This is a genomic window from Pseudoalteromonas sp. APC 3893, from assembly GCF_030408095.1.
GTDB lineage: Bacteria > Pseudomonadota > Gammaproteobacteria > Enterobacterales > Alteromonadaceae > Pseudoalteromonas.
Genome location: NZ_JASDCD010000001.1, coordinates 1 through 57,671, shown reverse-complemented (window position 1 = coordinate 57,671; position 57,671 = coordinate 1). Strand labels below are relative to the sequence as shown.

General features: G+C 39.8%; 50 protein-coding genes and 2 pseudogenes (1 of these 52 running past the window's edge). 24 read left to right on the top strand and 28 right to left on the bottom strand.

What is annotated here, in order from left to right:
* From QMA12_RS00260 to QMA12_RS00250, 3 genes are all read left to right on the top strand, one after another.
* Positions 1 to 1,103: the 3' portion of a PepSY-associated TM helix domain-containing protein gene (locus tag QMA12_RS00260; protein WP_290210109.1), read on the top strand. It extends 40 nt beyond the left edge of the window; the window shows 1,103 of its 1,143 coding nt (coding positions 41-1,143); the start codon falls outside the window, past its left edge; the stop codon is at positions 1,101 to 1,103.
* Positions 1,103 to 1,576 carry a hypothetical protein gene (locus QMA12_RS00255; RefSeq protein ID WP_087531968.1) on the top strand — a complete coding sequence of 158 codons (474 nt, stop codon included), beginning with the start codon at positions 1,103 to 1,105 and terminating at the stop codon, positions 1,574 to 1,576. Before QMA12_RS00260 ends, QMA12_RS00255 begins: the two co-directional genes overlap by 1 nt.
* A 115-nt stretch (positions 1,577 to 1,691) precedes the next feature.
* Entirely contained in the window at positions 1,692 to 2,789 is a 1,098-nt protein-coding gene (locus QMA12_RS00250) for a hypothetical protein (RefSeq protein WP_290210110.1), read from the top strand.
* A gap of 2 nt (positions 2,790 to 2,791) precedes the next feature.
* Here QMA12_RS00250 and QMA12_RS00245 read toward each other — a convergent pair whose 3' ends face one another.
* From QMA12_RS00245 to QMA12_RS00235, 3 genes are read right to left on the bottom strand one after another with little or no spacing between them, the layout of a single operon-like run.
* Positions 2,792 to 3,373 carry a VTT domain-containing protein gene (locus tag QMA12_RS00245; protein WP_290210111.1) on the bottom strand — a complete coding sequence of 194 codons (582 nt, stop codon included), beginning with the start codon at positions 3,371 to 3,373 and terminating at the stop codon, positions 2,792 to 2,794.
* Between the two features lie 18 nt (positions 3,374 to 3,391).
* Complete coding sequence (locus tag QMA12_RS00240; protein ID WP_290210112.1) at positions 3,392 to 4,387, bottom strand: D-Ala-D-Ala carboxypeptidase family metallohydrolase; 996 nt, start codon at positions 4,385 to 4,387, stop codon at positions 3,392 to 3,394.
* A gap of 16 nt (positions 4,388 to 4,403) precedes the next feature.
* On the bottom strand, positions 4,404 to 5,768 hold the full coding sequence (locus QMA12_RS00235; protein ID WP_290210113.1) for a L,D-transpeptidase family protein: 1,365 nt from the start codon (positions 5,766 to 5,768) through the stop codon (positions 4,404 to 4,406).
* Between the two features lie 297 nt (positions 5,769 to 6,065).
* On the opposite strand from QMA12_RS00235, the gene QMA12_RS00230 reads away from it, so the two are divergent.
* Positions 6,066 to 7,292 carry a TMEM143 family protein gene (locus QMA12_RS00230; protein ID WP_290210114.1) on the top strand — a complete coding sequence of 409 codons (1,227 nt, stop codon included), beginning with the start codon at positions 6,066 to 6,068 and terminating at the stop codon, positions 7,290 to 7,292.
* Between the two features lies 1 nt (position 7,293).
* Here the strand turns inward: QMA12_RS00230 and QMA12_RS00225 are convergent, their stop codons facing one another.
* Positions 7,294 to 8,154: a PA4780 family RIO1-like protein kinase gene (locus QMA12_RS00225; protein WP_087531963.1), complete on the bottom strand. Its 861-nt coding sequence runs from the start codon at positions 8,152 to 8,154 to the stop codon at positions 7,294 to 7,296.
* Between the two features lie 123 nt (positions 8,155 to 8,277).
* Between QMA12_RS00225 and QMA12_RS00220 the strand changes: the two genes are divergently transcribed.
* From QMA12_RS00220 to QMA12_RS00205, 4 genes are all read left to right on the top strand, one after another.
* A complete protein-coding gene (locus QMA12_RS00220; protein ID WP_087531962.1) occupies positions 8,278 to 8,496 on the top strand; it encodes a hypothetical protein in 219 nt (72 codons plus the stop codon).
* A gap of 143 nt (positions 8,497 to 8,639) precedes the next feature.
* A complete protein-coding gene (locus tag QMA12_RS00215) occupies positions 8,640 to 9,530 on the top strand; it encodes a dienelactone hydrolase family protein (protein WP_290210115.1) in 891 nt (296 codons plus the stop codon).
* 176 nt (positions 9,531 to 9,706) lie between these two features.
* Positions 9,707 to 10,075, top strand: a complete 369-nt coding sequence (locus QMA12_RS00210) for a hypothetical protein (protein ID WP_176372530.1) — start codon at positions 9,707 to 9,709, stop codon at positions 10,073 to 10,075.
* Positions 10,072 to 10,455: a hypothetical protein gene (locus QMA12_RS00205; RefSeq protein ID WP_087532319.1), complete on the top strand. Its 384-nt coding sequence runs from the start codon at positions 10,072 to 10,074 to the stop codon at positions 10,453 to 10,455. The genes QMA12_RS00210 and QMA12_RS00205 overlap by 4 nt, the downstream gene beginning before the upstream one ends.
* 54 nt (positions 10,456 to 10,509) lie before the next feature.
* Here QMA12_RS00205 and QMA12_RS00200 read toward each other — a convergent pair whose 3' ends face one another.
* A complete protein-coding gene (locus QMA12_RS00200) occupies positions 10,510 to 10,983 on the bottom strand; it encodes a VOC family protein (RefSeq protein WP_290210142.1) in 474 nt (157 codons plus the stop codon).
* Between the two features lie 167 nt (positions 10,984 to 11,150).
* A complete protein-coding gene (locus tag QMA12_RS00195; RefSeq protein ID WP_290210116.1) occupies positions 11,151 to 12,059 on the bottom strand; it encodes a LysR family transcriptional regulator in 909 nt (302 codons plus the stop codon).
* Between the two features lie 105 nt (positions 12,060 to 12,164).
* On the opposite strand from QMA12_RS00195, the gene QMA12_RS00190 reads away from it, so the two are divergent.
* From QMA12_RS00190 to QMA12_RS00175, 4 genes are all read left to right on the top strand, one after another.
* Positions 12,165 to 13,340, top strand: a complete 1,176-nt coding sequence (locus QMA12_RS00190) for an MFS transporter (RefSeq protein WP_290210117.1) — start codon at positions 12,165 to 12,167, stop codon at positions 13,338 to 13,340.
* Entirely contained in the window at positions 13,340 to 14,506 is a 1,167-nt protein-coding gene (locus QMA12_RS00185; protein ID WP_290210118.1) for an MFS transporter, read from the top strand. Before QMA12_RS00190 ends, QMA12_RS00185 begins: the two co-directional genes overlap by 1 nt.
* Before the next feature lie 69 nt (positions 14,507 to 14,575).
* On the top strand, positions 14,576 to 15,205 hold the full coding sequence (locus tag QMA12_RS00180) for an SDR family oxidoreductase (RefSeq protein ID WP_290210119.1): 630 nt from the start codon (positions 14,576 to 14,578) through the stop codon (positions 15,203 to 15,205).
* A gap of 205 nt (positions 15,206 to 15,410) precedes the next feature.
* Positions 15,411 to 17,783 carry a TonB-dependent receptor gene (locus tag QMA12_RS00175; protein WP_290210120.1) on the top strand — a complete coding sequence of 791 codons (2,373 nt, stop codon included), beginning with the start codon at positions 15,411 to 15,413 and terminating at the stop codon, positions 17,781 to 17,783.
* 65 nt (positions 17,784 to 17,848) lie between these two features.
* Here the strand turns inward: QMA12_RS00175 and QMA12_RS00170 are convergent, their stop codons facing one another.
* Genes QMA12_RS00170 through QMA12_RS00160 form a run of 3 tightly spaced genes read right to left on the bottom strand, consistent with a single transcriptional unit; the run spans position 17,849 to position 21,243 of the window.
* Complete coding sequence (locus QMA12_RS00170) at positions 17,849 to 18,994, bottom strand: ABC transporter permease (protein ID WP_290210121.1); 1,146 nt, start codon at positions 18,992 to 18,994, stop codon at positions 17,849 to 17,851.
* Positions 18,991 to 19,725 (bottom strand): ATP-binding cassette domain-containing protein, encoded by a 735-nt coding sequence (locus QMA12_RS00165; protein WP_087532327.1) that lies wholly within the window; start codon positions 19,723 to 19,725, stop codon positions 18,991 to 18,993. Before QMA12_RS00165 ends, QMA12_RS00170 begins: the two co-directional genes overlap by 4 nt.
* Before the next feature lie 3 nt (positions 19,726 to 19,728).
* Positions 19,729 to 21,243 (bottom strand): alpha/beta fold hydrolase, encoded by a 1,515-nt coding sequence (locus QMA12_RS00160; RefSeq protein ID WP_290210122.1) that lies wholly within the window; start codon positions 21,241 to 21,243, stop codon positions 19,729 to 19,731.
* 94 nt (positions 21,244 to 21,337) lie between these two features.
* On the opposite strand from QMA12_RS00160, the gene QMA12_RS00155 reads away from it, so the two are divergent.
* The 4 genes from QMA12_RS00155 to QMA12_RS00140 all read left to right on the top strand — a co-directional run bounded on the left by QMA12_RS00155 (position 21,338) and on the right by QMA12_RS00140 (position 24,765).
* On the top strand, positions 21,338 to 21,712 hold the full coding sequence (locus QMA12_RS00155; protein WP_087532329.1) for a GntR family transcriptional regulator: 375 nt from the start codon (positions 21,338 to 21,340) through the stop codon (positions 21,710 to 21,712).
* A gap of 2 nt (positions 21,713 to 21,714) precedes the next feature.
* Entirely contained in the window at positions 21,715 to 22,551 is an 837-nt protein-coding gene (locus QMA12_RS00150) for an ABC transporter ATP-binding protein (RefSeq protein ID WP_087532330.1), read from the top strand.
* Positions 22,548 to 23,792, top strand: coding sequence for a hypothetical protein (locus QMA12_RS00145; RefSeq protein ID WP_087532331.1), 1,245 nt, complete (start codon positions 22,548 to 22,550; stop codon positions 23,790 to 23,792). The genes QMA12_RS00150 and QMA12_RS00145 overlap by 4 nt, the downstream gene beginning before the upstream one ends.
* A gap of 169 nt (positions 23,793 to 23,961) precedes the next feature.
* Positions 23,962 to 24,765: a transporter substrate-binding domain-containing protein gene (locus tag QMA12_RS00140; RefSeq protein ID WP_087532332.1), complete on the top strand. Its 804-nt coding sequence runs from the start codon at positions 23,962 to 23,964 to the stop codon at positions 24,763 to 24,765.
* A 102-nt stretch (positions 24,766 to 24,867) separates the two neighbouring features.
* On the opposite strand, the gene QMA12_RS00135 is transcribed toward QMA12_RS00140, so the two are convergent.
* From QMA12_RS00135 to betI, 5 genes are all read right to left on the bottom strand, one after another.
* The gene (locus QMA12_RS00135) at positions 24,868 to 25,575 is read right to left on the bottom strand and encodes a TorF family putative porin (RefSeq protein ID WP_290210123.1); all 708 of its coding nucleotides are present in this window, start codon (positions 25,573 to 25,575) and stop codon (positions 24,868 to 24,870) included.
* A gap of 9 nt (positions 25,576 to 25,584) precedes the next feature.
* Entirely contained in the window at positions 25,585 to 26,802 is a 1,218-nt protein-coding gene (locus tag QMA12_RS00130) for a choline transporter (protein WP_087532334.1), read from the bottom strand.
* Positions 26,803 to 26,936: 134 nt separating this feature from the next.
* On the bottom strand, positions 26,937 to 28,607 hold the full coding sequence (betA, locus tag QMA12_RS00125) for a choline dehydrogenase (protein ID WP_087532335.1): 1,671 nt from the start codon (positions 28,605 to 28,607) through the stop codon (positions 26,937 to 26,939).
* On the bottom strand, positions 28,607 to 30,070 hold the full coding sequence (betB, locus tag QMA12_RS00120; protein ID WP_087532478.1) for a betaine-aldehyde dehydrogenase: 1,464 nt from the start codon (positions 30,068 to 30,070) through the stop codon (positions 28,607 to 28,609). The genes betA and betB overlap by 1 nt, the downstream gene beginning before the upstream one ends.
* Before the next feature lies 1 nt (position 30,071).
* On the bottom strand, positions 30,072 to 30,662 hold the full coding sequence (betI, locus tag QMA12_RS00115) for a transcriptional regulator BetI (protein WP_087532336.1): 591 nt from the start codon (positions 30,660 to 30,662) through the stop codon (positions 30,072 to 30,074).
* Positions 30,663 to 31,082: 420 nt separating this feature from the next.
* Between betI and QMA12_RS00110 the strand changes: the two genes are divergently transcribed.
* Positions 31,083 to 33,233, top strand: coding sequence for an exonuclease domain-containing protein (locus tag QMA12_RS00110; RefSeq protein ID WP_290210124.1), 2,151 nt, complete (start codon positions 31,083 to 31,085; stop codon positions 33,231 to 33,233).
* Positions 33,234 to 33,322: 89 nt separating this feature from the next.
* A complete protein-coding gene (locus QMA12_RS00105; RefSeq protein WP_087532338.1) occupies positions 33,323 to 34,102 on the top strand; it encodes a DUF2189 domain-containing protein in 780 nt (259 codons plus the stop codon).
* Between the two features lie 4 nt (positions 34,103 to 34,106).
* On the opposite strand, the gene QMA12_RS00100 is transcribed toward QMA12_RS00105, so the two are convergent.
* Positions 34,107 to 35,081: a GNAT family N-acetyltransferase gene (locus QMA12_RS00100; RefSeq protein WP_087532339.1), complete on the bottom strand. Its 975-nt coding sequence runs from the start codon at positions 35,079 to 35,081 to the stop codon at positions 34,107 to 34,109.
* A 105-nt stretch (positions 35,082 to 35,186) separates the two neighbouring features.
* Complete coding sequence (locus tag QMA12_RS00095) at positions 35,187 to 37,415, bottom strand: TonB-dependent receptor (protein ID WP_290210125.1); 2,229 nt, start codon at positions 37,413 to 37,415, stop codon at positions 35,187 to 35,189.
* Between the two features lie 170 nt (positions 37,416 to 37,585).
* On the opposite strand from QMA12_RS00095, the gene QMA12_RS00090 reads away from it, so the two are divergent.
* Positions 37,586 to 38,047 (top strand): DUF4920 domain-containing protein, encoded by a 462-nt coding sequence (locus QMA12_RS00090; RefSeq protein WP_290210126.1) that lies wholly within the window; start codon positions 37,586 to 37,588, stop codon positions 38,045 to 38,047.
* Complete coding sequence (locus tag QMA12_RS00085) at positions 38,040 to 38,612, top strand: PepSY-associated TM helix domain-containing protein (RefSeq protein WP_290210127.1); 573 nt, start codon at positions 38,040 to 38,042, stop codon at positions 38,610 to 38,612. The genes QMA12_RS00090 and QMA12_RS00085 overlap by 8 nt, the downstream gene beginning before the upstream one ends.
* 44 nt (positions 38,613 to 38,656) lie before the next feature.
* Here QMA12_RS00085 and QMA12_RS00080 read toward each other — a convergent pair whose 3' ends face one another.
* Positions 38,657 to 40,024 (bottom strand): alkaline phosphatase PhoX, encoded by a 1,368-nt coding sequence (locus QMA12_RS00080; protein WP_290210128.1) that lies wholly within the window; start codon positions 40,022 to 40,024, stop codon positions 38,657 to 38,659.
* Positions 40,025 to 40,318: 294 nt separating this feature from the next.
* On the opposite strand from QMA12_RS00080, the gene dps reads away from it, so the two are divergent.
* Positions 40,319 to 40,831, top strand: coding sequence for a DNA starvation/stationary phase protection protein Dps (gene dps, locus QMA12_RS00075; protein WP_087532344.1), 513 nt, complete (start codon positions 40,319 to 40,321; stop codon positions 40,829 to 40,831).
* Between the two features lie 107 nt (positions 40,832 to 40,938).
* Here dps and corA read toward each other — a convergent pair whose 3' ends face one another.
* The 3 genes and pseudogenes from corA to QMA12_RS00060 all read right to left on the bottom strand — a co-directional run bounded on the left by corA (position 40,939) and on the right by QMA12_RS00060 (position 46,161).
* On the bottom strand, positions 40,939 to 41,895 hold the full coding sequence (corA, locus tag QMA12_RS00070; protein WP_087532345.1) for a magnesium/cobalt transporter CorA: 957 nt from the start codon (positions 41,893 to 41,895) through the stop codon (positions 40,939 to 40,941).
* Between the two features lie 185 nt (positions 41,896 to 42,080).
* A pseudogene (locus tag QMA12_RS00065) lies at positions 42,081 to 45,190 on the bottom strand (efflux RND transporter permease subunit).
* The gene (locus QMA12_RS00060) at positions 45,190 to 46,161 is read right to left on the bottom strand and encodes an efflux RND transporter periplasmic adaptor subunit (protein WP_290210129.1); all 972 of its coding nucleotides are present in this window, start codon (positions 46,159 to 46,161) and stop codon (positions 45,190 to 45,192) included. Before QMA12_RS00060 ends, QMA12_RS00065 begins: the two are co-directional and overlap by 1 nt.
* Before the next feature lie 184 nt (positions 46,162 to 46,345).
* Between QMA12_RS00060 and QMA12_RS00055 the strand changes: the two genes are divergently transcribed.
* Entirely contained in the window at positions 46,346 to 47,071 is a 726-nt protein-coding gene (locus tag QMA12_RS00055; RefSeq protein WP_290210130.1) for a DUF2470 domain-containing protein, read from the top strand.
* Positions 47,072 to 47,164: 93 nt separating this feature from the next.
* Here QMA12_RS00055 and QMA12_RS00050 read toward each other — a convergent pair whose 3' ends face one another.
* The 3 genes from QMA12_RS00050 to QMA12_RS00040 form a co-directional block, all read right to left on the bottom strand.
* Positions 47,165 to 47,842, bottom strand: coding sequence for a glutathione S-transferase N-terminal domain-containing protein (locus tag QMA12_RS00050; protein ID WP_290210131.1), 678 nt, complete (start codon positions 47,840 to 47,842; stop codon positions 47,165 to 47,167).
* Positions 47,843 to 48,020: 178 nt separating this feature from the next.
* Positions 48,021 to 48,248, bottom strand: coding sequence for a hypothetical protein (locus QMA12_RS00045; RefSeq protein ID WP_290210132.1), 228 nt, complete (start codon positions 48,246 to 48,248; stop codon positions 48,021 to 48,023).
* A gap of 113 nt (positions 48,249 to 48,361) precedes the next feature.
* Positions 48,362 to 48,697 (bottom strand): zinc ribbon domain-containing protein YjdM, encoded by a 336-nt coding sequence (locus tag QMA12_RS00040; RefSeq protein WP_087532351.1) that lies wholly within the window; start codon positions 48,695 to 48,697, stop codon positions 48,362 to 48,364.
* Between the two features lie 160 nt (positions 48,698 to 48,857).
* On the opposite strand from QMA12_RS00040, the gene QMA12_RS00035 reads away from it, so the two are divergent.
* A complete protein-coding gene (locus tag QMA12_RS00035; RefSeq protein WP_290210133.1) occupies positions 48,858 to 50,555 on the top strand; it encodes a diguanylate cyclase in 1,698 nt (565 codons plus the stop codon).
* 60 nt (positions 50,556 to 50,615) lie between these two features.
* Here the strand turns inward: QMA12_RS00035 and QMA12_RS00030 are convergent, their stop codons facing one another.
* Positions 50,616 to 50,861, bottom strand: a complete 246-nt coding sequence (locus QMA12_RS00030; protein WP_290210134.1) for a hypothetical protein — start codon at positions 50,859 to 50,861, stop codon at positions 50,616 to 50,618.
* Positions 50,862 to 51,028: 167 nt separating this feature from the next.
* On the opposite strand from QMA12_RS00030, the gene QMA12_RS00025 reads away from it, so the two are divergent.
* Positions 51,029 to 52,177, top strand: coding sequence for a hypothetical protein (locus tag QMA12_RS00025; protein ID WP_290210135.1), 1,149 nt, complete (start codon positions 51,029 to 51,031; stop codon positions 52,175 to 52,177).
* Between the two features lie 41 nt (positions 52,178 to 52,218).
* Here the strand turns inward: QMA12_RS00025 and QMA12_RS00020 are convergent, their stop codons facing one another.
* The 4 genes and pseudogenes from QMA12_RS00020 to QMA12_RS00005 form a co-directional block, all read right to left on the bottom strand.
* Positions 52,219 to 52,557, bottom strand: a complete 339-nt coding sequence (locus QMA12_RS00020; RefSeq protein WP_254911175.1) for a hypothetical protein — start codon at positions 52,555 to 52,557, stop codon at positions 52,219 to 52,221.
* A gap of 45 nt (positions 52,558 to 52,602) precedes the next feature.
* Positions 52,603 to 52,934: pseudogene (locus QMA12_RS00015) on the bottom strand (catalase); the annotation flags it as partial.
* A 344-nt stretch (positions 52,935 to 53,278) separates the two neighbouring features.
* Positions 53,279 to 56,635, bottom strand: coding sequence for an Ig-like domain-containing protein (locus QMA12_RS00010; protein ID WP_290210136.1), 3,357 nt, complete (start codon positions 56,633 to 56,635; stop codon positions 53,279 to 53,281).
* Between the two features lie 2 nt (positions 56,636 to 56,637).
* The gene (locus QMA12_RS00005; protein ID WP_290210137.1) at positions 56,638 to 57,072 is read right to left on the bottom strand and encodes a hypothetical protein; all 435 of its coding nucleotides are present in this window, start codon (positions 57,070 to 57,072) and stop codon (positions 56,638 to 56,640) included.
* Between the last annotated feature and the right edge of the window lie 599 nt (positions 57,073 to 57,671).

The window sequence follows — 57,671 nt, the reverse complement described above, 5'->3', positions numbered from 1 at the left end:
GCTGGTTTTCACTGCCTATTTGGGTTTTATTTTGTTTTATTTGTATAACTGGTACAATTTCGGTGATCAGTCATGAGTTAACCTGGCTTACAAACTCTGAGGCACGCGCTAGCAATCCTAACAACTTGCCAGAGAAATCTAAACAAACACTTATCGACAACTTAAAAGCTCAGCACCCCACAGCTGATGTAATGAGTGTTGTTAGCTATGAACCTTATTTAGTAAATGCACTTATTTTTACTGATACAGATAAACCCTACGCCACAGCTTACGTAAACCAATACACAGGTGAAGTACAAGCAATAAACCAAACCACTTCTTTTATTGAGTTTATGCGCACCTTGCATGGGTGGCTATATTTCCCTTGGCAAGAAGGTTACAGCGTTGGCTATTACCTTGTTAGTGCTATGGCAATCGTTATTCTAGGGGCATTGATCACCGGCTTAATTATTTACAAAAGCTTTTGGCGCGCCTTTGTCCAACCTAAAATTCGCTTCAATCAAGGTCGTAAAACTTTATTAAAAGATTTGCACACGGTCAGTGGTGTGTGGTCCATTTGGTTTATGGCAATCATGAGTTTAACTGGGCTTTGGTACTTGGCTCAATCAATTATGTGGCATAACGAAATTGATATTGAAGAGCATGCACCTTTAATAAGCGAAGCTCAATTACCCAGCTCTAAGAACACTCAACCTATTAGTTTAGATAGTGCTGTTGCCTTGACTAAAAATAAATTTGGCGATTTTACTCCTACTTATATCATGCTGCCTGAACACAATCGCGGTATGTACAACATCATGGGTGCGGGTGATACCATTTTTTACGATGGTTACTCATATTCTACCTCGGTAAATCCATGGTCAGGTGAGATAGCCACAAGCAAGAATCCTGAAACAATGACCACTTTACAAACATTATCTCACATTGCAGACCCTCTACATTACGGCACGATCGGCGGTATTTGGACGAAGATAACTTGGTTTATTTTTGGTGTTATTTTAAGTGGCATGTCAATTACAGGTTTTATGATGTACTCAAAAAAACTGGTTAAAGCTAAAAAGCCTCGCTCAGCAACCATCAGCAATACTGCGGAGGCAAACTAATGGCGCGTTTAAAAAGCACTTGGTGGCAACAAAAAAAATACTTACTCAATGCCCTGGTTTTAATACTGCCTTGTGTGTTTATTTACCAAGCTTTGAACCCAACCTTCCCTGATTTATGGCAAGAACACGCCATGGGGGAATATAAAATAGCTCCTATGCCACTGAATATGGAACAGCCATATTCTCATCACAACGAGTATGTGAAAGACTTTTATCTAGCATTTAACCAAGGTGACATTAGCAATATCCGCCAAGCGTACTTAAATATTGGCCCTGCACCACTCCCATTGAGTGAGTTTGCTAAAAGTGACGAAGGCATAATGCATGGCACGGATCACGGCCAGCACGCTCATGCAATTGCACCTGTCACTATTGGCCAAAATGATAAACTTTGGGTAACCATTCAAACTTGGCAGAATGAATTACTCCAACACAGTTGGGACATTCCGCAGCAGCTCATTGGTGATAAATAATTGGCAATAGGTGTTGTTCGCTTTATAGTGAATAATACCTAGCTATTTATTAGAGGTTAGCTTGCCCTTTACTTCGCACCAAGTCATTAAGTATATATTTCTAAGTAGCTTAGTTTTGCTAGCTTGGTTACCTCATTTTCAGCACTTTATTCTCGACTTCATTGATCAAGCATTATTACAGTCAGGCATTCTGTATGCCTCATCTCGCTCTGTAAATGCCATTATATCGCTATTACAATCCGCTGAAGTCGGCATAGGTATAGCCAGTATTCAACCTGCGCAATTGCTCGACCCTGTGAATGATTTAGCTGAATATATGTCAGATGCGATGCGTCTGGCTTTAGGCTCTTTATTTATACAGCGGATTTTATTTAGCATTGCCTCGGGAGTACTTTTTAGTGCCCTATTTACCTTAAGTGTTGCGTGCTATGTTGTGTGTGATTACTTTGGTTACTTAAAAAAACTAAGCACGAACGTGTTAGCAAGCTTAGTATTGATCCGCTTTTTAATACCGCTTGTGGTAATTACCACAGGGTTTGCAAGCCAAGTGTTTTTAGATGACGAAATTGATACGCAAAGTAAAGCAGTCAGTCAAACCGTCAACAATCTAACGGAACAGGCAAATGCCACCTCAGCATTATCCGCAAATATGCGTTCGCAAATTACAAGCCAAAAACAAACAACTTTAGATGAGCTAACAATGCTCAGTACTGAGCAACGCCAATTAAACAAAATTGTTAAAGATAACCAACAACAATTAAAACAACTTACGACTGATATCGATGCAATTCAAGCTAACCGTAGCTTGACACAAAAGCTGACAATGACACAACTTGAACAGGCTAAGCCACTTATTAAGCAACAACAAGATTTAAAACAACAGCAAGCCAAACTGAATAATCAGCTTGCGGCATTACATGCTAAAACAGAACAATTACAACAACAGGTTCAGCTATATAATGATCAATTAACAGGCAATACAGGAAATATGGTGAGTAAAGTAGCTGATGCGGTAACATCGGGTATTACTGAAATGGTTGCGTCACTAGAGGCGCTCTTTATCGATTTTATCAATCTTTTATCTCTGCTAGTTGTGAAACTCATTTTAATGCCACTACTATTTTTATATATATTTAACAAAGCTTTTAAAGCTATTTGGCAGCGCTCAATAGAACCTAGCTATATGAACAAGCAACTACCAAATAAGCAATAGCCTTACAAAGTACTTAACCACCATGCAATTAACACCACTGCGGTTATGCCAATTAACGCTTTGGTTTTGTGTTTTTTAATTACTTTTTCAGCTTTATCACCCGCGTAATAAACCACTAAAGCCAAACCAAAATAACGTATCGAGCGTGCAATGGTCGTTGCTAAAAGGAACAAAGCTAGCGAGTATTTTGTCGCTCCCGCAGCAAGCATGGCAATTTGAAAGGGGATAGGCACTATGCCTAAGGTCATAACAAACCAAAACCCTTGCTCCTGCATTTTTTGCTTGACCGTTTCAAACTGCTCAGTAGATGAAAAAGAATTAATAACCCAGTCACCTATCAAATCAAATAAATAATAACCCATTGCATAGCCAAAAACCGCCCCAATAATACAGCCGATCGTGGCCATTAACGCAATAAGCCATAACTTTTCTCTTCGAGCCTGCATAAGTGGCACCATTACCGCTTCAAGTGGAATAGGCACTATGGTTGACTCTAAAAAAGAAGCCACCGTAATGCCACTTAGCATATGCTTGGAATCTATAAAGTTGCGTGTTTTTTGTTTCACATTTTTTGTTAACGACATGTCCATCCTTATCGATGATCAGGGGTTGCGCCAACGCGCCTTAAATCCACGCGTATCTATGTGTATAAATGCACCGCGGTGCGACTTTGGTCCGTATACACCGAGCCCGCCTATTAAGCCTTTAAAAGAATCCCGTTTGTTTAAAGACTCTACGATGCTCGCCATCACATCAGCGTCCGCTATGGTTAATTTACCATCACGATTAAGATCGTCCATTCGGTAATTACCATCATTATCAACAAATATGTCTGCGGCATCACCAAATACGTGTCGGCTGAATTTTACGTTTCCAATTGCTTTATTGTAATAAGGCGTACGGTATCCGCTCATGACAACCATATTTGCCACAGGGTGCCCTTCAAGTTCCAGTTCTTTCCTTATCTTTTCTAATTTGAGTAACAATGCCCCTTGCAAATACAAATACTTAGGAAACTTGCTTCGCTGTTTACTTATAAATTCTTTTAACCTGAAATGTGGTGACACAAGAACATTCTGATTTTGTTGTGTTACCTCTATGTAGCCATCAGGTACAATATAGTGATCTTTACCTTCAAGCTCAGTCTCATTGGGGTAGTGACCAATATGAAAATATTTTAGTTTCCCGCCTTCCACTTGCTCTGATGGTACTTTAACAAACGCATTAATTTGCATCTGCTGCTGGCCGTCTCTCGATTCTATGACCAACTGATAATAGCCTGGCTTGTTAGGGGCTTGCCATACCCAACGATTCGTTGATGTTGCCTTGAGTTGTTTATCTACTTGCTTTAACACATAGCCCTTTTGTGATTGAGAATAAAGCACTTCAAATTCTACATTTTCGCTTGGTAATACAAATACTGAAAACACACTATAAGGCACAACAATGTCGTTTATTTTTAGGCTAAATTCTGCATCAGGTAAGGCATCTGTATTTTTAATAACAACCGCCTCATGATTACTTTTAGCTTGCGCAATCACATAATTCGGCAGTAAAAACCCGAAGCATAGCCAGGTGAATACATAAAAATACTTCATAACTCCTCCAACTATACTAAGGCGTGACTGCACGTTGATCCACCGAGTAATTAGCCGCAATCATTGGTTCTTGCGACTCAAGCAAGTGTAAGTTCTTGTCTCTGTTATAAACATCAGTTCTAAAATTAACGGTATCTGTTTCATCAACCCACGCAGTCCAATAAACTAAGTGGATTGGCACCGGCTTTTTCAAATGAAATGTGCGTGTTTGATCTGAATCTCTCGCTTGATTTACATCATTAAAAACATCTAACCCTTGCTTTTCAATAATCGCCTTAGCTAAGGAAAAGGGTTGCTCCATACGAATACAGCCATGTGAAGCCGCACGCTTAGTTTGTTTGAACCAATTTTTGGCCGGCGTGTCGTGAATATAGATGGCATTCACATTCGGAAATAAGTACTTTATCTCCCCTAGAGGATTATCTTTGCCTGCACGTTTTACTAAAAAGTGCTTAAACTGGTATGGCGCGATCTCATCCCAATCTATCTTATCAGCGGGAATTATATTTTTATCAATATAGCTGTTCTCTCTGATTTCAATATTTTTCTTCGCTAAATAATCAGGATCATCAGCAACTTTAGGTGCGATTTCCCTTGTTGCAATTGAAAGCGGTATGCGCCAAGTTGGATTAACAACAAACTTTTCTATTTGGTCACTAAATGCGGGAGTTTTCCAACTCGGTTTACCTACAACGACACGGTTTTTTAAAATGACGTTACCTTTGTTTATGTAACGAAGTTTAAACTCGGGAATATTCACCAATACATATTCTTCGTTCGTTAACCCCAAAAACTGAGTCATGCGTTGGAAGTTAAGTAATAGTTGCGCGTAACGTTTTTTCGCTGGTATGTTTAATTCGCGCAGGGTCTTTTTACCTACAACCCCATCGACTGATAATCCATGACGTTGCTGAAAACTTTTCACGGCTTGCTCAATATTTAAATCAAACACACAGGGCTCTATCGCTTTAGCCTGACTAAGTATTGAATAGCCAATACAGCTAGTGTGAGTCAGATCTCCACCTTGTATTAATCTATTTGCTAACGCTGCAACCGCGGGTCCTTTACTGCCAAACTCAAGAACTTCATCAAGACTTAAATTTTGCCAGCCCCCTTGATTAACCAGCTCACGATGCCAGCTAATCACATTCTTCATTTTCTCAATAAGCTGTGTGGAATTAGGATCTAAATAGACAGGTTCAAATAAACTAGCTGCATGCTGTGAACTGTGCCCTTGTGTTATACCCGCCGATGTTTTAGCAGACAACAAAGATGCATTAAAGCCAACAATGCAACTTGCAAATACAGCGCCTTGAACAAGTGCTTTCTTTGCTGTTAATAAAGTTGAGCTACTACTTTTATCTTGCCTGATTAACCTCATTACATTCACCTATCACATTAATTGATATGCCAAGCTCAAAATAAATCCTTTAAGAGCTATTACGTACACAACAAGTTGCAATACAGGTGCCAGTAACAAGAATAGAATTTAAAATATTTAATATCATAAACTTACATTAAAAATTAACAGCTAACTCTGGATTGTATGTTTAATATAAAATGTAAAGTCGATACTCTTATGTGTAAATCTGCCAAGGTGCTCACCCTAAATTTAGGTCGCATTCTGTTGCAGAATTTCTTACTATCGCAAGATAGATAAATAGGTGAAAAAAATAATATGCCTTACGATAGATTTATCCCTTTTACAAAATACGATGTTATTAATTTATGTGCTCAATTACTCCCTGAGCCTGAATCGTTTAAGCAATTTAGTCACCTATTATCGAGTTTAATTCATCATCAATACTATACTCACCTTGAATCCCTTAAATATCACTATGCGCCTTTTGATCCAAACAGCGACACTCGAAAAATTAAACAGCTAACAGCAGAACAAAAAGCTGCACATCAAAGCGAGTTTGCCAAAGGGTTTGCGCAAATACTCAATGCGGCTAATTACGAAAAAATCACACAAGATGATTTACAAGATGCTCTCAATGAAGAGTCATTATTTAAAGTACGCTTGGCCGTCGAGTTCGATGATTTTGCAGAAGTCGTTTTCTATCGACGGGGTGAATCACAAAAAACCGAAGTTTTAACATCATGGTGGGGAATAAGAAAAAAACCTCTGCAGTTTACTAATTACGACCGAGTAGCCGTATTTATTCGCTTTAAAGATGCTGATTACTTTGCCGCTAAAAATAAACAACCACTAGGATATGAGCCAAACTCTACCATTGTAAAGTTATTCCAGAATGTACCAAAAGCCGATTTAGAAATGCTCTTTCCAAACAGTGAAGTAAAAATGCGCCCCATCGATAAGGCTGTTATCGCCTCTTCAGCATTGGTTGGTGGTGCTGTGGTACTGGTAACTAAATTAGGGGCTTCAATTGTATTACTAGCTGCACTACTCTCTTTTTGGCTTGGTTGGCGCAGCGAAGAAGTTCATATGGGCCAACAACATTTTATTACTTTTGCAATTGGCATGGGGGTTTTTGGTGGATTTATATTTAAAGAATGGAGTAAATTTAAAAACCGAAAAATTCGCTTTATGAAAGCACTTTCCGATAATTTATATTTTAAAAATTTAGATAATAACGCCGGCGTTTTTCATACATTAGTTGACTCTGCACAAGAAGAAGACGTTAAAGAAGCTCTACTTGCATATACCTTTTTACTCAACTCACCTAAGGGTCTGAGCCCAACACAACTAGATGAAAAAATTGAGGCTTGGTTTGAGCAACAACATCACTGTTTGCTCAATTTTGAAATCAACGATGCGCTGCAAAAACTAACTAAAATGCAGTTAGTTAACAAACAAAATGAGATTTTTACTGCCATCCCTTTGCACCAAGCTAAAGCGAGCCTTGATAAACAATGGGACGACCTATTTAAATTTAGCTAATTTACTCATCAGGTGCTTGCGCTGCCTTTATTCGCTCTTGATTTTCTTGCATCTGCTCAAAAGCAGCTTTTATTTCATCAAGCACAGAGTCAACATTTGCAGTGGTGTTATCTTCTTCAGGATCGCCATACAAAGTTACTTGTGGTGTTAATTCACCCGCTTGGTATAACGCCCACATTTCTTCACCAAAACGAGTAGCTAAAATATCGGGGGCAAACTGACCATAGTATTGGCGCATGTTACGTACATCTCGTAAAAACATAGCTTGCGCATTATTATTAGCTGCGGCATTAACCGCCTGAGGTAAATCAATAATCACAGGACCATAACTATCCACCAGCACATTAAACTCTGATAAGTCACCATGAACAATGCCTGCACATAGCATCAGTCGAATGTAGTGCACCATAGTGGCATGATCTTCAATCGCTTGCTCTTCGGTCATGCTGACATCGTTTAAACGTGGAGCAATATCACCCTCATCGTCTGTTACCAGATCCATGATTAGGACTCCATCATAACAGCCATAAGGTTGCGGCACTTTTACGCCCGCTTTTGATAAAGTAAATAACGCATCTACCTCGGCATTCTGCCACACGTTTTCTTGCTCTTTACGACCAAACTTAGAGCCTTTTTCCATCGCTCGACCACGACGGCTATTGCGCACTTTTCGGCCTTCTTGGTATTTAGCTGCTTGCTTAAAGCTTCTATGTTGCACGTCTTTATAAACTTTGGCGCAGCGAATAGCCTCCCCACAACGTACAACGTAGACTGAGGCTTCTTTACCACTCATTAATTGGCTGATGACTTCATCAACTATACCGTCTTCGATTAACGGTAAAATTTGTTTAGGTGTTTTCATACCGCCCTTATACCGTACTTAGCTTATAGATGAAATGCTCTATTGATAATATTATAAAAAACTTGACTAATTAAGCTAAATGCACAAACTGCGTGGTAAAAATTTCCAACTGTGAGAGTAATTATGAACTCAGAGATACGTTATCGTTTTCAGTCAGGACAAATCGCCAATCGCTTTTTAAATGAGCTTAAAGACTGGCATGTTGCGAAAGTAAAAACAACCCTACTCAATGGCGGGTTAGATGTAAAAGTAAGTTACCAATTTGATGGCACTGGGTTTGATTATACATGTTCTGAGCTTGATGACTTAGCCGCTAAGCACCTAGGTGAAGAAGTTAACTAAAAGTATATGATTCATTAATACTGACGGCGATTATTTCTATGCTTGCAACAGATTAATATACTTTTTGTATTAGCTCAGCTATGTTAGTGGCAGTACTAAATAATTTTGTTATTGACTGCGCTACATAACTTTAAGGAGTGAACATGAATAAGCCAAAAACGAGTCATATCCCTCAAGAAGCCTTTGATTGGTATGATGAATATGCCCATGGCATGATGGATAGGCGAACGTTTATGAAAAAACTCGGTGGCTTAGCCGCTCTGGGGTATTCAATGGCGGTGCTAACTTCAGCTTTGCTTCCAAATTACGCTCTCGCAGAACAAGTCTCTTTTAATGATGATGATATCAAAGCAACGTATCAAACCTTTGACTCACCAAAAGGCCATAGTAAAGGACAAGGTTATTTAGTCGTACCAACGAATCAAAGTGGTGAACTTCCTGTTGTATTAGTGATTCATGAAAACCGCGGATTAAACCCTTATGTTAAAGACGTTGCTCGTCGTTTAGCAAAAGCTGGCTTTATCGCTTTTGCACCGGATGCCTTGCATCCGCTAGGTGGTTACCCTGGTAATGATGATGAAGGTAGAGCGATGCAACGCACTATGGACAGAGAAAAAATTCAAAATGATTTTGTCGCCGCCGCGCAGTTTTTAAAATCACACCCTCGTAGTAATGGCAAACTCGGGGCGGTTGGCTTTTGCTTTGGTGGTTATATTGTCAATTACTTAGCCGCCGTTGACTCGACTTTATTAAGTGCAGGCGTTCCATTCTATGGCACTCCAGCCAGTAAAGAGCTACGAAAAAATATTAAAGCGCCACTAATGATCCAACTTGGCCAATTAGATGAACGTGTAAATGCCACTTGGCCAGAATATGAAACCGATTTAAAAGCCCATAATGTCCCTTATCAAATGCATATGTACCCAGGTGCACATCATGGTTTTCATAATGACTCTACAGGCCGTTATGATGAAAAGAACGCAGAGCTTGCTTGGCAACGCACATTAGCGTTTTTCACGAAAAAGCTAGCATAAGTTTATCGCTTTATTATTTGGGCCTGTTGAACTTGTGAGCTAAATAGCTATTGTAAACTCAACGGACTCTAAATTACTTTTAACCTCAAATATATGTTTTGTATATATACTTCATAATGACGCTGTACTATTAACTATCTATAGATAATTTTTGCACGGTGATTTACTCTACCAGCATGACTAAATTCTTTATTTTAAAATATGTCGCTTTTTTTAGCGGTTGTGCCTCGTGCTTTATTTTACATACGCAATTTCCGATCCCCGCCGTGATTGCTTCATGCTTGGTCGGGTTAATTGGCACGTTTATACCAATGCCAAAGATCTATGGGCAACACCCCTATGCAGCGATATATGCAGGTAGCTTTGCAGGCATGTGTTCAGAAGGTCTTATCTCAAGTTACTGGGAACTAGCCGGCATCTCTGTAATCGGTGCGGTTTTATACGCTATTACAACTAAGGTTTTTACTGGTTTTGGTGGGAAGCTAGGCAGCATTGCTTTTGTAAGTGTGGCGCTCTTTATTCTAGCAAAAGGCATCATTATATGAACTTAATCACGATATTAATTTCACTACTTGGCGCGTTTTTAACCTTTCTTTTGGCTAAGCACGATAAAATTGGCGCTATCAGAGCATCTGCTATTTTATCAATTATTGCTTACCTCGCTTTTTCTGCCGCAGAACTAAATTCAGAGCTCTATGGAACGCTCTTTTTTGGTGGTACATTCATCGGAATGAGCACTCCTAAGCGCTTTGGCATTTATACACTATGCTCAGCCAGTATCATGTTCTCTTTATTATTTTATTACTTTGTACCATTAATTAAGAGCTACGGCGGAGCGTTAGGACTCAGCGCTTTTATCTCTGTTTGTATTTGTCATTTGGCAATTTTATTCGGTGCACCGAGAAGCAAGAAACACCTAGAATAATTTAAACTTAAGATAAACTATAGCCGCATTGCTGGCTTTTATAGGACATTGTTGCTATGCATCTTGCTCTTTACTCATAAGGTCAACCATCCGTTGGTTTATCTCCTCATCAGTCAAATCTTCTTTATGAGTGCCTATCGTCCATACATGTCCAAATGGATCTTGTAAAGTACCCGCTCTATCACCGTAAAACTGATCATGTAGCGGGCGTACTTCTGTCGCACCTAAACTAATAGCGAGTTTAAAAACGGTATCAACATCTTCAACATACAACATTAAACTGACCGGTGTGCCACCTAATTCATGGGGACTTTTAAAGTGTGCTTCTGGGCACGTATCTGACAACATAATGTGAGAATCGCCAATTTTAATTTCCGCGTGAGCAATACCACCATCAGGCAAAGGCATTTGCATAATCAACTGTGCCCCCAACGCTTTACAATAAAAATCAATTGCTTTTGCCGCCCCATCAATAATTAAATAAGGGGTCACGGCATGGTAACCTTTTGGTATCGCTGAAACGGCCATCATTGTCTCCATTAATTAATACTTTCTATAAGCATAGTCAAAAAAACGATAAAGTCAGCTATTCAATTGTATGAATAGCTCTTTAGATAAACTAAAACAAAAGCCAAATAAACTCGCAGCAAAAAAATAATTGAATGGTTTCCTCTTGGCTAAAGGCACCTTCACTATTATTCCATGTTCTTTTTGATCACGGCCTTGTTCTTTAAGGTGATACTTACAAATTCAGCAACCGTTGCACTTAGCTGTGTATTTTTAAACTGTAACTGAGTTGGAATGGCTTTTTCTATATCTGATAACTGTAAAAAGTAACACCCTTCGTGGAATAACTTGCGAATACAATATGGGGCTATTGCGATACCAAGCCCTGCTGAAACTTCTGTTAATAAGGTTTGCATATGCCTTGGTTGACTGACAATGTTTGGCGAAAACTCTGCTCTTTTACACAAACTAATTACATCATCGAATAAGCCAACCGCTTCTTCTCTATTAAATAAAATGAACTTATCATTACTTAATTGCTGTAGCTGGGCTTCTTCATTTTGCCAAAGAGGATGATACTTAGGCACCACAGCCACCAGCCGATCAGTATAAATTTCATGACTTGTAAACCCCTCAACGACTTCTTGAGGTAACGGCCTAGAAAACCCAATATCAATTAAATCATCCTTAAATGCTGAAACTTGATCTGAAGCGGTCATCTCAAATAAACTCACGTGCACATTTGGGTATTGATGCTTGTATTCTCTAACTAAACTTGCCATAAAACTTAAGCATGCCGAGCTTAAATAGCCGATTCTTAACGTGCCAACTTGTCCATTTTGTGCTTGTTTTACTTGGCTTTTAGCTTGCTCAGTTAATGCCAAAATATGTTTTGCATCTTTTAATAACTGTTCCCCAGCACTTGTTATATTTACTTCCCGAGAGTTACGAACAAACAGTGTAACGTGTAAATCAGCCTCAAGCATTCCAATATGGCGACTAATTGCAGGCTGAACTGTATGTAGTTCACGCGCAGCAGCAGAGAAGCTCTTATGAGTTGCCACACTGACAAAACTTCTTAGTATTTTTAGATCCACACATCACCCATACGAATTTGTTATAGATTCTATAAAATAACATCATTTTTATTATAGTCGAATGCATTTTATCCTAGTACTACACTTACTAAAGATAAGACCAAGATGACTACGACGCCCACTATCAGCAAACGATTGTTATTTTTGATGACCGCCGCTATTGCGGCTACAGCAGCTAACTTATATTACAGCCAACCCATATTGCCATTAATAGCGCAAGAGTTTGGTTTAACAAATACAAAGACCGGCAGTGTTATCGCGTTAACTCAATTTGGCTATGCCGCGGCGTTATTATTTATATCGCCATTAGGTGACTCAGTCCCGAGAAAACGCCTTATTGCTATACTCTCTATTTTACTTGTTTTATCTTCTCTACTCGCCGTGACAGCACCAAACTTAACAGTCTTACTCATAGGCGTGTTCTTTATAGGTTTAAGCGCTAATATTACCCAGCAGCTTATCCCATTTGCAGCATCTTTAGTCACACCAAAAGAAAAAGGGGCAACGCTAGGCACCCTAATGATGGGCCTTACTGTGGGTATTTTATTATCAAGAACCCTTAGCGGCTCAGTTGCTGAATACTTCGGCTGGCGCGCTGTATTTGTGATGTCTGCCTTATTAGCTACCATATTTGGCTTATTGCTTTATAAAGCACTGCCTCACAATACAGCTCATACAAACTTAAAATACACCCAGCTGCTTAAAAGCACATTCGTCCTTTTTAAAAAACACAGGTCATTACAAATATTTACCTTTGCAGGAGCCAGTTGGTTTGCTGCTTTTAACGCACTTTGGGCAACGCTTGCAATTCATGTTAGTCATGCGCCATTTAATTATAATGCGCAGCAAGCGGGGTTATTCGGTGTTATTGCTTTAGCAGGCGTCATAGGGGCAAAATCATCCGGTAAATGGGTGAACAAATTAGGCTCTAAATCATTGGTAAAAATTGCATTATTTATCATTGCAATTGGTTTCATAATAACTGGGGTGTATGCAAATAGTTTAACCGCGCTGATCATAGGAATTATCTTAATTGATTTTGGTGTATTTAGTGCACAAGTCGCCAATCAAGTACGAGTTTTTTCAATAGACCCAAACTCGCAAAGCCGGATAAACGGAGTCTATATGCTCGGCTACTACCTAGGTGGTGCACTCGGCTCACTGGCTAGTGTTAAAGCATATCAATATTATGCATGGCCAGGTGTTGCCTGCTTAAGTATTGGCTTTGTATTACTTGCCTTAACGTTTAACTACTTTGCACCTAAACAACAGGAGTTATAATGAATAAACTTTCTAGCCTTGGCGGCTTCAGCCTACTTTGTATCGCCAGCTTAACGATTATGGTCGGCTCGGTCGTTGCCCCTGGCTTATTAAATATTGCCCATGCTCTTGGCGTAGCTGAGCATTCATCATGGTTGATAACCCTCCCCTCACTAGGAGCCATATTATTTGCGCCCTTTGCCGGTAAGTTGATTGATAAGTATGGCGCATACCCAAGTTTAGTCATTGGCTTAATTTTATATGGTGGCGTGGGTGCTGCTGTATTTTGGCTTTACGGACCAGAACTGGTTTTTATAAACCGAATTTTCCTTGGTGCCACCACAGCCGTTGTTATGGCCAGTGGCACAGTATTAATTTCACAGTGGTATCAAGAAAAACAACGCTTGGCGATGATTGCTAAACAAGGGATGGCTATTGAGCTTGGCGGCGTAGTATTTTTGTTTCTTGGTGGCCAATTTGCAGCATCACACTGGGGGTTACCACTAACCCTTTATTTGTTCGCATGGGTGTTTTTAGCTATGTTGCTATTGTGGGTGCCAAGACAGCCGCCAAAGTCAACTGAGTCTATTGAAATAGATACACCGGCTGAAGTATCTCGCAACGGTTTATCGTTATTTGGCGTGTACCTAGTTACTTTACTGGCAATGGTTACATTCTTCTCTGCATTTATTTTGTTACCAAAAAGTATGGCAGGCCAAGGGTACAATGAGAAAATAATCGGCTATGTGTTAGCCTTTATATCTTTAATTGCAGTCATTACTGCCCATTCAATACCTAAAATTGAGCAACGGATCGGCGAAATCAAATTACTTGCTCTGGCGTTTATTAGTTATGCCCTTGCATATTTTGCTTTTAGCTACGCAACGGGGTTACCGCTTTTAGTGGCAGGCGCTATTTTAATGGGTATTGGCTTTGGCTTCAGTATTCCGTTACTCAATTACCTAACAGTACAAAAAAGCCCTGCTTCAGTCAGAGGTCGTAATTTATCTTATTTTACTATGGCCGTTTTTTCAGGACAGTTTTTAACGTCATTTCTCGAGTTTTTAAATAGTGAGACTAGCACTATCTTTATCTCATACATGTTGCTGGCCGGTTTTATCGCCGCGGTATTATTGGGTCGTGAACTCTTTATCAAAAAAGATAAAAACGTAATTAATTTACATTAAAGACTTTAAAAAGCAATTTAACCCCCAAGGTCTCTTGTAGGTGATAAATTTAATCAGAAGGAGTTAATTATGAGCAAAACTTTAATAATCGGCGCCAGTGGTCAAATAGGAAAAATGACCACGAAGTTATTACTATCTCAACAACAGCAGGTAGTTGCGCTTGTTCGAGATAAAAGCAAATTAAGTGATTTAAGTGGCTCTTTTCTCACTATTGTTGAACAAGATCTTGAAGGTGATTTTAGCCAAGCCTTTGAAGACTGTGACCAAGTAATATTTGCAGCAGGCTCTGGTGGAAATACAGGCGCTGATAAAACGATTTTAATCGATTTATGGGCCGCTACTAAAGCGGTAAACTATGCAAAAGGCCATGATATAAAACACTTTATCATGGTCAGTTCGATTGGTGCAGATGATCCCGATGCTATTGAAAGTGAGTTAAAACCTTATTTAGTTGCAAAGCATATGGCTGATGAGCATTTAAAGCTAAGCGACTTAAATTACACGATAGTAAGACCTGGTGCGCTTACTGACGAAAGTGCATCCATGAAGATAAGCTCTGAGCGCCCCAGCGACAGAAGTGACGCAAAAATTAGCCGTGAAAATGTTGCTAATACCTTGGTTCATATTGCAACAAAAACTTTTTCTGACAATAAAGTTTTTGAATTATTTGACGGTGATAAATCTATTTCAGTACTATAAAATATCAGCTAGCGACCCTAATAGGGTCGCTATTTCAAGACTTACAACTCACTTTACTTATGCCCCTAAAATAACACTTAAGTTTACCTGTTTATAATAGAAAAAAACCAATACAAATAGAAATAGTTCTTGATTAGATTTCTACCTTCTGTATCATACCCGCCGTTGTACCTAATTGTTGTAAAATAATAAAGAGATGAAATCAATGTCATACCTAGTAAAACCTAGTTTAATCGCACTTGCTGTGGCTGCTAACTTTTCTGTTCACGCTGATGAAAAAATCCCCGAAAAAAACATGGAACGTATGGTTGTTACAGCAACCGGCTTTGAACAGAAAGTCACTGAAGCACCTGCGAGTATCTCTATCATTACTAATGAAGACATTAAGTCTCATGCTTTCACATCCGTATTAGATGCTGTGCAATACCTAGAAGGTATTGATATAGGTACAACTCGAGATAAAACCGGTCAAGGCAGTGTCAGCATGCGAGGCCTAACTGGCGAATACACTTTATTGCTCATTGATGGAAAACGTCAAAATAACCATGGTGATATTTACCCTAATAACTTTGGCGGTAATGCCTTTAATCACGTCCCCCCTGTTGATGCTATTGAGCGTGTAGAAGTTATTCGTGGTCCAGCTTCGACCCTATATGGTGCTGATGCACTCGGTGGCGTTATCAATATCATCACTAAAAAGCACATGGCTGATTGGGGTGGCGCAGTCTCATTTAGCCGTTCATTACAGCAAGGTGATAGTTTTGGTGACGATATCACCACTGACTTTAACGTTTCTGGACCATTGATCAAAGATGTACTTAGTTTAGGCGTGCGTGGCAGTATTTACGAGCAACAAGCTTCATCACCCAGCTTTGAACCTGCAACAGACCCTAATGGTGAAGTACATTTACGCTCACTCGGTTTTGGTAGCGGTGGCCGTACTGTTGATAATACCAATGAGCAGTTTGGATTTACGATTAATTACTCACCGTTTGAAAATCATCATTTAAGTTTTGATTATGATAACTCAAGCCAAGTGTATGATAATACACCAAGCTATGATATTGAATCAGGCACAATCACTTACCCTCTTGGTACAAAAGACAACATTGAATCTATCTGGGCAAGCCGCGGTGGCCAAGTTAGCCCTCGTGCTGGTTATGCTGCGGACCAAAAATTTGACCGCCAATGGTGGTCACTTAGTTACGATGGTGAACTTGATTGGGCCACAGTAAAAGCATCAGTCTCTTATGTAGATACGCAAAACAATGGTAGAACTTTACCATTAAGTGTTGCTGAGCGACTGAAATTACAAGAAATGTATGATGGTACAGGCGAATACGCCAATATGAACGAGCAAACACGCAAAGACCTTGCTGAAGAAACGTTTTTACCACGCCCTGTTCGTCCACTTGAAAGTAGCCAATATACATATGATCTTCGCTTTGATATCCCATACAGCGGCGCATTAGGCGATCACAACTTTGTGGTTGGTGGTCAATTAATTGATGGTGAACTAAAAGACGGTGTGTTTGGACTAGAAAGCAATGAATCGGGTAAAATCCAAGAGCAAAACATGTACTCTCTTTTTGCTGAAGACAACTGGATGATGACCGACAGCTTCACGCTTACAGCCGGTGCTCGTTTTGATGATCACGACGTGTTTGGTAGCCAAGTGTCACCACGCTTATACGGTGTGTATAACGTTAATAACGCGTGGACTGTCAAAGGTGGTATCAGCACAGGATACAAAACACCAAAAACAACTGATTTATACGATGGGATCACAGGCTTTGGCGGTCAAGGCACTAGCCCATTTGCTGGTAATCCAGAGCTTGAGCCTGAAACCAGTGTGAACTCTGAAATTGCTTTATATTGGAATTCATTAGAAGGTGCGCATAACTTTAACATCACCTATTACAACACCAAGTTTGAAGACAAAATCGCCCGTGGTGATACGATTTTTAGCTGTGAGCAAACCAACGATGTTCGCCCTTGTGTTAATTTAGGCCAATATGATCAACTTGGATACCAAAGCTACAGTCAAAAAATCAATATCGATGAAGTTGATTTACAAGGTATTGAAATTGCGGGTCAATATGTAATCTCTGAAACAATTTCATTAAATGGTAACTACACGTGGACTGATAGCGAACAACAAAGTGGCTCAGAAGAAGGTCAACCATTAACAAATAGCGCTGAGCACATGGCTAACATAACCCTGAACTGGGAAGCCACTGACTTTATGGAAGTATACTTACAAGGTGTATACCGCTCAGACCGTTACCGTGGTTGGGATAACGTGCACGACCAAGCGCTTTATTACAAAAACTATAACCTATTTAATTTAGGTGCACAGTTTTACGTTAATGAGTACGTGCAAATAAATGCCCGCGTTAACAACTTGCTTGATGAAGACTTTACATCGTATAGCACAAGCTACACTGATTTAAACAATGATGGTCAATACGAATACTTAACAGGCCGTGGTGTAGTAAGCGAAGTAAGCTTTACTGATGACTACAACGTTAAAGATAAAGGTCGTAACTTTTGGGTTGGCGTAACTGCTTACTTCTAAGCGAAGCGATTTAAAAACGACATACTTAAAAGCGGCCAACTGGCCGCTTTTTTAGTCATTACTCTTTATAAACCAAATACCACCTTTTCACTTTTCAGCATTCTTGCACTTAAAAAGCTAAATACGGCACATAATATCAGTGTAATGAGTGTTGATAACAATAACTGCGGAACTGGAATAGGATTACCTTTTATAAATTCCATTAATGCAAATTGCTGCGCGGCTATAGGCAGCCATTGCATAACATCCGTCGCAATGTCATAGGTTGTGATCATACTTAATGCCATTGGAATAAATAACACCATGGTGACGTAAGATTGCGCTTCTTTAAACGATTTTGCCATAAAAGAGACAAACACTTGCAAGCTTGACGACATCAAAGCAATCGGCAAACATATCGCAATACAAAACAGCATAAACTCTGGTGTAATCGTTATGCTAAACCCTAATTGCTCCCATGCAACCATAGGGTAAACCACTTTAGACACAACCAAAATAACAATCAAACCTAACATTGAAAACGCCGCTATTGCGCCCACTTTGGCTAGTACTATATGCAAGCTACTTAACGGGTGGCTTAACAATAAACTTAAAGAGTTACGCTCTCGTTCGCCCGCACTGGTATCAATGGCTAAGCTCATTGCCGCATAAAATAAAGTTAGAATAATAGTGAGAACTACGAACCCTAAGATCATCCCACCTTTAGAATCAGGGGTTGCTTGATCATTGACTTCAATCGCGAGTGCACGCATTAGGTTTGGATCTATACCGCGAGATACCAAGCGTAAACTGGCAATCTCTGAGCCATAAACGGCCATCGCTTTTTCAACGCGATTAATATGTTTACCCAGTTTATCATCTGACTTATCAGCGATAAGCGTCACTGTAGCTGGGCGACCCTCACTCAGATTTTGCTTATAGTCATCACTAATAGACAGCGTAATCGGTTTAAGTAGCGGATCGTTTTTATCATCCGCCATTTTAATATCACTACTGGCTAAATGAGCGACTAAACCCGGTACATTACTGGCATTTTCAATGGTAATTTTAAGCGCTTCAGGAGAAGCTAATTGCTGTAGTAAAATACTCATCAGCAAGCACATACCAATCGGCGCACCAATCGCATAATAAAGTCCTGCCATAACAGAGCGTTTGTCACGACTTGCATCCATGACTTCTTTTTTAAACAGTACTTTTATTATATTGATCATGCTGCAATCCCCTCATCGCTACCTATTAACGCAATAAATGCTTCTTCTAATGTATCTTTACCTGCTTGCTCACACAGCTGCTCTATGGAGCCCTGAGCAATTACCTGCCCTTTTGCCATAATAACGACGTGGTCGCACAAAGCCGCGACTTCTTGCATCACATGCGATGAAAACAAAACACAATGCCCTTGCGCTTTAAGTAGCAATAACAGCTCTCTTAGAATACGTGTGCTCATTACATCGAGGCCGCGCGTTGGTTCATCCAAAATAACGTTTGTTGGGTTATGAACAACGGCTTGTGCTAATGCCGTTTTCATTCTTTGGCCTTGCGAAAAACCTTGGCAACGGCGATCGGCAATATCATTCATACTTAATTTATCAATTACTTGTGTAGTGGCTTCCTCGGCTTGCGCAGCACTAAGACCACTCAGCTGAGCAAAAAAGCTAATATACTCCCGCGGCGTAAGTCGCTCATACAAGCCACATGGATCAGGAAATAGTCCTAAGTTTTGTTTTGCTTGCATGGGCTGCTTTGCAACATCAATACCGTCAATTTCAGCAAATCCGCTGTCTGCTTTTAATAAGCCAAAAACGGTGCGTAAACAGGTGGTTTTACCGGCACCATTAGGGCCTAGCAAGCCAGTGATTTTGCCATTTTCGGCGCTAAAACTTAATCCGTTGAGTGCGTTAACATCGCCAATCTTTTTGGTCAAATTCGATACATTAATCATAACTTACTCCTTGTTCGTTGCCGGTGTTAAATGAGTGTTTGCAACCCCATTAATATTCATAAAAAACGGCTTGTCGTTTTTATCTTTGATGCAATAAGTATCAATATCTTGCATCGATTTTTGCTCTATAAATTGGGCGATAATCTTTGGTGCACACGTTTGCGAACCAATGCCATGTGTAGCTGTTGGGGCAACAAGGTGTGTTGCATCTGCCATATTTGTCATTGCCAATTCGGCCCAGCTTGGTGGTGTTGCCGGATCGCGCGCCCCAGATAACAACAGTGTTGGTTTATCACTTTTTAATGGTTTATAAAATGCTTTATCGGCAGGCTTAACCTCTAAAATTGGACACACAATATCAAGGCCTTCAATCATGGTTTTACCCATGTATGTACTGCTGTATTTAGTGCGCAGTTGAGGCGTCAATTGGGGCCAATCTTCTGAGCACACAACGGCGTTATGCATGCCCATTGCGAGCGATTGAGTTAAATCTGCGTTTGCCATTAAACCTGCCAATGGGGAAAAATCATCTTGAGCCGCTTTGGTAATCACTAAAGGCACAATTGAGCGGGTTGTGTGACTGTAAAGCGCTAAACGAATGGCACTGTAAAATTTCATTTTAGTAACAGTAAAAGGGATCATTTCATGAGTGCGGGGGTGCCTGACTTGCGCCTCTATGGGTTGTTGCTCAAGTCTAGCCAGAAACTCATTAAAACGTATTTCCAAACGTGGGAACTGCTCATTACAGGCGGCATCACTCTCACAACGTTCAAACAAAGCCTGCAATGAGGCGTCTATTGCCTCGCCGATTGCAGCAAAACTTTGTTGCATTGGCACTACACCATCTAAGGTGCTTGTTATAACAGAAGCAGGAAATTGGCGGGTGTATTCTTGCGCTATACGTGTACCGTATGACACCCCGTATAAATGAAAGCCTTTATAGCCTAGAGCAACACGTACAGCTTCAAAGTCTTTTGCCGCAGCTGAGGTAGTAAAGTGGCTTAAATCAACATTGAGCTTCGCTTTACATTGCTCGGTGTCTTGCTTACTCATGGTTTGTAAATCAGTGATGGCATCATTAAATGCGAACTGTGTTTTTAAATCATCGCTGTCACATTGCAGCTGCTTTGAATAACCGGTACCGCGCTGATCCACAAGTACAATGTCGCGTGTTTCACGGGCAAAGCGTAAATTACGATTAAACACTTGCGCTAAATCAACCGCTCCTTGACCAGGTCCACCAGCAAAACCCAACACAGCCTCTTCGGGGTTACTTGGTTTTATTGCTGGTATAACAGCAAAATGAATATCAATTTCACCATCGGCTGGATTATCTGATAAAGGCTGAGCAATACTGCCGCACATTAATCTATCTGATAGGCCTTCCATGTAACATGGTGTTAATTCTACAGGGTTATTATCGTTTTCTTGTCCCTGTGAAATTGCTGAGTTCACGATTAAAAAAGGTAAAATAGCTAATTTTATCAGCCTATTACGATACTCTGATGTACTTTTCATCACTCTTTCCTTTATTTGCATTTTACACTTAATGTGATAACTTATTACTTAGTGTATCGGTGTATTAATGTATTAATACAGTAGAGAAAGAGTAATGCTAGAATTTATTAATGTCAACCCTAATAGTGGCGATCCAATTTACAAACAATTGCACGAGCAAGTTGTGCGCTTAATTGTGGGTGGGCAATTGTCTGCAGGAGATGAGCTTCCTTCGGTGCGAAAAATAGCCGACCACTTTGCTGTTAACCCAATGACTGTTTCAAGAGCGATAGGCCAGTTAGTCGACCAAGGTTGGCTTGAGCGCCGTCGCGGTCAAGCAACCAAAGTGGCACAAAAAACAGTACAGCAAACTGATCAGCAAGAAACACTACTTTTTAAAGCTATTGATCAACTTATTCAGCAAGCAAAACAGCTTGATGTACCGCAATCAACAATATCCGAACTAATAAAGAAACGGTGGGAATTATAACAATGACACAACCACTTCTTAGCTATAAAAACGTCTCAAAAAAATACAATCAACGCCTTGTATTAAAAAACATAAACCTAAGCGTTGAGGCTGGCATGGTGATAGGTTTATTAGGTAAAAATGGCGCAGGTAAAACAACCTTATTACGTAGCGCGCTGGGTTTAATAAATCCAGACCAAGGTGAGGTAAACGTATTAGGTGAATTAAGCCATCAATTAAGTGCCAGCAATAAAGAAAAAATTGGTTATGTCGCACAGCAAACATTTGGTTATGAAGGCTTTAAAATTGCAGACGCGTTAGCATTACATCGTAGTTTTTACCCTAATTGGGATATGCAATTAGAGGCAAAATGGCTCGCCCGCTTCGAATTAAATAGCAACAGTGCGGTTAATGATCTCTCGATAGGTCAGCGTCAGACCCTCGCCCTTATTATGGCCATGGCTTATAGACCTCAGTTGCTTATTTTGGATGAGCCGGTAGCAAGTTTAGACCCTATTGCTCGGCGAGAATTTATGAGTGATCTGTTCGATTTAGCACTCGATTCGGGATCTGGAATTTTATTTTCATCACATATCACCTCAGACATAGAGCGCGTCGCTAGCCACATTGCGCTGATAAAGCAAGGCGAACTATTGTTACTTGACGAACTAGATGTCATTCGCGACACCGTTAGAAAAATCAACTTTAAAGCATCGACGATAGATCTTAGTGCATACAAGGTACTTAACCAACAGCAAAACTGTGCCATCATTTATGGTTATACGGGTGAAGTTATTCCAGATGCTTTAGCAATCAATACACTATCTTTAGAGCAGTTGTTTGTGGAGCTACATGGATGATGCAAGTCAGTAAACGCCCTTGGTATCAAGGAGCGGTCAACTTTTGGTTAAAAGATGTAGGTTCTGCCAGTTATTTTATCGGGGCAACTATCACGTCTTTGCTGTGCCTTATAGCTACTGGTATTGAAGAGCTTATTACATTAATGATCATGTTTTCAATTATTTGTATGTACAGCGCGATAGCTTGGCAAAGCATCAAAATGCAAGCTACTGAATGGCAAAGCTTGGTTATTGGTTATCGTAAACATGTAATGTTTCAAGGTAAGGTATTCATAATATTGAGTAACTTAGTTGCTCTGTTGAGTATCATAATTGCTGGCAATATTAATCTATTAGCAACCCTCACAGTGGCCAATCTTATTGGCATTATTATCTGGTTTTTAAATCGCTCATTCAGCCACTTATTTACCCCAGTATGCTATTTTAGCTTTTTTATTGCGACCTTAATATGTGTCCTTATAGAGCAACTTCCTGCTTGGCTGATCCCCGTTAACGTCATTGCTTTTATTGCTATTGCGTTATTACATAATAACTTTTCATCTGCCTATACATGGCGCCCTGACGCATTAATAAATTATCATAATGGTTTACAATCAGGTTGGTCTCCTATTCCCAGTGGCTTTTTATCAAATTACGGCAGCCCTATTAATAAAGGGCTATTCCCTCTTAGTTATTTTGTTGGCTCAGGGCTCTCTCAGTACCTTATTTTACTTATGTTTGTATGTACGCTAGGTGTAATAGTGAACTTATTTTATAACATCTCTGAGCATGTCATTTTTGTGTTAACACTGATTTTATTCGCAATTGTTACATTAAGTTTATGGAGCAAAATACAAAAGCAAAACTCATGGGAGCTGTTATTTACGCTACCCATTTATAATTGTAGTTACAGCGCGAAAGTTGCCCTTAGTAACAGCGTTTTAAAACTAGCGTTACTGGTGATGAGCTTATGTTTTGTGACGGCTTCAGCGCTCAGCTTAGCTAACTCAACATTTTTAATATTTAATATATTAAGTTACTCATTGGCTTGCTCCGCAGGGTTATTACTCAGTTTTACTGTTGGTAATGTATGCAAAAATATAAACTTACTTAGTCTATTCTTATGTTTATCTTTTGGGTTAAGCATGGGCTTAGCAATCTATATGTTTGACCATGGTGACAGTTTAATAAAACTTGGGGGAATGGCAGTGTATACATTATTTATGGTGGGACTAAATAGAGCTACTGTCAGATATATGTAAACGGATGGCGCCAAGGAAGTAATGCATACGAATATGGCCTTGAGGGTAAAGTACTTTAGGTTATAAGGCGCTCATCTTTAGTTCGCTTTTGAAAATTTGCTAGGGTATTATCAAATTAATTTAAATAACTACCATAAAGTAGTTCAATATTTTAGCAAAGAGGTTACGTATGCTTATAATAAAAAAAGTATTCATCTTTTGCATACTATATTGCTTTACTAGCCCATTACTAGCAGTGCCAATCGTAGCAAACTCAAACTTAAAAACCATCAATATAAGTGCAGGTGAATGGCCACCTTTTTTAAGTGAATCTCTGCCCCATCAAGGTGTTGTTGCTCACCTTATTCGTGATATCTTCGCTGAAGCGGGTATGCAGGTAAACTTTACCTTCTTGCCTTGGGGTCGAGCTTATCACGACACAAATACCGGTAAGTATGATGCAACAGCAGTATGGATGCACAGCAAAGAAAGAGAGAATGCTTACTATTATAGCGATGTCGTATTAAACGAAAGATTTGTCTTTTTTTATCAACAAAAAAATCATTTTGATTGGCAGAGTATAGCTGATCTTAAAGGGCTAATTATTGGTGGTGGCCTCAGTTACAGTTATGGCGCTGCTTTTGATCAAGCAATTGAAAACGCTGTTTTCGCATTATCACGTGTCGGCACAACAGAACAAAACTTCCGTCGTTTAGCAATTGGTCGCATTGATGTTTTCGCTGAAGAAATAAGCGTAGGCTACCACACCCTTAATAGTCAAGCCCCAGAGCTCATCAAAGATATCACTCATCATTCTAAGCCTTTGCTCATTAACACCAGTTTTTTACTATTTCCGAATAAGGTAGAACAAAGTGAAAAGCTATTACAAATATTCAATATACACTTAGCACAGTTTAAGCAAGACGGGCGCTATCAAGCCTATTTTAAAGGGTTAGAACAAGGTGATTATTTACCTTTGCATATTACCAAGTAATATTCATTATTATTTGTTACAACCAAGCTTAGAAAGTAACGCATAAAAAAACGGCCATTATTAATGGCCGTTTTGGTGCTTAAACAAAATAATAAAAAGCACTTAAAGGGAGAAAGTACGCCCTACAGATAGTACAATACGCTCATCTGCAGTATCCCAATCTAAGCTAGTGTTCTCGCCCGCGACCTCAATATCAAAACCCGCTAAACTGGTTTGATATGCAAGGCGATAGTGATTATATGATTTACCGTTTCCATCCCAAGTATGTTTGTCACCATCGAGTGAATTCGAGATATCAAAACTGGCACGTAATGCATGATTAGGCGCAAGTTCTATGGTGTGTGCAACCATAGAAATCACATGCCCAGCCCCTGTACCAAAATAATCCCAGCTGTACCAAAAATTAAGCTCTGTTTGGCCTAAATCGCTGGCATAACCAAATTTAGTATAAGCTTCAAAATAATTACCATCGCTTGAATTGCTCTGTCCATGATAGCTGTAATACGCTAAACCATAATCAACGCTCAGTGCATCGTTTATTTGCACATATTTACCAAAGTAAGCATCCCACTCAATGTTGGTATCATCACCAAAATCCACGTTTGACGCCCACGTACCTGCGTACATACCTGAGTCAGCAAATGAATAGTCAAGGCTGCCTTGAATAGCCGGATCATTTTGAGTTTGGCTCACCCCATTAAAGGTATAATCCGATACGCCGGTGATGGTCGTTGACCAGTCAGCTAATGCAGAAGTTGAAAAAAGAGCGAATGGGAGTACTACTGCTAGTAATGTTTTTTGTGTGGTCATGTTAATTCCTTAGCTTACTGATTCAATTTTGGTGTAGTCAATTTTGTTATCTTTTGGCGAACTATCGATGTTGCTTACTGTTTTAAATTTGCTATAAGCGATAAATGCAGCACAACCAAAGAACAAGCCAATTACCAGCGCCCCAACCCATTGTATTTGTAAAAAGTTTAGTTTAAATAGTAGAGTTAGCAACGAAAGCGCCACGACATTAAGTGCAATATAGTTAAATTTACCTAAGCGCTTAACAGTCATATTTAGATTGTCAGTGTACAAACGGATCAGTGAATCCAGTGAGTTAATGACAAATACAACCCCGACGAACACCATGGCAATATTTTTAATTCCTTGCGTTGGTATACCCGCTTCGTGATATTGATAAAGCACGCTAAACCAAATGGCTATTGGGATTGAAGGGAAAATTAACATCGCGCCAAGCACTTGATAGGTCTTTAATCCACCGACAAAACGTGAGGTAAACTGGCCAATCATGATACTCCAAGCAAACCACCAAAATAAGTAAAACTCATGATAATCATTAAGCGGTAAAACAAACTCATTGATATTGCCAAAATAATTTCCGATTAAGGCAATATTATTTGTAAAGTCAGAAACCTGTCCGTTTTCACCCATGTACGCGCCAAGCCACATAAAAGCAATCAAACCAATAAATAACCAAGTCGTCGAAATACTTAAAAAACGCACGTACTTAATATCGGTGCTTGAATACACGGCAAAACAAATTGCGGCAAAAACAATCAGATAAAACGAAGGAATAATCGACTCGCCATCACCTAAGCCCGGTAAATACCAAGGTAAGTTAGACAGCAATAAAAAAGCAGTAAATGCACAAGTACCAATAATTACCACATTATTGATTAATTTAACCCACGGAATTTCGAAAAACTTCACTTTGGGTTCTATTACACAGAAATAAAAGCACGTAAGGAAATAAAATCCCCAGATCAGAAAGCCCCAATACCCAAACTCTATAGCTAATGGATTGGCAAACGCATACTCTGGGCTTGCTTTTATGTCTGCATAACCTGCAAACTCAGTCAGTGGAAACATAATCAAGCCAACGTCTAAGCCTGATGTAAATAAGATTGCAATAAAGGTAAATGTTCTAACCGGTGTAACGCCTACACATTGAACATTCCCCCATTTTACTAATATTGCAATAATTGCTAATAGGGTAAAAATAATGCCAGCACTAAGCCATAAGGTCATAATTTCCTCCCCAAAATAAATGATAATACGTCATTTTTTCTCCGTGTTTTTAGCCCCGCATTAACGCACCACAAACAACTCATGATGCGCGCCACTGCAAGCCCCACAGCAAAAAACTGCTGCGGGTGGCCGAGTTATATCTCCGAGCTACGCTGCTTTGTTTGCCATTTTGGTTCCATGACAACCGCTGCATGCGATTTACTAAGTGGTGGCTTACCTAAAATTAAGTCAGCCGCTTTTTCTGCCACCATAATGGTTGGCGCATTTAAATTACCGTTTGGCACTGTAGGGAAAATAGATGAATCAACCACTCGCAGCCCTTCAATACCATGTACTTGAGTATTTGAATTAACCACAGCCAGCTCATCTTCACCCATCTTGCAAGAACATGAAGGGTGATAAGCACTTTCTACTGCTTGGCGCACAAAGGCATCTATTTGCTCATCGGTTTGAATATCTTTACCCGGCTGAATTTCATCATCGCGATAGTCATCAAACGCGCTTTGCTCAATAATTTCACGGGTTAAACGCACGCATGCTCTAAACCCTTCAATATCATCTTGATGCTGTAAATAATTAAACTGAATTTTTGGTGCAACTTTAGGATCAGCCGATTGAATCGTGACCGCGCCACGGCTTTTTGGTTTGTTGTGACCAACATGCACTTGGAAACCATGACCATCAAACGCACTTTTACCGTCATAACGAATTGCCGCTGGCAAAAAGTGATATTGAATATCAGGCCATTCAACACCCGGTTTTGAGCGAATAAACGCACAAGATTCAAAGTGATTTGTAGCGCCAAGGCCACTGCGGTTTAACAACCAGCGGGCACCTATAAGGCCTTTAGAAATAAGTCCTAATTTGCCATTTAAGGTAATGGGTTGCTTACACTTGTATTGAAAATAAAATTCCAAGTGATCTTGCAGGTTTTGACCGACACCAGGTAGGTGGTGTTTTACTTCAACGCCTGCAGCTGCAAGTGTTTCGCTATCACCAATACCTGAAAGCTGCAGCAAATGCGGTGAGCCGATAGGCCCGGCACTTAATACCACTTCTTTGGCGGCAAATACTTGCTTAGTTTGACTATGGATACTGTACTCAACACCCGTGGCTTTTTTACCTTCAAGCAATACTTTTTCAGCTAAAGCGCCAGTTACAACGGTTAAGTTGCTACGTGACTTTATAGGGTCTAAATATTCTCGACTTGCCGAGCTTCTTACACCGTCTTTAACAGTCATGTGCATTGGCCCAAACCCTTCCTGCTGCCCTGCATTGTAATCATCAGTAGCGGCATAACCGGCCTGCTGACCTGCATTAATAAAGGCTTTATACAGCGGGTTGGCCATTTCATTACCGTTATTAACGCCAAGCGGGCCGTTATCGCCACGGTATTCATTTTTACCTAAATAAAAGGTTTCGGCTTTTTGAAAGTACGGCAAGCATGACTGGTAATCCCAGCCTTGTGCGCCATGTTGTTGCCATTCGTCAAAATCTCTTGCATGACCACGTACGTACACCATGCCATTAATTGACGATGAGCCACCTAACACTTTACCCCGAGGGCAATGCATTTTACGGTTATCTAAATAAGGCTCCGCTTGAGTATGAAACTGCCATGCGTATTTATCCGTATTCATCGGAATTGAAAGCGCTGTTGGCATCTTAATAAAAATGCTTTTATCACTGCCGCCAGTTTCTAATAGCAATACGCGATTGTTACTATCTTCTGATAATCGATTCGCCAGTACACACCCTGCAGAGCCCGCACCGACTATGATGTAATCATATGTTTGTGCACTCATTAAAATGGACTCTCTATATCAGTCATACCAACATAAATTGATTTAGTTTGGGTATAATGTTCAAGGGTTTCGATACCGTTTTCACGGCCAATACCCGATTGCTTATAACCCCCTACAGGCATTTCTGCTGGTGAGTTGCCATAACTGTTGATCCAACAAATACCGGCTTGTAACTGATGAATAACACGGTGTGCCCGTTTAATGTCTTTGGTAAATACACCTGCTGCTAAGCCTAAATGGGTATCGTTAGCACGACGAATTGCATCGTCTTCATCATCAAACACCAGCACGCTCATTACTGGGCCAAAAATCTCTTCTTTAACAATCGTCATGTCATCGGTGCAATCAGTGAAGACCGTAGGCGCGACAAAATAACCATTTGGTGCAGAGTCAGGTTTCAGTGCTTTACCACCAGTAAGTAACGTTGCGCCCTCACTAATGCCCTTATCAATGTAACCCATCACTAATTCATGATGATTTTTTGAAATAAGCGCACCTAAGTTTACCTCAGGGTTCATTGGGTCTCCGGCAATAATGTTTTGCTCAGTGCGCGTTTTAAGCTCATCAATAAATTGCTTGTACACATTTTTGTGTACATAAATACGTGTGCAATTAGTGCAAATTTCACCCTGGGTATAAAAGTTACCTAACATAGCTGCGCTTACCGCTTGCGAAATATCAGCATCATCAAATACTAATAATGGCGACTTGCCACCAAGCTCCATAGTCACATCTTTTAGCGAACCTGCTGCACTAGCCACCACTTTTTTACCTGTGCCGACTTCACCAGTGAACGATACTTTCTCGATATCATCACTTTGTGTTAACCATTGGCCAACCTCAGCCGCACCTTGTACAACATTGAACACGCCTGCAGGTACGCCCGCTTCAAAAAAGATTTCAGCCAGTTTAATTGCGCCAAGAGGGGTTTCTTCAGAGGGTTTAAAAATAAGTGCATTACCTGCAGCAAGCGCAGGTCCTGATTTCCAACATGCTATTTGCAGTGGGTAGTTCCACGCACCAATACCTGCACAAATTCCTAAAGGCTCTTTGCGCGTGTAGTAAAAATCTTCACCGACCATTTGCTGTTGACCAACTTGTGCAGGAGCCAGCCCTGCAAAATATTCAATAACATCGGCGCCGGTTTGTACATCAACACACTCTGCTTCTTGCCAAGGCTTACCTGTATCGAGTACTTCAATTTCTGCTAACTCATCGTTGCGTGCGCGTAGTAATTCAACGGCTTTTAGTAAAATACGGCTACGCTCGATAGGCGTCATTGCTGACCACGTTGCAAAACCTTGTTTTGCACTTTCAGTGGCTGCATTTTGTACAAATGCATCAGCGACTTCTACATGGTAAATTACTTCATCGGTGGCAGGATTTTTAACCGCGAAAGTCTCGCCGCTTTGATTCTTTAAAAAATGACCGTTGATAAAATTTTGATAAACAGGCGTTGTCACATTAAGCTCCATACTGTTTGATAAGTGAATTTACATAGCCTTTGGCTAATTGCTCGCAATGTTCAAATTGATCTTCGTCAGACTTACTCAATACAGCCCTTAACCATAAACCATCAATCATGGCAGCGCATAGTTCTGCTGCAAGTTTGGCATCTGCATCATTCATCAATGCTTTGAATGAACTTGTTAAGTTACTAAAAAGGCGGCGACTATTAACGTTTTGTAAGCGATGTAATTGCGCATCATGCATTGACTGCGCCCAAAAACTTAACCATGTTTTTGTTGTATCGCTTTGCAATTGTAAGCGCGCAAAGTTTGCCTCAACGATAAAAATCAACCTTTGCTCAGGCGTTGTCGTTGTAGTTACACGTTTAATTAACTCACGTTTTAAGTTAGATAATAAATAGCGCACAGTCGCTTCTATCAAGCCTTGTTTACCACCAAAATAGTGGCTAATAATACCCGAAGACAAGCCTGCTTTTTTACTAATGCTATTAATAGTTGTGCCCTGTAGGCCAAACTCAGCAACCGACTCAATAGTGGCGTCAATTAGCTGCTGACGACGGACAGGTTCCATTCCAACTTTAGGCATAATTTTTATTAATTGAACGTTCAATAAAAATAAAGGTTAGAGTAAGTGAACTGATAATTCAAGGTTGACAAACTGTGAACGTTCTAAAGTGACATCAACAATGTGACGCTAAGTTACTGTATTAACTTCTATAACTTGGCTTAGAAAAAAGTTGCGAAAAAAACCGAAAAGGAGTGATTTTCTGGGTAAAAACGGCAAAAATTAGCTATGTTATGTAGTAGCTTTGTGCCACAGTATAAGATTCAATATTTTATATAACGAGAAAATGAATAAGGAAACTCAATGTCTAATTTTAATGAATATAATAATCAAGTAATGGCCAACATCCTCAAACAACTTGCACAGAACAACAACACTTGATTACTTTACCCAAACAATAGATACTGTTTTTTTATACAGCTATCAGCAAACGGTAAAGTGATGCGTAAAGAGCTTCCAGCGAAATATTATTTAGCTCATTTTAATGAGTTACTTACATTTATAAATACTCAATGCAGACACTTGTTAGAGCAAAAGCACATTGATTTTATTACAAAAGTTAATAACTTAAGTGAGCAAGCCCAATGCATGCTCTCGCGTATTTTTTCACGAAAGCCTTTGTTAGTGGCAATACATACGCTTAATTATGATGAAATACCCAGCCCGACACAGGCAATTGATGAGTTAAAAAACGCAGGTCTTATTGCACACCCAAGCCATAACGACTACCAGCATCTACTCGCTCACTTAACAAAACCAGCATTACTTGAGCTACTAGCGCCGTTTACAGCGGCAGTGAATATAAAAAAAAGCGCAACAAAAGCACAATTAGTAGCACAAGCCTGCGATTTCTTTACCAATAAACTCGAGTATTTAACCCCTGTATATAGTCAATTTATTATTAATAATCGCGCTGATATTTACGAGTATTTTGAGTTTTTATATATCGGCCGCTTAAGTAGTGGAGATATCAATCATCAAAATAGTTTTGTACTGCGTGATTTAGGCGTTAGAGCAACAAGACAAAGCCATAATCAAAGCTTAGCGCGCTTTGATACTTTAGATGAGGCAAAATCAAACTACGCGTTAAACCGCTTTCGCTTAGCATTTAAAAGTGCACAAACTGATGACGACTATCACGATTTAGCTCACAACGTAATTGCGCAGCAAGCACAAGGCACGCTGGCAATAACTCTTAAAAACAAGTTATTACTCAGGCTCTACCAACAACTTAAAAAAGTAAATGCAGTAATTAGCTTTAGTATTTTAAATGCCTGTGAAAACAGCTCCGAAGCCACAGAAATACAAATACGCGAGCAATATCGTCAAGGCAATAAAGACTGGGTTAAAGCAAAGCTTGAAGAGATCGTCGAAAATCCAGTGACCGATGATCTGCTCTATTTTGCCGATGACTTCTTAATGCGCAAATTTAATAAACAAACCCGCTCTCGCTTAAGTACTATGCTTGCCGATACAAAGTGTGTAATTGAAATAGATGAGATTTATCGCGGCGATGTAGAGCAAGGGGTGGCACAGTATTACGAAAACCAAGGCTTTCAAGCATTTAACACAGAGAACACGCTTTGGCAAAGTCTATTTGGCCTGGTATTTTGGCATGAGCTTTACGTAGAAACTCCTCACCCACCGTGTAATGAATTTGATTTATTTCCACACGTATTACGCACTAACAGTTTTTACCAACTACAACACCAGCAAATCAATACACTACTGACGCAACTGCAAACACCTGACGATTTACTAAAGCATGTGTGCAAAAACGCGGCGCGCTATTTTGAGCAACCAAATGGCTTATTTCGTTGGCATAGTGAGCTGTTAAAACCACTTGAAGTACTGATTTTGAATAGCCCTATCACAGCGCTAAAAAGCCACTTAAAAAACATGACTATGCGCTTTTTAGAACTAAAAGATGGCTACCCAGATTTAATGATTTTAAAAGACGGCACCGTCTATTTTGAAGAGGTAAAAGCACCCGGTGATAAACTCAGGCGTAATCAGCTAACCACCATCGATAACCTGAAACAATCTGGATTTAACGTACAAATTGCAGCTGTGAATTGGGTTAATGATCCTAACCGCATTTACAGTGTGGTCGATATCGAAACAACGGGTAGTTTAAAAGGCGGCAATAGGATCACTGAAATTGGCCTGGTTAAAATGCAGCACGGCAAGGTTATCGAAACCTGGTCAACACTGGTTAACCCACAAATACGCATTCCAAAATTTATTGTATCGTTAACGGGGATCACCGACGCCATGGTGGCATCTGCGCCTAGCTTTGAGCAAATTGCCGATACCTTAGTGAGCAAGTTACAAGGCAGTATTTTTGTCGCCCACAATGTCAACTTTGATTACGGCTTTATCCGTAAAGAGTGTGAAATGGCGGGCATTAGCTTTAAAATGCCCAAGCTGTGTACTGTGGTGGAATCGCGCAAAGCCTTTACAGGGCTTAAGTCGTATTCGCTTGGTAACTTATCAAAGTACTTTAACTTAAGCTTAACTAACCACCACCGTGCATTAGCGGATGCTAGCGCCACCGCCGAACTACTTTTACTTATCCAACAAAGCGCTTAGCAATAAAGAGCTATAGTGGTTAGTTGAAATTTGTAAATAATGGTGATGTGTTCTAAACCTAAAGAGTAGCCTAATACAGGAAGACTCTTATGCCGTCATCGAACACACTTAATAAACACACTGAGTTTGCACGTTGTTTAGAGTGCAATAAAGTAAGCACTTTTGCAGCTTTTCATTGGTTAGCTCTTGCTTTTCAAGACATGATGCGAGCACCCATACTAAGCCTAATTTATGGATTAATTTTTACATTAATCCCGCTGGCCATTGTTTACAGCGGCGTTTATGCCGGCACTTACCTTGTAATACTTCCTGCAACAGTCGCATTTGCTTTGATCGGTCCTGCATTTGCTGTAGGTTTATACGATATTGCTTGGGAGCTTGAAAAAGGTCACTCTCCTACATTCTTACATTCACTTAAATCAATGTTCAGAAACCCAGCAGGCGAATGGGGCTTTGCAATTTTATTAATGGTTATTATGATTATTTGGATGCGTCTTGCCGCTTTAGTACACGCATTATACCCAAGCCACGCAAATCCAACGTTTGAAGAACTCTCAGCATTTTTAACCTTAGGCACCATTATTGGTGGAATATTGCTCGTCACTGTATTTGCGATTTCAGCGTTTACACCGCAAATTATGATGGAAAGACGTGTCGATATAATGACCGCAGTTATGTCTTCTATGAATGCAGTAAAAACTAATTTTAGCGCCATGGTTGTGTGGTCTGGCTGTATTTTTATATTAGTTGCTATTGGTTTTATCACTGGCGCAACGGGCTTTATTGTCATTATGCCGCTACTTAGTTACGCCAGTTGGCACGGTTATATTGAAGTAATCAAAACCAAAAAATTACGTGGATATGAATAGTCTTTTATAAAAATTGTTGCGCAGGGAGGTAAAGCTCTTGGCGCAGTAACTTACGCCCTTGTTTGAGTGCATTTTTATATGAAGGCTTATTAGTTGCGTCAATATACCCAAAGAAAAAATTAAAGTCCTCACAATGCAGTTCATAGTACAGACGCTGCATCGGTGAGGCTAAACCTTGGCCTCTAAATTGTTTAGCAATAAAAATATCACTCACCAATAAGCCATCAAAACCCAATTCTTCACTTGCCTCCCCCATAACCATTCCCAAAGGCTGGCCTTGATAAAATGCCATACTGCATAAGCCCGCTTCAATGGACTCACTCAGCTCTTCTTTATCGCTGATTGGCACTATGTTTGCCATTGCTGGGTTTTCAGTTAGAAACTGGTTGTATTCCTGCTCATACCAAGGCCTATCTTTCTCAAGCTCAAAGGGCTGTAAAGAGATATCTGCTTTTAAAGCATCACTCACATCAAGCAATGGCGTTTGGCTACCTAATAAGGAGTCAACAGCGCGAGCACCTGGCAATAACAATAATTGCTGTGCTTGTGGTGAATCAGGTGCTGGCCAAACACAAATGTGCACAGGTGTGCACCAGCAAAATACCTTACGAATGTAACTGGCAAGTTCTTTTAAAACCGATGCAGTTAATGAGTGTTCACTAAAGATTTCAAACATGGTTTCGTCATCATCATTACGACAAACACTGGCTATGAATAAGTTACCATCATTATCTTCAATTACTTGGGCAAATAAGTCGTCATCTGGCACGTTGTCACTGATATTACGTCGCTGACGTAATTCAATAAAGTCATCACTCGTGCAATCGTCATTTAATGCGAGTAAATCCTGACACTCTTTATTGATTGCTTTTTCAATATCTAGATTCGTTATATCTGTGAGGTTATACGTTTTAATAACCCCCGCTCCTAGGCGGTGTAAACGCACGTCGTCGATTTTATAGAGTGGATAATGGCGCATAATTTCCCTTTACAAGTTTCATTTAAACCTTATATGGGGACGTGGCAAGTTTTTATCAAACTAGACCCATAATTTGGGCCTAGTTTGCGAGCATAACCGAAGAGATCAGAATTGATAACTTAGTGATACTTTATAATTGCGGCCAAGCTCTGCTGGGTCGTTCGCTTCAGTCGCTGGCGCTCTTAAGTAACGTTTATCCGTTAAGTTATCTACCCCTAACCTCACGATAAGACCCTCTAAACTGCCGGTAGCTTGATACTTAGCATTCAGGTTATAAACCGTGTATGTATCTGTGCCGTAACCGTATTCTAAGTAGGTATCGCTTAAACGTTTTTGCTCACGATAATGCAGCATTTGTAAGCCTACATTAAACTGCTCTGTAAATTGGTAGTTAGTATTCCATGTGATTTTGTCTGCAGGGGCTTCAGCATAAGGTTGTTGCGTGTAATCAATAGTTCCTAAGAAGAAGTTAGGCATGCCTTCAACATCCATATTAATCGTGGAATAACCTACATACATATCGATTGCTTGGAAGGTATATTGTGCTTCTATCTCAATACCATGGCTTAATAATTTACCAATATTCTTAGCACTATAATCTCGGTGAGTTGCAACAGGTATACCATTGGCAGGCTGTGGCCCAGGTGAACCAAGTTGTTTTTCGCCGTCAGCATCGAGATAATACATAAATGGTACGTTATCAATGTAATTATTGATTTCGTTATCAAAGTAAATCGCTTTGAAGCTCAAGCTATCTGCATAAGGCAGGTTTTGCCAACTTAAACCAAAGCCCATTTCAAGGTTATCAGAGTCTTCTGCTTTAAGATCTGGCTGTGGTTCGCTGTAACAAATCTTGCCACCAATATGACAGCGCCACTCATCTTGCTTATAAAGCTCTTGCAGCGAGGGGGCGCGAAACGCTTCAGCACTTTTTAAATATAAATTAAGGTAGTCAGTTACTTTAAATGTAAGGCCAAGTTCGCTCGATAACTCATTCTCATCATTGCTATCAAACAGTTTAAAGTGGTCACTTTCACGTTCATACGCATCAAACCTTAAACCTGCGGTAATTAGCAATCGCTCATCAAAAAACTCACTTTGATCAATCAAAGATAATGACCAGTTTTGAGCATCGCTATTGCCGTAGTATGTTGATTGTTGCTGATCTTCCCATTTTACTTGGTTGAAGCTTTCAACATCATATTGCAGTTCTACAGCAAGCTTATGCTTAATAACACCGTCAAAAGTCGATAAGTTTGCAAACCGAACCCCCTTGCGCGAACTTTCTCCTTCACTATTGCTATCATAATTAATTTTATTTGTGCCTTGTTCAATATAGCCTTTGCTGATCTTATCGTACGTTTTTTTCGAGTAGAAAGCTTGTACATCTAAATCAACGTAATCGCTTTCTCCTTGATAGGTGTATTTAAGCATGCCTTCGAGATAATCATTTTTGTAATCTTCAGCCAATGTGGGGTATGCAATGGCTAAATCAAGTCGCTGACCATAGGGTTGATCAACTGATTCCGTTTTACTGTAATCCAGCTTAGTTTTAAGACTATGATGCGGGTTAAAATACCAGGTATTTTTTAGAGTCGCATTTTGTCGTTTTGATTTATTTTGTATTTTGCTAACTTGCTGAATTTGTTCGTCTTCAGTCGCGCCTTCCTTAGCAACAACATCAATATCATCATATTCAACTTGCCCGAGTGAAAACACAGTATCGCTCACATCATTTAAATAGAATAAATCAGCATTAAAGTCATTCGAGTCTGAAACAGATTGATGTGTCACTGAGAATCGAGTGCCAAAACCTTGTTCATCTCCTAAATAATCACTCGCATCCTTGGTCACTAAGCGAATACTGCCCCCAATAGCACCAGAGCCTACCGTTAATGAATCAGCACCTCGTAGCACTTGAATTTGTTTTAATTGATCGGGGTTGATACCTAATGAGTTAATTTGCGCTATATTTTGGCTGCCATCAGAATCAATTTTACGTTTTACATCATCAACTGAGATATAAATACGTTCGCCATATAAACCACGAATAGCAGGCTGACCTGATAAAGGTGTAACACTGCCTGATAGCTCAACCCCTGGGAGGGTCTTAAGTATTTGGTTTAAATCTGCTGCTTGCTGCCTATCTATTTGTTCTGTAGAAAGTACCGATACAGAACTCGCGACATCTTGATTAAGCGCGGTTAGCTTATGACCTAACACCTCAATTTTTTCGATTTCTTGCGCTTTTTCGTCCAAGCCTGACGTTGCTGCAACTGAAGAAAAATTAGAAAGAGCCGCTCCAACACATAGAAAAGCATACGTATACTTCATATTATCACTCCTTAATAAAAATAATTATTATTTAGTTTTACGTGGCGATTTTAGGGTTTAACATATGAAATTGCAATAACTAATTACTTATTGATATATTGAAAGAGAATTATTAATCTGTAAGCTTCGATTTAATTGGCTAAATTTTACTGAATATAAAAGGATCTATAATGAACTTTTGCAAACTCTTAGTTTTAATTATTGCAACAATAGGGCTATCAACTGCCAAAGCGGCACAATTTGGCGAACCGGTTGATAATAATAATCTGCTAAAAATTTCGACTATAATGGCCGCGCCAGATACCTTCTTAGATCAACAAGTTACAATAGAAGGTACTGTTGTTGGTGTATGTGCTAAACGAGGTTGTTGGATGACAATAGCCTCTGATAAGCGTTTTGAAAACTTGCAAATCAAGGTTAATGACGGTGATATGGTATTCCCTATGACTGCTAAAGGGAGTAAAGCGATGGCAACAGGAAAGCTAAATAAAATCCAGCTCAACTTAAGCCGTACCAAAGCGCTGTTAGCACATAGAGCTCAGCAAGCGGGTAATGAGTTTGATGAAAACTCAGTAACAAAGCCTATGGCAATTTACCAATTGGTACCGACAGGTGTAGAAATCCTTGAGTAAAACAAGCAGAAAAATAAACTGGTATAAATTAAACCGAAGTTTGCATCGTGATATCGGCTATTTTTGTATGGGTTTAGTGATCATTTTTGCGATATCGGGGATTGCGGTTAATCACAAAGATGACTGGAATCCTAATTACCGTGTTGAGCAAGTTATAACATCTATATCCGCGCAAAACTGGTCACTTGATAACGATACAGAACTTGCTAATCAAGTACTTGCAATAAGCAAAATTGATGAAAAAGTTAAAACCTCTTACTGGGCATCACCAACGCAATTTAAGCTGTTTTTTAAAAATGGCAATAACCTGTTATTAAACCTAAAAGATCAACAATTAATTTATGAAAAAATAGCTCCTCGTCATGTATTTCAAGCATTCAACCGTCTGCACTTGAACGAGACAAAGGCATCTTGGGTTATATTTTCAGATGCCTTTGCGGCTTTACTGATTTTTTTGGCTTTGAGTGGTCTGTTTATGATTAAAGGTAAACACAGCCCTTGGGGGATAAAATCACTGTGGGTGATCAGTGGTATTGCCCTACCCGCAGTTTATATCTTTATGTAAAAGCAGCAAAATAAAGTGAAGGTATAACCTTCACTTTACAACCATTAAAGTTTAAAGCTATCCCATGGGCCGGTAATTGCGAGTGTTTTTGTTGGCGTAAATACATTGACAAACAAAGTGTTACCATCCGGCGAAAAACACGCTCCTGCTAATTCTGTTTGCGCTTGTAATTTTGCAAAGTTATACACTTCACCTTTGGGTGTAACACCACGTAAATGATTATCGACCACATCGGTGTATTGATCTTCACACACAATTAAATGGCCATTTGGTGCCACTGTTAAGTTGTCGCCAAAGTTATAAAGTGAACCATCGGTGCTTTCTACAAAAAGTTGAATTTGCCCCGGGGCTGTTTGCTCTTTACTCGTGCCCTCAAACTGTGATGGCACATACTTCATGACTTGACCCAGTTGTTTTTTGCCGCCATTGGTACAACAAAAATACAGTTCATTATCGCCCCAATGAATGCCCTCACCGCGGGCAAATAATGCCGCTCCTTGCTGGTATCCACGTAAACGTAAATCATCTTTCGGACTTTCGGGATTATCTAAATCAATCCACTCAACATCCATGTTCTGGTGTAATGTCATATTAGCACCAGTCCAATTTCGGGTATCAAATTGTGGTGCGTTTTTAATCACCATTGCCTGCAATTGGCCGCCTTTGTGTAATCTACCGTACTCATTAGGAATGAAGCGATAAAATAAGCTGTCGCCTTTATCTTCAGTCAGGTAAACAATACCTGTTTTAGGATCTATCGCGGCAGCTTCATGGTTAAAACGCCCCATCGCTTTCAACGGCTCAGGTTTCACTAAGCCTTTAGCTTTTGCTGAGATTTCAAAAATATAACCGTGATCTTGGCCAAAACCATCGGCTTTAGTTAACGTTGTTTCTTCACAGGTAAGCCAAGTGCCCCATGGCGTAATACCACCAGAGCAGTTGCGAATAGTGCCGATTAAAGATAAGTATTCTTGCTCTTTTTTAGCCGTTTTAAGATTATAAATAATATGGCTTGTGCCACCCGGTAAAGCAATGCCTTGATCATTTGTATCATAAGCGAGCGATGTTTTATGCGTTTGCGCTGCAACATCTGCTTTAGCTAAATCAGTCGGTTTTAGCTCATGATTTCTAACCAAGGCAACCCTATCATCATCTAGCGTAAAACATCCCATACCATCAGCGTTATTGGGTACAAATTGACCGTCATCCATTTTCTCACCAAGCTCAGAGATCACCTTGTAACTAAACCCAGCTGGTAAATCTAACAACTTATTTCTATCTGCAATTAACGGCCCATATGCAGGTAAATTACTGCCTAAATCAGTAACGGGGACTTTACCAAACGCACTACGAGATAGCCCTATAAACGCAAGTGTGCCTGCACTAAATAAAAACTGCCTTCTGTTAATCATGTCTGCTCGATTTATTATTACTGATAAAATTTGCCAACATCATAAATTAAAAACAGCAACAAAAATGGGGCCAACATACAAATTCATAGAAATGTCATAATCAAGGGCGTGAATTATTTACAAAGCCATGCAGCTTTTTCATACTAAAAACCAGCTAGCAACCACCAAAAAAAATAAACCCCTGATTTAAAACGATATTTAAACAATGAAATTACGGCATAGCCATTGCTCTATAAAAGTATGTTCGCTTAGGGTTATAGCCCTAAGCACTCAGTTTTTAATTTAGGAGGAAGTATGAGTAATAGTAAAGTCGCTGAATTTACCGCCCCAGGCATGAATAGTGAATCTGCTGAGCAGACAATTGCCCAACTCGACAACCGCATGGTAGCGTTAATTGATTTACAACTTACCTTAAAGCACATCCACTGGAATGTAGTTGGCCCTAACTTTATCGGCGTACACGAGATGCTCGACCCGCAAGTGGCCGCAGTACAAGAAATGACTGACACTATCGCCGAGCGTATTGCCACATTAGGTGGTGTTCCTGTAGGAACACCGAAGTCGATTGTTGATCGCCGCTCTTGGGAAGATTATTCGATTGGTAAAGGGTTAGTGAAAGATCACCTTGTTGCTCTTGATAAAGTATACAATGGTGTAAATGGGGATCACCGTAAAGCCCTTGAAAAACTATCAGAGCTTGACCCTGTCTCAGAAGACATGCTCATCGCGCAACTTGCTGATCTAGAACAATTTCAGTGGTTTGTACGTGCTCACATTGAGTCATCAACTGGTGAATTACAAAGTTAATAAATCGTAACCACATCAGTAAAAGCCCAAATGACTTAGTTGTTTGGGCTTTTAGTACCATTTTAAGTGAGGGAGTAATCACAAACAAAAGTCACATAAGCTAAATACTACAACCACCCCTTGTGTTTAAAAAATAAATAAGGTGCAAAACCAGAGAGCAGCATCACCCCAATAGCAAACGGATACCCCCAGGCCCACTCAAGTTCAGGCATGCGATTAAAATTCATACCGTAAACACTGGCCACCACAGTTGGCGGTAAAAACACCACGGAGGCAATCGAGAAAGTTTTAATTATTTGGTTTTGTTCAATATTAATAAAGCCTTGAGTGGAATCCATAAGAAAATTAACTTTATCAAATAAAAAGGTACAGTGTGACATTAGAGTATCTATATCAAGTACAATCTCTCTTAATGATTCGCGATCCTCACCTTGTACACCTAACTGACGTATCAAGAATGAAATATTGCGTCGAGTATCCATTAAGCATAAACGCACTTTACCATTGGCATCTTCTAATCGTGCGATACGACTGATGGCTTCCTCTAAATCAGAGCCATCTTCTTCAAGAACATAAGCACTGAGTTTCTCTAACTGATGATGCATATCTTCCAACATGTCTGCATGGTTTTCGACTTTTTGATCAAATAATGTTACCAGTAATTGTTTTGCCGTATCACACATCACCTGGCCTCTACGGGCTCTTAAACGTAATAATCGAAAGTCAGCGAGCTCATCATCGCGAATAGTCAATAAACAATTATCTTTAAGTAAACAAGCCACTGTGACGGTATTAAACCGCCCTTCATTTGGCGACATAAATAATGCATGTACATGCAAGCCTTCATTGTCAATAAAGCATCGCGATGAAGCCTCAATCTCTTGAACATCTCCAGACTCAGGGAACGTTATATCCAGTGTTTTTGCTAAAATATTACGCTCATCCTCTGTGGGTTTGATAGTATCAATCCAATGTGCACTTCTAATTAATGTTTCTATAGGAGTATCAGAGGAAGGCTCTAACTCATTAATCACTCCCTGTTCGATAGAAAAAAATCTCAGCATAAACTTCTCCAATAAAAACAAGACAGTCTAAGTATATGTAACAGATCATTAATCAACAATGACAATGCATTTATTGTTTATCTGACTTTAAAGCGATCAAAAAAGGTCAGGGTTTGTAAAGCCTGACCTTTCTATTCACAAACAGAGCTTAAAAAGCTGAGGAAGTATCCAGCTTCTTAATATAGTTAACTCTTTTGCTTATACACCATTAATAACATCGCCGGTAGCACGGTGAGACTCACAATAGTTGATACAGCAATACCGCATAGAACGATGATCCCCACACCACGGTACAACTCTGAGCCTTCACCCGGAATAAATACTAACGGCGCTAAACCACATAATGTGGTCATAGTTGACATAACAATCGGTTTTAACCGTGTTTCTAGTGCACTTATCACCGCTTGATAAGCCTCAATGCCCGCGGCCAAATTGCGCCGACTTTGATCAACAATTAAAATAGGGTTATTCACCACAGTACCTAACAAAATCAAAAAGCCCAGCACAGTGATCATATCAAATGGCTGATGAAATCCACCAAACACTGAGCCTAGTGTGTTAATTACATTTAGCCCTAATAATCCACCAGCCATCCCTAACGGCACGGTAGCCATAATAAATAGTGGCTGGCCCCAATGTTTAAAAATAGCGACTAACAATAAATAGCATAACGCTAGAGCGACAATAAAGTTGTCACTGAGTGCGTCGCGTGTTTTTTCTAGCTGATCCGCCGCACCGCCAATACTGATGTTCACCCCTGGGAGTAAATCACCTTGTAGCTGTAGCTGTGGTAGTAATTGCTCACGCACTAATTGCTGCGCCCGCTCAAGTGCTACGTCGCGCGGCGGAATAATATACACAGTTACTGTGCGGCGACCATCTACCCGGCGTAAACTGTCGCTGTCGGCTTTTTCATTTAAGTTAGCCAGTGCATTTAACGGTAATAACCCTTGAGAAGTCACCACCGGCGCTTGCTCAAGCCCCTCTAAACTTTGTTTATTCCCGGCCTCTGAGAATATAAACACATCAACTTTATCGTCATCTAAAATTAGCTCATCAACATAAGCACCATCACTTAAAGCTGCGACGGTATACCCCAGCTCATCTGCAGTCATGCCCACTTCAGCAAGACGTTGCCAGCGCGGCTCAATTTCAATCAAAGGTTGATCAAGGGTTAAAGACGATGGCTCTGAGTCGACTTGTGGATTGTCAAACACCTCACTGGCGAGTCGATATACGGCATCGGCAGCACGATATAAATCCACTTGCTCGGTGCCGCTAATATCTAAGGCAACTGCACGCGTACCGCCGTCATTACTGGAAATAATAGAGCCTCGTGATGAAAAAGCCCGCATGCCCGGGTAACTTTTAAATTTGGCAGTTATAGCGGCCATCATTGCATCAATGTGTTCAGCATCGTTAGGCTCACTCAAAAACCAAATATTGCCGACACCAACCGATAATGAATAGTATTTTAACGAGGGTAAATCTGTTTTCCCCTGTGCAAAGTCACTGCTTGGCGCATTTAAGTGCTGATCAAAATAAATTAATAATTCATCACTAATTTTTTGCATGTGACTTAAATTATACCCTGGCGGCGCAATCATCATTGAAAACGCTTTGGGCTCTTCCCCCTCAGGTAGGTATTCTGCTTCTGGCATAAATAACCAAGCACCACCTAGCAAACCAACTACAGCCGTTAACACGCATACAGTGCGCTGAGTTTTAGACGCTAAAAATGACGGGATAAACTTAGGCAGACGCATGGTTTGTGTCATCGCCGCGTCTTTTTTTGTAGCCTCTTTTTTTGTAGAACAAGCAAATCGTGCCGATGCCGCGGGCACCACTAATAAGGCCACCAACATAGAGGCAATAATCGCCCCAGAGATAGCAATAGCAACATCAGAGTATAATTGCCCTGCTTCTTGTACAATAAACAAAATAGGGGCAAACACCAGTACTGTGGTCATAGTGGATGCCAGTACCGCAGGCCATACTTCTTGTACTCCGGTAATAGCAGCATCAAGTTTTGACAAACCTCGTTGTTTGGCTTGTTCAATATTTTCAAGGACCACAATGGTATTATCCACCGTCATACCGATGGCAAACGCCACCCCAGCTAATGAAATCACATTGATGGTGCGGTCAAATATCAATAAACCTAAAAATGCGGCAATGGTACAAATTGGTACCCCCATCACCCCTATTAAAGTAGAGCGTGGGCTTTTTAAAAACCAAAACATCACTAAGGTTGCCAGTAATGCGCTAATGCCTAAATTGGTCCAAACATTTTTTACCGAGCCTTTTACGTAACGTACATCATCGCTCAGCAAAGTTAATTGCAGGCCGTTTTGCGCTAATAAATCACGGTTAATACGCGCAACCACCATGGTCATTTCATCTTTAATATTCATCACGTTTGAACCACTTTCGCGGCGCACCGACAGCATTAAATTTCGCTCGCCATCGTTATATGACACATCACGTAATTCATAATGATCTAACTGTACTTTCGCCACGTCTTTAAGGCGTACTGTGCGCTGTTGATCTTGTGCAATAACAAGCTCTTAAGTTCTTCTGCCGACTGAAAGCGCCCTACCATCCGTAATAAATAGCGGCGTTTTCCGCTGTCTATATCGCCTGCTGAGGCATCTTTATTACGACTGCGAATAGCGTCTCTGACAGCAACTAAACTAATATTGCGACTGGCAAGCTTTTGCTGATCAATTAATATCTGTATTCGATACAAGGCCCCACCACGAACACTCACTTGGGATACACCCGCAACACGTTCCATTTCAGGGCGTACATTGTCTTGTGCAAAATCCCGTAGCATATCGATATCGATGTTCAGCGGGTTGCCTGCTAGCGGTTTTAACGAAAAGAACATAAATGCGTTAGATGAAAACGAGCTACTGTAAAGTACCGGTTGATCTACGTTTTCAGGGTAATTGGGGACTTGAGCCAGTGCGTTACTCACATTGATCAGCGCTTCATTTACATCAACGCCAAATGGAAATTCAAGCTCGACCTCTGCCTCGCCGGTATTAGCATAGCTCGACATGCGCTTTAAGTTGGGAAGTGAGCGTAAATAACGCTCTTGCTCTATGAGAATTTCTTTTTCAACATCTTGTGGGGTCGCCCCTGGCCACTGGGTTACCACTGTGATTGTCCGCACATCTAAATCGGGGATCATCTGCACAGGAATCTTAAACGCTGCGACAAGCCCTAAAATACATGAAATAAGCACCGCAACAGCCACCAGCGTTGCATGTTTTACCGCGCCTTGGAGCATTATTGAGCCCCCGTTTGCGATACAGCATTAACTGCTTGACTGTCTTGCAGTAACTCATTACCTTGCGTAACTACCCACTGATCGGCTGTTAAGCCTTGTACTATCTCAACGTAACCATTCATCCGTGAGCCTACTTTTACACTTTGCCTTGCGGCAACCCCTTCAAGCACAGTAAACACACTGAAACCACCGTCTGGGTGACGTAGTAAAGCATCTCGCTCTATGATGACACTTGCTTTAGCCGTTGATTTTAATGTTACTTCGGCACTGGCTGATAAACCCACTTGTAACTCATCCGAGTTATTTAGCACTAAGCGCAGTAAAAAGCTACGATGGCTGGTATCAACCACAGGAACTTTGGCGATGACTGATGCGGTAAATGCCTCATTAGGACGTGACGCTAAATAAACATCTATCGCCGTTTCACTATCTACTGCTGAAAAATGCTCTTGCGGCATATACAAATCAAGCCATAGCTTGTCATTACTGACCAATTCAAAGGCGCTTTGCCCGCGAGTAACCCATTCACCAACATCGACCAAACGCTTCGCCACAACACCGTTAAAAGGTGCAACTAGTTGATGGTATTTTAGCAGTTGTTGCTGGTAAGTTTGATTTGCTTGTGCTTCTGTAAAACGCCGCTTGGCATCATCAACTGTCACTTGCGCACGAACAACAGCCGCTTCATTTGCTTGTAATTGGGCTTTTATTAGCGCTGAATCTAATGCAAGTAATGGTTTACCTTGCTCAAGGTACTGCCCAGTTTCGGCATATATTTCGGTGATCACCCCATCAGCAAGCACCGAAAGCTGTGCATGGCGCTGCGCTTTTAACGATCCAGTCAGTGTCACTGTAGGCGACAATTGCTGCTGTTTAACTTGTTTAGTTACTACATTAACGGGCTCTGCCGTGTAACCTATTGCACAAAAAAACAATAAGCCAACACACCAACAATATGCATAAATATTCAAAATAACTCCCTTTCCTACCTAATAAAAGCCAGCAAGTAACAACGGACTCGAGTGCATGATAATAATCCAGCTAATATAAACAAACCCCGCCCGTAAACAAGAATCATTTGCAAAACAGTAATTTTAACAGCAAAATAGCAGGCAAAATAAACTAAATTTATGACTTTAAACAACTGGAGTGTGTATGCGCCAACAAGCCCTTAATGAAGCAAAAAAATTAGTGTTTCAAAAAAGTAGCGCAGTAATGTCTACCCTTTCGCATAATTTAAGAGGTTACCCGTTTGGCTCTGTTACCCCTTATATGTGTGATGAGCAAGGCCGTATTTACTTTTTTATTAGCGACATAGCGCAGCATACTAAAAACCTAACCCATGACAAACGCATGAGCCTAACGGTGTTTGATGCCGCTAAACAAGGCGATCAAAACGAGCATGGCCGAGTCACTATTGTTGGTGATGGCAGCTTAGTAAACCAAGAACACGCCGAGAGTTTAATAAATAAGTACGTAGCCCTATTCCCAGAAGCACAAAGTTATCGCAATGCCCATGACTTTAACCTCTGGCAATTAGATGCAATACGGGTGCGCTACATTGGTGGGTTTGGCAAAATATTTTGGTTAGAGCAAGAAGAGTGGCAGCAGTCAGCTAAGCAGTGGGACGATGAACAAGAACTCGGCATGATTGAGCACATGAATGCTGATCACCAAGATGCCATGAGCCTGATTTTAAAACAGCACTACAACCTTGATGACGCATCACCAATTATGAGCGGTTTATTGCCGCAAGGCTTTTACCTACAAAGCTTAAAAAATAATTATTACATTGCATTTGGTGAGCCATGCGACAGCCCGATGGCAGTGCGAAAGGCATTAGTAAAAATGACGCAAGATGCTCGTCAGAATGCTAGTTAAGATCTGGCTTGGTGAATAACTTTAGCCTGAACTAAATAACGCCAAACTTAAGAGAAGTCAGGTAAAACTACCTGACTTTTAAAGCTACTAAAACTAAGCTTTAGGGTAATTTGATGGGAAAAACGCGCGACGTGCTTGCTCATCAAATTCTTTTTTAAAGTCAATATCAGTGCCCACTTTACGAGCGCGTGCAACGGCTGGGCGACTATCAATACTTGCAAACCAACGCGCTAAATGTGGATACGGTGCTAAGCCCTCTTCACCTAAAACGACTGTTGCTTTATCTATCCAACCCCAAGCAGACACATCTGCAATAGTAAATTCATCACCAACTATAAACTCACGCCCTTCAAGATGTGTATCTAACACTTCATAATGGCGCTGCGCTTCACGTAGATAACGATTGATTGCGTAATCTAGTTTTTCAGGAGCTGCATGTCTAAAGTGCACCGACTGCCCTGAATACGGACCAAGCCCTGATGCGATAAACATTAACCAAGATAGCATTTCACCGCGATCTTCTGGCTTACCTGCAAGCTTATTATGTTGTTCAGACAAGTACATTAAAATTGCATTTGAATCAAATACACGGGTTTGTCCATCAACAATTGCGGGTGCCTTTGCATTTGGATTAATCGCTTTAAATTCAGGGGTGTGTTGCTCACCTTTTAGTGTATCAAGTGGCACTAACTCATAGTCTAAACCCGTTTCTTCAAGAAAAAGGGCAACCTTCATTGGATTAGGTGTGTGATGAAAATAAAATTTGATCATGCTGAGCTCCTCAATAGTTGAGTATTGATTAAAGCACAACTTGAGCAGTCGTTCAAATTAAGATTTTGAGTATGTATTGTTTATAGAATAAATTCAATTAAAAACAGCTACGCTAAGCTAGGTATTGCTATTAGAAGTCAGGCGCAGAAAAGGCCTGACTAAATTATAACTATGACGATTAGTTATTAGTGTTGGTGCTATTTCGTTGAATATTATGCACCGCTTTTTTACTTTGCTTTTCAATAGCAGCCATTTGCTCTGGCGTACGGCAAACACGTTTAGCAATATTACTACCGGTTGGCTTTTCCATCTTGCAAATCAACCCATCATTAGTTTCAGCACTCGTTTGCGAATTTGCACAACCACCGATGAATACTACAAATAAAATTACAGCTAAAAACTTCATTTTCTTCCCTAATAAGACATAAAAATCAAAACCTAATATTACCGCGATGACTGTATTGGGATACACCAAAATGAGACTAACAGGCATTAATAATTGTTAAAGATACCTGATTCTTAGGCTTTTTTTACAAACTTGGCTGTTACCATCATTTCACCTACACCATCAACCTTACAATCAAGCTGGTGATCTTTACTATCTTTAATCCAGCGAACTACCGCTTTGGTGCCAATTTTTATGACTTGTGAGCTGCCTTTAATTTTTAAATCTTTAATCACGGTCACTTTATCGCCTTCAGCCAAAAGAGTGCCATTTGCATCTTTCACTACAACAGTGTCTTCATCAATATCAGCAGAAGGGTCCCATTCATGCGAGCATTCAGGGCAAATTAAAAGATTCAAATCTTGATATACAAATTCAGATTGGCATTTGGGGCATATAGGTAAAGACATACTGTAGCTTAAGTTAACAAAGATGCAGTTATGGTAATTGTTAGTTATTACTTTGTCTAATTGCCTAAAAGGTAAAATAATTTATTAGATGAGTGATTGTTACTCGACAAATAAGTCATTTAAGTTGAAAATACAATTAATGGTAATAGGGATTTTATGCATGAAAAATCGAGTTTCATCTGTACTTATATTTTTTTTATTATCACTAACGATAAATCTGCAAGCGCAGCCTTCTGATCATCCAAGCGTAAATATAAAAGCCCCACCAGTTAACTTAACTCAGTTTCAAATGAGTTATTTCATTGATACAAGCCAAGAAATGACTTTTGAGCAAGTTCAAAAACAACCATTTATTCCTAGTAAAAACGAAATTACTTTAGGACCAAATGCTAAAACAGCTTGGTCAAAAATCATAATTACGAATGACTCCGCACAAGCATTGCGTTTATTTTTACACAATTCAGATGCATATCACCTGCAACGCGTTGACTTTTATGAAACAAAACAAGGTAAACTACTAAACCAAACCAATATTGAACTTGATAAGTCAGGCCATAAAGCGGATATATTTGGTGGCAGTGCTATCTTCTCATTCATACTCGCAGCTGGTGAAAAGAAAACGATTTACTCTAAAAGTGTCACCTTTTCTCATCAATGGTTCTCATTAGAATTATACGATGAAGAACATTCTAAGCGAGCCTTAGTCAGTAGCAGTAACTACACAGCTTTACTTGTGGGGATGATGCTCGCATTGATGATTTATAACTTTTTCTTATATTTATCAGCTAGAAAAGTTGAAAATATAGTCTACGCCCTCTATCTAATTTCAGGCACAATTTGGGTGGCACTTTCTTATGGCTTAGCTGCAAACTTTTTTGGTATCTTTAGTGCTGAAATACTTCAATTCAACTCTACCTTGTATAGTATGCCCAGCTTTTTAATCATCTTTATGATGCTCATCTTCGAAACCAAAAAACGTCACCCAAAAGAACATATCGCTTTATCAATAATCTTAACGATATTAGCTGCAGAGTTTATTTACAGCTTATTTGACTTAGTCAGTGCGCTAAAACCAGCTAGTACTTTAGCTGCATTAATGATGACAGTCACCCTAGGAGTATCAATATCTTTGTGGAGAAAACGCGATCCTTTGGCAAAATACTTCTTTTTAGGTCACTCGATGTTTATTATTTTCAATATGCTGGCCGTTCTTTATTACAAAGGTTTAACTGAATCAAATCAGATAAATAGCCATGGTGTCGGAATAGGTATTTTGCTTGAAGCACTCATGATGGCGTTTATTTTATCTTACCGAATAAAAACATTAGAAAGCATAAAGTCTGCACAAGTAGAATTAAAAAAGCTCGCCGATACCGACCCTCTTACGAAGCTGTACAACAGGCGTTACTTTGAAAAAGCCAGCGCACAGTTAATCACCAAGAGCCAGATTGCCAACGCTGAATTGTCTGTAATAATTGCTGATTTAGATTATTTCAAAGCCATAAATGATACCTATGGGCATCACATTGGTGACCAAGTCATAATTGAATTTGCAAAAATTATTACCAAGCAACAAAGACCAAATGATATTGCTTGTAGGTACGGTGGCGAAGAGTTTTTACTGCTTGTTAACTGTAATGTAGAGGCAGCAAAAAATATTGCTCAACGTATTCGTAGTGAAGCAGATAAAACGATTATCAAAACTCAAAAAAATGAAGAAATTCGTTTTACTGTAAGCCTTGGGGTTCATCCACTTTCTAGTGAAGATGATAATATTTCAGAAGCAATCGCATTAGCAGATCAGGCGCTTTATAACGCAAAAAACAAAGGACGAAACTGTGTAGCAACGTTATCATAAAAGAGCAGCTCCCTTTTAAAGGTCACATTGCTCTTTTAATATTTAATTCAAAGTTAGTAATTAATGCTTTTTAATACCATTGCGAACCAATTCTTTACCATTTTCAAACACCTCTTGCGTAACCCAGCGTCCTAGCAACAATTTATGGTTATCATCAAGCAATGCCACAAACGGTCGCCCATTACTATTATTGGTTGCTAATGCTAAACCCCCGACATTTTGTAGCCCTAAGCCACCACCTTCGACCAAAAGTAAAAAGGCTTCTAGTTCTTCAAGGGTATCAATTACATCGTTGTCGTTAATCATGCTGTTTACTCTATTACAATTTAATGTGTGTAGAATACCATTTTGCTGGATTTGCCTCTAGGGGCTTTAAAATAGCCGACAAAGCTATCGCTTTAATTTGCACTCCTTGTTTAAGCATAGGATAGTTAGTACATTCAGATTTAACAGCCGAAGTTTTTAGGACACACATGATTAAACTACTTTTAAGTTCAAGCTTATTTTTATCCTCCTTTACTGCAATGGGTAACTCGCTAACTGTTGAAGAGTTGCGTATTGAAAAAGCAATGACAGCGATACCAAAGGTGTTAACGGCTTTTTCTGCTGATGTAGAACAATTTGAAAAAAGTTGGAAAAGCGTAGAAAACTATAAACAAGCATCAGACTTAATACATGATTACTCACACCAACTTTGGCACAATGCTAAACAACGCATAATCAAAACTAATAGCTTTGATGACCGCCAGCTATACTGGGCTCGCTTGCTATCAAGTAAAGTTATTCGCTCCCATAAACCTGATTTTGCTATCACAGATGCTGAGCTAACGGCTCTTTTAACTATGTTAGAAAATGGCAGCCGTGGCAGAACTGATCTTGCTTATACAAAAAACACCGACAAAAAAATCTTACTTACTGGCTTTGACCCATTCTTACTTGATAGAAATATTAATCAAAGTAACCCATCCGGTGTTGCTGCGCTTTTACTTGATGGACAAGTGATCACCTATAAAGGTATTACCGCTGAAATAAATACTGTGATGGTGCCAGTGCGCTATGAAGATTTTGATCAAGGTATTATTGAAGCACTACTTGCCCCTTATTACGCGCTGAACAATGTAGATATGATTGTCACTGTAAGTATGGGTAGCAAAGAGTTTGATCTCGAACGTTTTCCGGGTAAGCGCCGAAGTGTTACAGCGCCAGATAACGCCAATATTGTATATGGTGGGACGGCCACAGACCCTAAAATATCGCGCTTAAATGACCGCCCCCTACCAGGTAATGAATTCGTTGAATTTAGCTTACCAGTAAAATATATGCAGCAGGCCAAAGGGTCATTTAAAATAAATGATAACCATAAAGTGATCACATTAGAGAAAGCATTTGAGCCAAAATCACTCGCTGAACTAGAGGGTGCAATTGCGGTTAAAGGCGGTGGCGGTGGTTATTTGTCTAACGAAATCTCTTATCGCAGTATTCGTCTGCGTGATGAGCTTAATTCAGATATCCCAACAGGACATATTCACACTCCACGCATCGCGCAATTTGAGCCAGAAACAGAAGCAAAAATAGTTAAACAAATCCAAGCTATGTTAGAGCGCAGCTTAGAGGCATTATAATAAAGTAAAGGCCAGTACAACTGGCCTTTCAATGCATAAAACTACCTTTTCCAATATCTTAGATTACCAAGAGTGGTAATGAATTCAGCTGATGGAATTTTAGCTAAGTTCAACCAACCATCATCACTTTGTTCTTTTAGACCGGCAGCTTCAATTAACGCCGTTGCTTCGTCAGTGAAACCTATGTACTTCATATGGGCATGTGCGTCAGAGATAAAATCTTTCGCTTTGGGTATTTCAGCTAATTGCTTTGCTCCTTCTGCAGTGGTTAATAACATCACTGCATCATAAAGTACTGACGGTCCGCCATTAATCACCTGATCTGCTGTAATATGGTCTCCATCACTATTTTTAGCGCCGCCAACTTGAGGTACTATCACTTCATAATTCGCACCTTCACTAGCAAGACTTGTTGTTAAATCAGCAAAAACCGGCGTTTTTCACCTTTTCGTTGAAAAATATCAGCAGAAGTTAAATCATCTAGCGCGTCGTAAGCTTCAAAATAACCATGAGCACCATAACCTCTAGCATGAGCAACCCGTTCCGGAATACGCTCATGATCAAAATGAAATAACTTTTCATGCAATACATGATCTTCCATTAGCCCAGGCCCACGGTGCCCCGCTTTTAATGAATTTTGATTATCACTGACAGGACAGCCCTGCGCAGTGGTCATTGTCGGCTGATTTGTATCAGCACTCTGGTACAACTCACCGCCATGCCCTTGGTTGTTTGAATACTTAAATGACTCTGCCATGATTTTCCTTCCTAAATAGATTTTTCAAATAGCGATTTGAAACAGTGCTTTTAATTAGCATGCAGAGGTAAGCAAAAAAAGACCATTGAAAAAATTTATTTAAAATCATGCAATAATAATCGTCTGGTGCTGAGCCAATAATAAAATATAGAAAGATTACACAGCCAATGTAATCTATTCTCGTAGCGATTTTTATAAGAAACAATAAGAAAATAAGCAATGACCAACTAATTTATGAAGGATTTTAGCACTTTATTAACAGGTGAAGTCTGAGCCAATAAAAAAGGCCTTCGCATAAATATCTTACGAAGACCTTTTAGAAGCCGAAAAACCTTTAGATTAGACTATTTTTTACCGCGTCTTAGTAACGAAAGCGGTGCTAACAGTAATGTAAGCCAAAATAGACTACCACTATCACTTTTAGGTTTGTCCACCACGCCAGAGTCTTCTTCTGGCTCTGAACCTTCACCTGTAATAGTGACTGTCACAGTAGTAGTCACCTGCTCATTTCCATCAGACACATTATAACTGAACGACTCAGTAGCCGATTCTCCTGAATATAAATCATTAAACTTACCTGCAGGGTCATAAGTTAAAGTACCATCTTCGTTGCTAGTTACTGTTCCTTTAATGCCATCAGCGTTAAACGAAACGATAGACAACGCATCTCCATCGTCATCACTATCGTTTGTTAAAGGGTTTACTACTATGCTTGATGATTTTGAGGTTGATACTGTGTCTGGCTCAGCTGAAGGTGGTGTATTAATTTTTACAGTCACCGTGACTAGCCCTTCAACAAAGGCACCATTATTATCAGTTACGACATATGTAAAAGAATCTGTTAAAACAGTTCCTGGTGCTTCCTCTGAGAATGCAGAAGATGCATCATAAGTAACTTCATTTCCTGCCAAAGTAACTAACCCAATAGTCCCTTCAGTTTGTATACTATCGATAACTAAAGTATCACCATCGGCATCAGAGTCGTTATCTAGAGGCTTAATAACGGCTATTTCCCCAGACCAAATAGATACATTATCAACATTCACTTCAGGCGCATTATTAGGGGGTGTATCCGTATTAAGAGGCTCACCGGCACTAATTTGATAGCCACCCATAGTAGCAGTTGCATCCTCGTGTTTTACTGCAGCATAAATTTTTGATTCTAAATCCGCTGTATCTAGCTTGTAGTATACATAATCAGTTTTAGATGGATTACTCTGCAAAGTAATATTTTCTTTAATCGCAGTTGTACCATCTGATTTATACAAACTAAGATTTGGTGCCATTCCTAAACTCAAATCAGCAACACGCACAACTAACTCTTTAGTCGTGTCTATATCATTAATTTCATAAAAATCTAAATCGTTTTCGCCATCTATCATGCCATCTAAATCAGTATTGTTTGAAACCAGCTCATCGCTAGAATCGTAACTATCGTTACCATCAGAAGAAGGAACATCATTGACGACTATTGAAGTTTTACTAATGCGAACAAAGTTTTCATCTATACTAGGTAAGGCTTCCATCTCAGGCACAGACCCATCAAGTGTTGCTGTTAATAAACCTGTTGTAGTATAGATCGCATTGCCCCCTTCATTATTTACATTCACCTCAATTTGATAAATGCCATTTTCATTATAGGGTGCTATAACAGAGTAAATACCATCACCTGCAATGGCATCTCCTTCGAGACCGTTATCAAGCATCTCTAAATTAGTTGAAGTCTGATTCGGGTCTGTAATTGTTGCCTCAACGTTAGCACCAGTAATCAATTTATCTTTAGTGATAGCTGTAGTTAAAATCATAGGAGCTGGATAGGTAACCGCATTCCCTTGAGCGCCTTCAACACTCACCGTGTAGCTACCTGATAAACTTGGTTCAGCACTCACATTGACAGTGGCTGTTAAGTTATTGGTATCATTTATATTAGCTACCTGTAACTGCCACTCTCCCATGCCGTGTGACGATATTTGTTGACTCGTAATATTCGTGCTGCAAGACAGCGTTCCAGCAGCGTCAAAACAATCAAAAGCCACATCACTTACTTTATTGCCATTACTGTCTAAAAGCGTTAACTGCACACCATCAAGATTAGCGTTATGATTGATGAACACATTTATATTATCCAAGCCAGAATCAACAGCAATAGCTTGTGTAGCACTTTGTAGACTATCAATAATAAAAGTTGATGATGCTAAATTTTGATTATCTGTTGCAACTGCATTGGCTTGTAAAAACGCATCTACAATCTCAGCAAGTGAAGTAGGTGAAGAAAAGTATTTCCCGCCCGTTTCATTAGCAAGTGTTAACAATGGGCCTGTGGGTGATGCATTACCATAACCAAAGCTAAAGATAGGAATATTTTCGTTTTGATAATTATTGATAACCTGCTGCTGTGTATAGCTTGAATCATTATCATCGCCGTCGGCCAAAATAAATACAACGCCAGGCGCACCACTGTTTTCACTTAGCTGGAAACTTGTTAAATTTTCTAGTGCTAACTGTGAACCATCATACAAAGCCGTAGACCCATTTTCACGGATAGCATCTATTGCTGCCTTAAGCTCTGTTTTAACAGATAAGTCTGGGCTTTCAATCTTTGTAATGGGGTAATCTTGCTGAACATTATGGTCGCTTGAGAAAGTAACAAGTCCCATAGATGTGCTGCCTTCTGCTGTCGCATCAACAAGAATTTTAGCTGCTTGCTTTGCATTATTTATTGCTTGACCATACATACTATAAGAACGATCTATCACAACTTGCATATCTATATCACCTTCAACCCAAACTACGTCAAGCTGGTTTTGGCAAGAAGCTTGTTCCGCTGGCAATTCAATTTTTAGCGGCGTTGTTACATCAGGCGCATTATCTGCCAAAGTAAGAAAGCGTGTTCTGTTTGGCTGTGCTGTTTTACGGCCTAATTTAGGGTCATCTTTTGCATCTTGCAATAAAACATCCCAAGCACTTTTTCCATAAACACGCCCTTGCGCTGTGCGGTCAATATTACCAATAGTGTCTGCAGTAGAGTGATTTAACCATTGCATACCAGCTGTTATAGCTTGCCACTGATTACTCATTATAGAGGTTGTAGCTGTATCTGTATTAATTGGCGTACTAGGTTCGCCTGAATCCGCACTCCCTTGGTATTCATCAAATAAACCATATGCGTAATGGCCCCATTCATGAGCTAAAGTATACCCTGCTCCTTGAGGGTCTTGTAACATATCATGATCTTTCCCTGGGCCTGAGCCATTAGGAAAAACATCACCAAACCAAATATGCATACCATTGGCACCAAAACCAGAAGCATTAGCTCGTGGCCACTCTCTTTCGCCCCAAATAATATCTGACTTCGAACGGTGCTTGTTCTCTCTAAATACACTTACTTTACCAAGCTTATGCTCCCCATTTGTTTGCTCACAAACAGCATCAGCAAAGTGAGCAAATATTTCCTCATAAACAACTTTTTCTGACCCTTGAGGATTGTTATGTAACGACACAGTGATATCAAAAACCGCTTTCGATGAGTCAGTACTCACAGCCGATATAGACTGAACTCTTTGCGCCATAACTACTTTATTTTGTTGATGATCGTCAACCGTATTAACGCGTGACAACCAGCTATTAGCTGCAAAACCCGAGGTTGATGCTAAGGCAACGCCTACACAAAACGCACTTTTCGTTAGTTTACTTTTTTGCACTATTAATTCCTTTTTATTAATAATAATTGGTAGGTATTCTCATTTTGCTCAACAACAATACTTTGATTACGTATAAGCATTTTTGATATTTTTGGATGAGAATGATTGAATTTAACTAAAGATATTAATTTAAATATTGGTGTTATTTTTGTGTTCGTAGGTATATATAAGTCAGGCTTTACACTCTGAGGCTTTGGCAAAACTATCACATTCAGGTCAGCAGTATTGGCTTTTATATTATCGTGTTTACCCTGAAAGAAATTAGTAGCTGATATTGCGCACGACGAAAAAGTGCTTCCACTAAGCCAATATTTATAAGCATTTCCAAATTTAGCACTTAACTCAATTGATGGCTCTTGAGTACATTGCATACTCGTACCACTATGCTCAAAAAAATAATGTGACAATAGGATTGAGCTTGAATCAAATTCAATCATTTCGAACTTATTATCTGAGAGTATATTAACTATTTGAGTAGTAAAGGAACGCTGAATATTCAAAGGTGAATGAAGAATGTAGGTCGTATTCGCAATAACCTTGATACTCATCATTAATTGCAAGAAGCAAAAAATTAGTATGTATTTCATCATCATCCTTGATAAACTTAATAATCCACAACATGCACTCTAGCAAAAAAAAACCTAAATTAAAATACATCTATTAACATAGGTAATATATACAACAACAAAGTATTAATAATCCATTATCTATATACCCAAACCACCTTAAGATGCCGAATTTCACAGGAACTTAATATCAAGGCGTTACTTTGCAACAATGGCAGTCCCTTTAAGAAGTAACAACTATTAAAGAGTATTTTGGGTATCATTAATTAAAATATGCTTTATAGCTGCTCAATCAAACTATTAGTCGCAATTACGATTGGCTCAGCCGCATCGGGACTATTGCCCAGGGCGGGATCGCACTTTAAATAAAAATATGATCTAATAGAGAAAATTCACTTATAGCATTTAATTTTGAGCATCTTAGACCACCTTACTGTTATTGAAGAAACACGTTCTGATATCAACCAAAA

Coding starts and splice junctions, on each gene's coding strand:
- QMA12_RS00255 (WP_087531968.1), top strand. CDS start 1,103: ATGGCGCGTTTAAAAAGCACTTGGTGGCAACAAAAAAAATACTTACTC.
- QMA12_RS00245 (WP_290210111.1), bottom strand. CDS start 3,373: ATGTCGTTAACAAAAAATGTGAAACAAAAAACACGCAACTTTATAGAT.
- QMA12_RS00240 (WP_290210112.1), bottom strand. CDS start 4,387: ATGAAGTATTTTTATGTATTCACCTGGCTATGCTTCGGGTTTTTACTG.
- QMA12_RS00235 (WP_290210113.1), bottom strand. CDS start 5,768: ATGAGGTTAATCAGGCAAGATAAAAGTAGTAGCTCAACTTTATTAACA.
- QMA12_RS00230 (WP_290210114.1), top strand. CDS start 6,066: ATGCCTTACGATAGATTTATCCCTTTTACAAAATACGATGTTATTAAT.
- QMA12_RS00225 (WP_087531963.1), bottom strand. CDS start 8,154: ATGAAAACACCTAAACAAATTTTACCGTTAATCGAAGACGGTATAGTT.
- QMA12_RS00220 (WP_087531962.1), top strand. CDS start 8,278: ATGAACTCAGAGATACGTTATCGTTTTCAGTCAGGACAAATCGCCAAT.
- QMA12_RS00215 (WP_290210115.1), top strand. CDS start 8,640: ATGAATAAGCCAAAAACGAGTCATATCCCTCAAGAAGCCTTTGATTGG.
- QMA12_RS00210 (WP_176372530.1), top strand. CDS start 9,707: ATGACTAAATTCTTTATTTTAAAATATGTCGCTTTTTTTAGCGGTTGT.
- QMA12_RS00205 (WP_087532319.1), top strand. CDS start 10,072: ATGAACTTAATCACGATATTAATTTCACTACTTGGCGCGTTTTTAACC.
- QMA12_RS00200 (WP_290210142.1), bottom strand. CDS start 10,983: ATGGCCGTTTCAGCGATACCAAAAGGTTACCATGCCGTGACCCCTTAT.
- QMA12_RS00190 (WP_290210117.1), top strand. CDS start 12,165: ATGACTACGACGCCCACTATCAGCAAACGATTGTTATTTTTGATGACC.
- QMA12_RS00185 (WP_290210118.1), top strand. CDS start 13,340: ATGAATAAACTTTCTAGCCTTGGCGGCTTCAGCCTACTTTGTATCGCC.
- QMA12_RS00180 (WP_290210119.1), top strand. CDS start 14,576: ATGAGCAAAACTTTAATAATCGGCGCCAGTGGTCAAATAGGAAAAATG.
- QMA12_RS00175 (WP_290210120.1), top strand. CDS start 15,411: ATGTCATACCTAGTAAAACCTAGTTTAATCGCACTTGCTGTGGCTGCT.
- QMA12_RS00170 (WP_290210121.1), bottom strand. CDS start 18,994: ATGATCAATATAATAAAAGTACTGTTTAAAAAAGAAGTCATGGATGCA.
- QMA12_RS00165 (WP_087532327.1), bottom strand. CDS start 19,725: ATGATTAATGTATCGAATTTGACCAAAAAGATTGGCGATGTTAACGCA.
- QMA12_RS00160 (WP_290210122.1), bottom strand. CDS start 21,243: ATGAAAAGTACATCAGAGTATCGTAATAGGCTGATAAAATTAGCTATT.
- QMA12_RS00155 (WP_087532329.1), top strand. CDS start 21,338: ATGCTAGAATTTATTAATGTCAACCCTAATAGTGGCGATCCAATTTAC.
- QMA12_RS00150 (WP_087532330.1), top strand. CDS start 21,715: ATGACACAACCACTTCTTAGCTATAAAAACGTCTCAAAAAAATACAAT.
- QMA12_RS00145 (WP_087532331.1), top strand. CDS start 22,548: ATGATGCAAGTCAGTAAACGCCCTTGGTATCAAGGAGCGGTCAACTTT.
- QMA12_RS00140 (WP_087532332.1), top strand. CDS start 23,962: ATGCTTATAATAAAAAAAGTATTCATCTTTTGCATACTATATTGCTTT.
- QMA12_RS00135 (WP_290210123.1), bottom strand. CDS start 25,575: ATGACCACACAAAAAACATTACTAGCAGTAGTACTCCCATTCGCTCTT.
- QMA12_RS00130 (WP_087532334.1), bottom strand. CDS start 26,802: ATGACCTTATGGCTTAGTGCTGGCATTATTTTTACCCTATTAGCAATT.
- betA (WP_087532335.1), bottom strand. CDS start 28,607: ATGAGTGCACAAACATATGATTACATCATAGTCGGTGCGGGCTCTGCA.
- betI (WP_087532336.1), bottom strand. CDS start 30,662: ATGCCTAAAGTTGGAATGGAACCTGTCCGTCGTCAGCAGCTAATTGAC.
- QMA12_RS00110 (WP_290210124.1), top strand. CDS start 31,083: ATGCGTAAAGAGCTTCCAGCGAAATATTATTTAGCTCATTTTAATGAG.
- QMA12_RS00105 (WP_087532338.1), top strand. CDS start 33,323: ATGCCGTCATCGAACACACTTAATAAACACACTGAGTTTGCACGTTGT.
- QMA12_RS00100 (WP_087532339.1), bottom strand. CDS start 35,081: ATGCGCCATTATCCACTCTATAAAATCGACGACGTGCGTTTACACCGC.
- QMA12_RS00095 (WP_290210125.1), bottom strand. CDS start 37,415: ATGAAGTATACGTATGCTTTTCTATGTGTTGGAGCGGCTCTTTCTAAT.
- QMA12_RS00090 (WP_290210126.1), top strand. CDS start 37,586: ATGAACTTTTGCAAACTCTTAGTTTTAATTATTGCAACAATAGGGCTA.
- QMA12_RS00080 (WP_290210128.1), bottom strand. CDS start 40,024: ATGATTAACAGAAGGCAGTTTTTATTTAGTGCAGGCACACTTGCGTTT.
- dps (WP_087532344.1), top strand. CDS start 40,319: ATGAGTAATAGTAAAGTCGCTGAATTTACCGCCCCAGGCATGAATAGT.
- corA (WP_087532345.1), bottom strand. CDS start 41,895: ATGCTGAGATTTTTTTCTATCGAACAGGGAGTGATTAATGAGTTAGAG.
- QMA12_RS00055 (WP_290210130.1), top strand. CDS start 46,346: ATGCGCCAACAAGCCCTTAATGAAGCAAAAAAATTAGTGTTTCAAAAA.
- QMA12_RS00050 (WP_290210131.1), bottom strand. CDS start 47,842: ATGATCAAATTTTATTTTCATCACACACCTAATCCAATGAAGGTTGCC.
- QMA12_RS00045 (WP_290210132.1), bottom strand. CDS start 48,248: ATGAAGTTTTTAGCTGTAATTTTATTTGTAGTATTCATCGGTGGTTGT.
- QMA12_RS00040 (WP_087532351.1), bottom strand. CDS start 48,697: ATGTCTTTACCTATATGCCCCAAATGCCAATCTGAATTTGTATATCAA.
- QMA12_RS00035 (WP_290210133.1), top strand. CDS start 48,858: ATGAAAAATCGAGTTTCATCTGTACTTATATTTTTTTTATTATCACTA.
- QMA12_RS00030 (WP_290210134.1), bottom strand. CDS start 50,861: ATGATTAACGACAACGATGTAATTGATACCCTTGAAGAACTAGAAGCC.
- QMA12_RS00025 (WP_290210135.1), top strand. CDS start 51,029: ATGATTAAACTACTTTTAAGTTCAAGCTTATTTTTATCCTCCTTTACT.
- QMA12_RS00005 (WP_290210137.1), bottom strand. CDS start 57,072: ATGATTGAATTTGATTCAAGCTCAATCCTATTGTCACATTATTTTTTT.